General features: G+C 72.8%; 46 protein-coding genes and 1 pseudogene (2 of these 47 only partly in view). 29 read left to right on the top strand and 18 right to left on the bottom strand.

All coding sequences use genetic code 11. The features are described from left to right. Positions 1-106, bottom strand: the 5' portion of a protein-coding gene (locus tag ACFYNS_RS06380; RefSeq protein ID WP_388601157.1) for a hypothetical protein. 1415 nt of this gene lie to the left of the window's left edge; 106 of the gene's 1521 nt are visible here — the first part of the coding sequence; its start codon is at positions 104-106; its stop codon lies beyond the left edge, outside the window. 644 nt (positions 107-750) lie between these two features. Between ACFYNS_RS06380 and ACFYNS_RS06375 the strand changes: the two genes are divergently transcribed. Further along, the gene (locus tag ACFYNS_RS06375; protein WP_388601155.1) at positions 751-1962 is read left to right on the top strand and encodes an ROK family protein; all 1212 of its coding nucleotides are present in this window, start codon (positions 751-753) and stop codon (positions 1960-1962) included. Between the two features lie 9 nt (positions 1963-1971). Here the strand turns inward: ACFYNS_RS06375 and ACFYNS_RS06370 are convergent, their stop codons facing one another. Further along, positions 1972-3612: an ABC-F family ATP-binding cassette domain-containing protein gene (locus ACFYNS_RS06370; RefSeq protein WP_388601152.1), complete on the bottom strand. Its 1641-nt coding sequence runs from the start codon at positions 3610-3612 to the stop codon at positions 1972-1974. 280 nt (positions 3613-3892) lie between these two features. Between ACFYNS_RS06370 and ACFYNS_RS06365 the strand changes: the two genes are divergently transcribed. Both ACFYNS_RS06365 and ACFYNS_RS06360 read left to right on the top strand, forming a co-directional pair. Further along, on the top strand, positions 3893-4582 hold the full coding sequence (locus tag ACFYNS_RS06365; RefSeq protein ID WP_360302842.1) for a nitroreductase family protein: 690 nt from the start codon (positions 3893-3895) through the stop codon (positions 4580-4582). Between the two features lie 73 nt (positions 4583-4655). Further along, positions 4656-5717, top strand: coding sequence for a hypothetical protein (locus ACFYNS_RS06360; protein ID WP_388601150.1), 1062 nt, complete (start codon positions 4656-4658; stop codon positions 5715-5717). 88 nt (positions 5718-5805) lie between these two features. Here ACFYNS_RS06360 and ACFYNS_RS06355 read toward each other — a convergent pair whose 3' ends face one another. The 3 genes from ACFYNS_RS06355 to ACFYNS_RS06345 all read right to left on the bottom strand — a co-directional run bounded on the left by ACFYNS_RS06355 (position 5806) and on the right by ACFYNS_RS06345 (position 10235). Next, positions 5806-8193, bottom strand: a complete 2388-nt coding sequence (locus tag ACFYNS_RS06355; protein ID WP_388601147.1) for a Tex family protein — start codon at positions 8191-8193, stop codon at positions 5806-5808. A 139-nt stretch (positions 8194-8332) separates the two neighbouring features. Then, on the bottom strand, positions 8333-9205 hold the full coding sequence (locus ACFYNS_RS06350) for a hypothetical protein (protein ID WP_388601144.1): 873 nt from the start codon (positions 9203-9205) through the stop codon (positions 8333-8335). Between the two features lie 220 nt (positions 9206-9425). Then, positions 9426-10235, bottom strand: coding sequence for an enoyl-CoA hydratase/isomerase family protein (locus tag ACFYNS_RS06345; protein ID WP_360301175.1), 810 nt, complete (start codon positions 10233-10235; stop codon positions 9426-9428). A gap of 136 nt (positions 10236-10371) precedes the next feature. Here ACFYNS_RS06345 and ACFYNS_RS06340 point away from each other — a divergent pair, with 136 nt between their 5' ends. Further along, positions 10372-11112 (top strand): ATP-binding protein, encoded by a 741-nt coding sequence (locus tag ACFYNS_RS06340; RefSeq protein ID WP_388601143.1) that lies wholly within the window; start codon positions 10372-10374, stop codon positions 11110-11112. 142 nt (positions 11113-11254) lie between these two features. On the opposite strand, the gene idi is transcribed toward ACFYNS_RS06340, so the two are convergent. After that, entirely contained in the window at positions 11255-11815 is a 561-nt protein-coding gene (idi, locus tag ACFYNS_RS06335) for an isopentenyl-diphosphate Delta-isomerase (protein ID WP_360301177.1), read from the bottom strand. Positions 11816-11952: 137 nt separating this feature from the next. Continuing rightward, positions 11953-12957, bottom strand: a complete 1005-nt coding sequence (gene galE / locus ACFYNS_RS06330; protein WP_388601140.1) for a UDP-glucose 4-epimerase GalE — start codon at positions 12955-12957, stop codon at positions 11953-11955. Between the two features lie 237 nt (positions 12958-13194). Here galE and ACFYNS_RS06325 point away from each other — a divergent pair, with 237 nt between their 5' ends. From ACFYNS_RS06325 to ACFYNS_RS06295, 7 genes are all read left to right on the top strand, one after another. Then, positions 13195-14970, top strand: a complete 1776-nt coding sequence (locus tag ACFYNS_RS06325; protein WP_360301196.1) for a DUF5941 domain-containing protein — start codon at positions 13195-13197, stop codon at positions 14968-14970. Next, positions 14967-15704, top strand: coding sequence for a phosphocholine cytidylyltransferase family protein (locus ACFYNS_RS06320; RefSeq protein WP_360301183.1), 738 nt, complete (start codon positions 14967-14969; stop codon positions 15702-15704). The genes ACFYNS_RS06325 and ACFYNS_RS06320 overlap by 4 nt, the downstream gene beginning before the upstream one ends. Continuing rightward, complete coding sequence (locus tag ACFYNS_RS06315; RefSeq protein WP_019358592.1) at positions 15692-16756, top strand: iron-containing alcohol dehydrogenase family protein; 1065 nt, start codon at positions 15692-15694, stop codon at positions 16754-16756. Before ACFYNS_RS06320 ends, ACFYNS_RS06315 begins: the two co-directional genes overlap by 13 nt. Further along, on the top strand, positions 16734-17513 hold the full coding sequence (locus ACFYNS_RS06310; protein WP_360301186.1) for a CDP-alcohol phosphatidyltransferase family protein: 780 nt from the start codon (positions 16734-16736) through the stop codon (positions 17511-17513). The genes ACFYNS_RS06315 and ACFYNS_RS06310 overlap by 23 nt, the downstream gene beginning before the upstream one ends. Positions 17514-17530: 17 nt before the next feature. Further along, positions 17531-18403: a glycosyltransferase gene (locus tag ACFYNS_RS06305; RefSeq protein ID WP_360301189.1), complete on the top strand. Its 873-nt coding sequence runs from the start codon at positions 17531-17533 to the stop codon at positions 18401-18403. 66 nt (positions 18404-18469) lie between these two features. After that, entirely contained in the window at positions 18470-19423 is a 954-nt protein-coding gene (locus ACFYNS_RS06300) for an ABC transporter permease (protein ID WP_075000865.1), read from the top strand. Continuing rightward, positions 19410-20249, top strand: a complete 840-nt coding sequence (locus ACFYNS_RS06295) for an ABC transporter ATP-binding protein (protein ID WP_360301191.1) — start codon at positions 19410-19412, stop codon at positions 20247-20249. The genes ACFYNS_RS06300 and ACFYNS_RS06295 overlap by 14 nt, the downstream gene beginning before the upstream one ends. A 115-nt stretch (positions 20250-20364) precedes the next feature. Here ACFYNS_RS06295 and ACFYNS_RS06290 read toward each other — a convergent pair whose 3' ends face one another. Further along, complete coding sequence (locus ACFYNS_RS06290; RefSeq protein ID WP_388601434.1) at positions 20365-22599, bottom strand: MMPL family transporter; 2235 nt, start codon at positions 22597-22599, stop codon at positions 20365-20367. A gap of 114 nt (positions 22600-22713) precedes the next feature. On the opposite strand from ACFYNS_RS06290, the gene ACFYNS_RS06285 reads away from it, so the two are divergent. From ACFYNS_RS06285 to ACFYNS_RS06245, 9 genes are all read left to right on the top strand, one after another. Continuing rightward, entirely contained in the window at positions 22714-23433 is a 720-nt protein-coding gene (locus tag ACFYNS_RS06285; protein ID WP_360299222.1) for a TetR/AcrR family transcriptional regulator, read from the top strand. Between the two features lie 341 nt (positions 23434-23774). Next, positions 23775-24734, top strand: coding sequence for a squalene synthase HpnC (hpnC, locus tag ACFYNS_RS06280; RefSeq protein ID WP_360299225.1), 960 nt, complete (start codon positions 23775-23777; stop codon positions 24732-24734). A 59-nt stretch (positions 24735-24793) separates the two neighbouring features. Next, complete coding sequence (gene hpnD, locus ACFYNS_RS06275) at positions 24794-25723, top strand: presqualene diphosphate synthase HpnD (RefSeq protein WP_360299249.1); 930 nt, start codon at positions 24794-24796, stop codon at positions 25721-25723. A gap of 100 nt (positions 25724-25823) precedes the next feature. After that, complete coding sequence (gene hpnE, locus ACFYNS_RS06270; RefSeq protein ID WP_388601134.1) at positions 25824-27275, top strand: hydroxysqualene dehydroxylase HpnE; 1452 nt, start codon at positions 25824-25826, stop codon at positions 27273-27275. Beyond that, the gene (locus ACFYNS_RS06265; protein WP_388601132.1) at positions 27262-28443 is read left to right on the top strand and encodes a polyprenyl synthetase family protein; all 1182 of its coding nucleotides are present in this window, start codon (positions 27262-27264) and stop codon (positions 28441-28443) included. The genes hpnE and ACFYNS_RS06265 overlap by 14 nt, the downstream gene beginning before the upstream one ends. 51 nt (positions 28444-28494) lie before the next feature. Further along, positions 28495-30495, top strand: a complete 2001-nt coding sequence (gene shc / locus ACFYNS_RS06260; protein ID WP_388601129.1) for a squalene--hopene cyclase — start codon at positions 28495-28497, stop codon at positions 30493-30495. After that, positions 30495-31160, top strand: a complete 666-nt coding sequence (locus ACFYNS_RS06255) for a 1-hydroxy-2-methyl-2-butenyl 4-diphosphate reductase (protein ID WP_360299233.1) — start codon at positions 30495-30497, stop codon at positions 31158-31160. The genes shc and ACFYNS_RS06255 overlap by 1 nt, the downstream gene beginning before the upstream one ends. A 7-nt stretch (positions 31161-31167) precedes the next feature. Next, on the top strand, positions 31168-32190 hold the full coding sequence (gene hpnH, locus ACFYNS_RS06250) for an adenosyl-hopene transferase HpnH (RefSeq protein ID WP_360299236.1): 1023 nt from the start codon (positions 31168-31170) through the stop codon (positions 32188-32190). 281 nt (positions 32191-32471) lie between these two features. After that, positions 32472-33854, top strand: a complete 1383-nt coding sequence (locus tag ACFYNS_RS06245; protein ID WP_360299239.1) for an aspartate aminotransferase family protein — start codon at positions 32472-32474, stop codon at positions 33852-33854. Between the two features lie 62 nt (positions 33855-33916). On the opposite strand, the gene ACFYNS_RS06240 is transcribed toward ACFYNS_RS06245, so the two are convergent. Then, positions 33917-34750, bottom strand: a complete 834-nt coding sequence (locus tag ACFYNS_RS06240) for a tyrosine-protein phosphatase (RefSeq protein ID WP_388601126.1) — start codon at positions 34748-34750, stop codon at positions 33917-33919. A 127-nt stretch (positions 34751-34877) separates the two neighbouring features. Between ACFYNS_RS06240 and ACFYNS_RS06235 the strand changes: the two genes are divergently transcribed. From ACFYNS_RS06235 to ACFYNS_RS06215, 5 genes are all read left to right on the top strand, one after another. Further along, on the top strand, positions 34878-35543 hold the full coding sequence (locus ACFYNS_RS06235) for an alpha-ketoglutarate-dependent dioxygenase AlkB family protein (protein WP_388601123.1): 666 nt from the start codon (positions 34878-34880) through the stop codon (positions 35541-35543). Positions 35544-35743: 200 nt separating this feature from the next. After that, positions 35744-37798 (top strand): ATP-binding protein, encoded by a 2055-nt coding sequence (locus ACFYNS_RS06230; protein WP_388601121.1) that lies wholly within the window; start codon positions 35744-35746, stop codon positions 37796-37798. A 213-nt stretch (positions 37799-38011) separates the two neighbouring features. After that, a complete protein-coding gene (locus tag ACFYNS_RS06225) occupies positions 38012-41209 on the top strand; it encodes a glycoside hydrolase family 2 TIM barrel-domain containing protein (protein ID WP_388601118.1) in 3198 nt (1065 codons plus the stop codon). A 58-nt stretch (positions 41210-41267) separates the two neighbouring features. Further along, a complete protein-coding gene (locus ACFYNS_RS06220) occupies positions 41268-42209 on the top strand; it encodes an alpha/beta fold hydrolase (protein WP_388601115.1) in 942 nt (313 codons plus the stop codon). A 119-nt stretch (positions 42210-42328) separates the two neighbouring features. Further along, positions 42329-43279: a LysR family transcriptional regulator gene (locus ACFYNS_RS06215; RefSeq protein ID WP_360301369.1), complete on the top strand. Its 951-nt coding sequence runs from the start codon at positions 42329-42331 to the stop codon at positions 43277-43279. A gap of 7 nt (positions 43280-43286) precedes the next feature. On the opposite strand, the gene ACFYNS_RS06210 is transcribed toward ACFYNS_RS06215, so the two are convergent. Next, a complete protein-coding gene (locus ACFYNS_RS06210; RefSeq protein ID WP_360301373.1) occupies positions 43287-45449 on the bottom strand; it encodes an EAL domain-containing protein in 2163 nt (720 codons plus the stop codon). A 26-nt stretch (positions 45450-45475) separates the two neighbouring features. Continuing rightward, complete coding sequence (locus ACFYNS_RS06205; RefSeq protein WP_360301366.1) at positions 45476-46297, bottom strand: SAM-dependent methyltransferase; 822 nt, start codon at positions 46295-46297, stop codon at positions 45476-45478. A 237-nt stretch (positions 46298-46534) separates the two neighbouring features. Between ACFYNS_RS06205 and ACFYNS_RS06200 the strand changes: the two genes are divergently transcribed. Together ACFYNS_RS06200 and ACFYNS_RS06195 are read left to right on the top strand one after the other, a co-directional pair. After that, positions 46535-48130, top strand: a complete 1596-nt coding sequence (locus tag ACFYNS_RS06200; RefSeq protein ID WP_388601113.1) for an ABC transporter substrate-binding protein — start codon at positions 46535-46537, stop codon at positions 48128-48130. 117 nt (positions 48131-48247) lie between these two features. Continuing rightward, a pseudogene (locus ACFYNS_RS06195) lies at positions 48248-48466 on the top strand (ABC transporter ATP-binding protein); the annotation flags it as partial. Here the strand turns inward: ACFYNS_RS06195 and ACFYNS_RS06190 are convergent. Both ACFYNS_RS06190 and ACFYNS_RS06185 read right to left on the bottom strand, forming a co-directional pair. After that, on the bottom strand, positions 48423-49682 hold the full coding sequence (locus ACFYNS_RS06190; protein WP_388601112.1) for a transglycosylase family protein: 1260 nt from the start codon (positions 49680-49682) through the stop codon (positions 48423-48425). The pseudogene ACFYNS_RS06195 and the gene ACFYNS_RS06190 overlap by 44 nt on opposite strands. A 48-nt stretch (positions 49683-49730) precedes the next feature. After that, complete coding sequence (locus tag ACFYNS_RS06185; RefSeq protein WP_360299911.1) at positions 49731-50495, bottom strand: DUF6227 family protein; 765 nt, start codon at positions 50493-50495, stop codon at positions 49731-49733. Between the two features lie 232 nt (positions 50496-50727). Here ACFYNS_RS06185 and ACFYNS_RS06180 point away from each other — a divergent pair, with 232 nt between their 5' ends. Then, the gene (locus tag ACFYNS_RS06180) at positions 50728-52278 is read left to right on the top strand and encodes an FAD-dependent oxidoreductase (protein WP_360299908.1); all 1551 of its coding nucleotides are present in this window, start codon (positions 50728-50730) and stop codon (positions 52276-52278) included. A gap of 16 nt (positions 52279-52294) precedes the next feature. On the opposite strand, the gene ACFYNS_RS06175 is transcribed toward ACFYNS_RS06180, so the two are convergent. From ACFYNS_RS06175 to ACFYNS_RS06155, 5 genes are all read right to left on the bottom strand, one after another. After that, positions 52295-54124 (bottom strand): acyl-CoA dehydrogenase, encoded by a 1830-nt coding sequence (locus tag ACFYNS_RS06175; RefSeq protein WP_360299905.1) that lies wholly within the window; start codon positions 54122-54124, stop codon positions 52295-52297. A 127-nt stretch (positions 54125-54251) separates the two neighbouring features. Next, positions 54252-55076: an SAM-dependent methyltransferase gene (locus ACFYNS_RS06170; protein WP_360299902.1), complete on the bottom strand. Its 825-nt coding sequence runs from the start codon at positions 55074-55076 to the stop codon at positions 54252-54254. Between the two features lie 41 nt (positions 55077-55117). Then, positions 55118-55942 carry an SAM-dependent methyltransferase gene (locus ACFYNS_RS06165; protein WP_360299899.1) on the bottom strand — a complete coding sequence of 275 codons (825 nt, stop codon included), beginning with the start codon at positions 55940-55942 and terminating at the stop codon, positions 55118-55120. A gap of 44 nt (positions 55943-55986) precedes the next feature. Continuing rightward, on the bottom strand, positions 55987-56247 hold the full coding sequence (locus tag ACFYNS_RS06160; protein WP_360299896.1) for a DUF397 domain-containing protein: 261 nt from the start codon (positions 56245-56247) through the stop codon (positions 55987-55989). A 3-nt stretch (positions 56248-56250) separates the two neighbouring features. Further along, a complete protein-coding gene (locus ACFYNS_RS06155) occupies positions 56251-57108 on the bottom strand; it encodes a helix-turn-helix transcriptional regulator (RefSeq protein WP_360299893.1) in 858 nt (285 codons plus the stop codon). Positions 57109-57426: 318 nt separating this feature from the next. Between ACFYNS_RS06155 and ACFYNS_RS06150 the strand changes: the two genes are divergently transcribed. Next, positions 57427-57671 carry the 5' portion of an ATP-binding protein gene (locus ACFYNS_RS06150; protein WP_360299890.1) on the top strand. Its footprint extends 223 nt past the window's final position, so only the first 245 of its 468 coding nucleotides appear in the window; its start codon is at positions 57427-57429; the stop codon falls past the right edge of the window.

Below are 57671 nucleotides of genomic sequence, written 5' to 3'. Positions count from 1 at the left end.
AGGCGGAGCGGCGCAGTCCGCGGTGTTCCGTCTGCCGCGGCGGGGTGGTGGCGCGGGCGCGTGCGGCGGCGGGGCCGACACCGGTCGACGGCAGTGGAGGGGTCACCGCGCCACCCCGCCGGGACGGGCGGTACCGCCCGCCGGGGTGCGTCCGCCCGGCGTCCTCCGCCCGCCGGGAAGCGCCTCCCGCCCGCCGCCCGGAAGCGGTCGCTCCCGGCAGGCCGTCCTGACCATGCTCCGCCCTTCGCGCTCTCGCGGTGGCCGCCTACGCGGCATATGTCCGGCACTCGGGCCCCTGCGCGTGCTCTTCCGCTTCCGCCGCTGCCACGGCGCGAGCCGCCGGGACTCCGTGAGTTTCGTCGAAGATACCTGGTAGTTACGTCTTGTGAACAGACATAACTGACGATGAGATGTGTCACTCGCGGTCGAAACCAGGACCCGGACCAGGCTGCCGAACCCCGCGCGAGCTGTGCCGACGTCCGCGGGGGATGCGGGCGCCGGACCCTAGGCGCGACGCCGGACCCGAGGTACGACGCCGGACCCGAGGCGGCGGTCGGCACCGGATCCGGGACCCGGCGGGCCGGTGCCCACAGCCGGCGGGTGCCGACGGCGCCGGGGCCGCTGAGCGGCGCTGATGGCAGGATGCGGTGGTACCCCGACCGTCCCCGTCGTCCTGCCGTTCCCGCCGCCGGGCGCCGCTGACCGCGGACCGGCGACCGCGGACGAGAGCGGACGAGAGCTGAGGAGAGCATGACCGGCACCACCGGCAACCAGTCGAGCGCGGGCCACCTGCTGCGGCTCATCCGGGACGGCCGGGCCACCACCCGCGGCGCCCTCCAGCAGGTCACCGGGCTGTCCAGGTCCACCGTCGGCCACCGGCTCGACCAGCTCTTCGCCGCGGGCTGGCTGCGCGAGGGCGAGCCGGCGCCCGAGCCCGGCTCCACCGGCGGTCGGCCCTCGACGCGGCTGGAATTCGACGCCGGGCACGCCGTGGTCCTCGCAGCCGACCTCGGTACCCGGCACGCCACCGCGGGCCTGCTCGACCTCGCCGGGAACGTGCTGGCCCACACCTCCGGCCCGATGCTCGTCGGCGACGGACCCGAGACGGTGCTCGACCGGCTGGCGCGGTGGTTCGCCGCGCTGCTCGCCGAGCACGGCACGGACCCGGCCCGCGTCTGCGGCATCGGCCTGTCGGTACCCGGCCCGGTCGACGTCGACTCCGGAGTGGTCGTCCAGCCGCCGATCATGCCCGGCTGGGACGGCTGTCCGCTGCCCGACCGGATGCGGGCCGCCTACACGGCCCACGTGCGGTCCGCGGCGCCTCCGGCCGTCCTCGTCGACAACGACGCCAACCTCATGGCCTACGCCGAACAGCGCGCCGGCTACCCCGACTGCGCGGCGTTCCTGCTGGTCAAGGTCGCCACCGGGATCGGCGCCGGCGTCGTCGTCGACGGGCAGCCCTACCGGGGCACGGACGGCGGCGCGGGCGACATCGGGCACATCCGGCTGCACGACTTCCCCGACGCGCTGTGCATGTGCGGCAACCACGGCTGCCTCGCCGCCGTCGCCAGCGGCCGGGCGCTGGCCGAACAGCTCACCGCCGCCGGGGTGCCCACCACCTCCGGCTCCGGCGTCCGCGACCACCTCGCCGCCGGCCGCCCGGAGGCGGTGCGGCTGGCCCGGGACGCCGGACGGCTGGTGGGGGAGGTGCTGGTCACGGTGGTCACCCTGCTCAACCCCGGGGTGCTGATGATCGCCGGTGACCTGGCGGGCACCCCGTTCGTGACCGGCGTACGGGAACTGCTCTACCAGCGCGCCATGCCCCGTACGACCGCGCACCTGAACGTGGTCACCTCCCGGCTCGGCGAGCGCGCGGGCCTGACCGGTGCCGCGGCGCTGGTCGTCGAGGACCGCTACGCCCCCGCCCGGGCCGACGCCCGCCTGGCCGCCCTGGCCGGCTGAGCCCGCCGGTCAGTCGCCCTCCGCGGGAAGGAGGCCGAGTTCCTGCGGAGCGGCCTCCAGCAGCGTGCCGTCCCGCAGCCCCAGCCAGCGGGTGATGCCCAGTTCCTCCAGGAACGGGAGGTCGTGGCTGGCGATCAGCAGAGCACCCTCGTACGCCGTCAGCGCGTCCCGCAACTGCCGCACGCTGGACTCGTCCAGATTGTTGGTCGGCTCGTCCAGCATCAGCAACTGGGGCGCCGGATCCGCCAGCAGGACGGCGGCGAGCGCGGCCCGGAAGCGCTCGCCGCCCGAGAGCGTGCCCACCGCGCGGTCGGCCCGCTTGCCGCGCAGCAGGAACCGCGCGAGCCGGGCGCGGATCTGCTGGTTGGTGGCCTGCGGCGCCGAACGCGCGACGTTCTCCACGACGGACAGCCGGTCGTCGAGCACGGTCAGCCGCTGCGGCAGGTAGCGCAGCGGCACATGCGTGTGCACCTCGCCCGCGACGGGCGGGAGCTGCCCGGCCAGGGTCCGCAGCAGCGTCGTCTTGCCCGCACCGTTCGGCCCGACGAGCGCCATCCGGTCCGGCCCGTGCACGTCGAGGTCGACCCGGGGGCCGTGCCGCAGCTCCACCTCCCGCAGCTCGAGGACCCGCCGTCCGCGCGGCACCGCGGTCGAGGGCAGGTCGACGCGGATCGCCGAGTCGTCCCGAACCCGCTCGGACGCCTCCTCCAACTGCTGCCGCGCCTCGTCCAGCCGCTGCTCGTGCAGCAGGCGGTGCTTTCCCGCCGTCTCCTGCGCCTGCCGCTTGCGGGCGCCCAGCAGGATCTTCGGTTCGCTCCCGGCCGCGGCCTGCTTGCTGCCGTACTGCGCCCGCCGGGCCAGCTTCATCCGCGCCTCGGCCAGCTCCCGGCGCTGGCGCCGCACATCGGTCTCGGCTGCACGCACCATCCGCTCGGCCGCCTGCTGTTCGGCGGCGACAGCGGCCTCGTACGCCTCCAGATCGCCGCCGTACCAGGTCACCTCACCGCCGCGCAGGTCGGCGATCCGGTCGACCAGCGACAGCAGTTCGCGGTCGTGGCTGACCACGACGAGCACGCCCCGGAACGAGGAGACCGCCTCGTGCAGCCGGCGGCGGGCCGTCCGGTCGAGGTTGTTGGTCGGCTCGTCCAGCAGCAGGACGTCCGGCCCGGCCAGTAGCAGGGCGGCCAGCCGCAGCAGTACCGACTCGCCGCCGGACATCTCACCGATGGTGTGGTCGAGCCCGATGTGGCTCAGGCCGAGCTGGTCCAGCGTCGCCCGGGCACGCTCCTCGACGTCCCAGTCGTCGCCGACGGCGGCGAACTGCTCCTCGCCCACGTCTCCCGACTCGATGGCGTGCAGCGCGGCGCGGGCGCGGGCGACCCCCAGGGCCTCGTCCACCCGCAGGGAGGTGTCCAGGGTGAGGTTCTGCGGCAGGTAGCCCACCTCGCCCCGGACCGTGACGTTTCCCGCGTCCGGCCGCAGTTCACCCGCCAGCAGCCGCAGCAGGGTGGACTTCCCGGTGCCGTTGAGCCCGATCAGGCCGGTGCGCCCGGGGCCGACGGACAGGTCGAAATCGGTCAGCAGCGGAGTGCCGTCCGGCCAGGAGAAGGTCAGCCGGGAGCAGATGAGGGAAGGTGCGGAAGTGGTCACAGGGGCCTCCTGGTCGCATCACGGTGGGGATGAGCAACATGGAGACACCGGGCCCGGACGGATACACCGGGACGGGGATCAGAAGAGGAGAGGGGCAGCAGTCGGCCGACTCGCTTCCGAGGTCGCACTCGTGGCACACAGACAGGGCACACGGTGTCTCAGACCTCAGATACGCAACGGCCTCTCCTCACGGCGACAACAGAACCGCCCAAGACGCTACGTTCCCGCTTCCGGTGCCGCAAGCCTTTTTCCGCGCGCCACGATGTGCTGTGCTGCGGGCATGGTCCGTACCAGTGAGCCCAGTCCCGCTTCCGGTCCGAGCCGGCTCCCCACGGTTCCGCTCCGGCCGCTGGACGTCCCCGCCCCGCAGGCGCAGGAGCGTGCCAGGTCGTTCCACGAGATCATGGCGCGCCGCCGCACCGTCCGTGACTTCGACGACCGGCCGGTGCCCGACGGAGTCCTGGAGTGGGCGGTCCGCACCGCCGCGACCGCCCCCAGCGGGGCGCACGTCCAGCCCTGGCGGTTCGTCGTCCTCACCGACCCCGAGCGCAAGCGGCGGCTGCGCGCCGCCGCCGAGGAGGAGGAGCGCGCCTTCTACGGGCGCCGCGCCTCGGGCGAGTGGCTGGAGGCGCTCGCCCCGCTCGGCACCGACGAGCACAAGCCGTTCCTGGAGACCGCGCCCGCCGTCCTCGTCGTCTTCGAGGTGCACAAGGGACCGCACACCCCGCGCCCCTACTACACCAAGGAGTCCGTCGGCATCGCCGTCGGCTTCCTGCTCGCCTCACTCCACCAGGCGGGGCTGGCCACGCTCACCCACACACCCAGCCCGATGCGCTTCCTCAACGAGATCTGCGACCGCCCGGCCGAGGAGCGCGGCGCCTACGTCATCCCGGTCGGCTACCCGGCTCCCGGCGCCCGGGTACCCGACCTGGAGCGCAAGCAGTTGGACGAGGTGCTCGTGCGGTTGTGAGCACCCCGCCGCCCCCGCCGGGCGGTTGACCCGACATACTCCCAGCGCACAACAGTGACAACGGGAGCGTGCGATGAACAACGCGGTACGGGGGATCTCGGGCATGGCCTGCGCGAGCGGTCTGCTCCTCATGGTGGCGGGGTGCAGCGGCTCGGGGACGGGTGCGGCGGCATCCTCGGCCGGGCCGGCGGACAAGAAGGAGCACACGCCCGCGGCCGGCGTCGTCACCCGGGCACAGGCCGGGAAGCTCGTCGACCACTACGAGAAGGTGAACAACGAGGCCAACAAGAACTCCGATCCCCGGCTGCTCTCCACGGTGGAGGGCGGGGCGGTCTTCGAGCAGAGCAAGGCCACCTACAAGATGCAGAAGAACTGGACGGCAGCGGAGCGGGCCGACTACCGCAAGCCGTTCCACTACGTCGACCGGAAGTTCTACCTTCCTCGCAAGGGCACCGCCGACTGGTTCGCCATGGTGGCGTACTCCAAGAACACGGGCGAGAAGAAGAAGGGCAAGTACCCGGGTACCCTGATCATGGAGAAGCAGGGCGGCGACTGGAAGATGGTCGCCGGCAGCTACAGTCAGTCCACGTGGCTGCCGCGGCTCGCCGAGGACGAGAAGGGGTTCGCCGAGGCCGTCTCCGACACGTCCAAGAAGGCCGGGGCGCTTTCCCCCGACGCACTGTCCGGCAAACTGCTCGACCTCTACACCGAGCAGGGCTCCGCCCGGGGCGGATTCCGCACCTCGAAGACCACCGAGTCGCTCCGCAAGATTCCCGGCCGGCAGAACGAGTTGCTGAACCCGCACGGCGAGGCGGTGTTCAGCCGGGGCGAGCCGACACACGAGAAGATCCACGCGCTCCGCACCGAGGACGGCGGCGTGTTCGCCGTCTTCAGCACCGAGGTCCGCGAACACGACCGGGGCACACAGGTGACCGCCACCATCCACCCGTCCGACTCGATGAAGGTCTACGTGGGCGACACCTCGGCGCCCTCCTTCTTCGTGGACTGGCTGCACCTGTCGAGTGCCTACCTGCCACCCAAGGGCGATCCCAAGCTCCTCGGCACCGAATACGACATGACGGACGCCGCCGCGGGCTCCGGCCGGAACGGCCGCATGCCCGGCACCGGCAGCTGAGCCGCGCCCGCCGCCGTGGTGCGCCCGCCGTCCGCCGGAGCGCCCCGTACTCCCGCCGCATCTGCGGGAGCACGGGGCACCGGGTGGGTCAGGCCAGGCCCGCGCGGCGGAGCGCTTCGGCCATCTCGCTGTTGTTCGGCGCCGGCGCCGGCGCCGGGGCGCCCTGGCCCCGGCGCTTGCCGCCCGAGCCGCCCTTGGGCGAACCCTGCCGCTGCCGCGGGGCACCCGCGGGGGCCTTGCCGGAGCCGTCGCGGCGCCGGTCGCGGCCGCCGCGCCGCGCGCCTGCGCCCCCGCCCGTCCCGGGCTCGTCGTCCAGCCGCAGGGTGAGCGAGATCCGCTTCCGCGCCTCGTCGACCTCCAGCACCCGCACCCGGACGATGTCGCCGGGTTTGACCACGTCGCGCGGGTCCTTCACGAACGTCTTCGACATCGCCGAGACATGCACCAGGCCGTCCTGGTGCACCCCGACGTCCACGAAGGCGCCGAACGCCGCGACGTTGGTGACCACGCCCTCCAGCACCATGCCGGCGGAGAGGTCGCCGAGCTTCTCGACCCCCTCCTTGAAGCTCGCCGTGCGGAACGCGGGTCGCGGGTCGCGGCCCGGCTTCTCCAGCTCGCGCAGGATGTCGGTGACAGTGGGCAGTCCGAACGAGCCGTCCACGAACTCCTGCGGGTCGAGCGCCCGCAGCGCCTTCGCGTTGCCGATCAGCGACGGCACGTCGGTGCCCGCCCTGGCGACCATCCCGCGGACCACCGGATACGCCTCCGGGTGCACCGCTGAGGCGTCCAGCGGGTCGCCGCCGCGGATGCGCAGGAAGCCCGCGCACTGCTCGAACGCCTTGGGGCCGAGCCGGGAGACGTCCTTGAGCTCCTGGCGGCCCTTGAACGGGCCGTGCGAATCCCGGTGCGCCACGATGTTCTCGGCCAGCACCGAGCCGATCCCCGACACCCGGGAGAGCAGCGGAGCGGAAGCCGTGTTGACGTCCACCCCGACGCCGTTCACGCAGTCCTCCACCACGGCGTCCAGCGAGCGCGACAGCTTCATCTCGGACAGGTCGTGCTGGTACTGGCCCACGCCGATGGACTTCGGGTCGATCTTCACCAGCTCGGCCAGCGGATCCTGCAGCCGGCGGGCGATGGAGACCGCGCCGCGCAGCGACACGTCCAGCTCGGGCAGCTCCTGTGAGGCGTAGGCCGAGGCGGAGTAGACCGAGGCACCCGCCTCCGAGACCATCACCTTGGTCAGCTTCAGCTCCGGCTTGGCGGCGATCAGCTCACCGGCCAGCTTGTCCGTCTCGCGGGAGGCCGTGCCGTTCCCGATCGCGACCAGCTCCACCTGGTGCGCCTCGGCGAGGGCGGCCAGCTTCGCCAGCGCCTCGTCCCACTGCTTCTGCGGCGCGTGCGGATAGACCGTGTCCGTGGCGGCGACCTTGCCCGTCGCATCGATCACAGCCACCTTCACGCCCGTCCGCAGCCCCGGGTCCAGGCCGAGGGTGGCACGGGTCCCGGCGGGAGCGGCCAGCAGCAGATCGCGCAAGTTGGTCGCGAAGACCCGCACCGCCTCGTCCTCGGCCGCGGCGCGCAGCCGGGTGCGCAGGTCGATGCCCAGGTGCACCAGGATCCGGGTACGCCACGCCCAGCGCACCGTCTCCGCCAGCCACGGGTCCGCCGGACGGCCCTCGTCGCGCACCCCGAAGCGGTGTGCGACCGAACGCTCGTAGGAACTCGGGCCCTCCTGCTCCGCTCCGGCCGGCTCGGGCTCCATCGTGAGGTCGAGCACTTCCTCCTTCTCGGCCCGCAGCAGCGCCAGGACCCGGTGCGAGGGCAGTTCGGTGAAGCTCTCGGAGAAGTCGAAGTAGTCGGCGAACTTGGCGCCCTGCTCCTCCTTGCCCTCCCGCACCCGGGCGGCCAGCCGGCCCTGCCCCCACATGCGCTCGCGCAGCTCGCCGATCAGGTCGGCGTCCTCGCTGAAGCGCTCGGCGAGGATGGCGCGCGCGCCCTCCAGGGCCGCGGCGGCGTCCCCGACGCCCTTGTCGGCGTCGACGAAGGCGGCGGCAGCGGCCGGCGGCTCCACCGACGGGTCCGCGAGCAGCCCCTCGGCGAGCGGTTCGAGGCCCGCCTCGCGGGCGATCTGCGCCTTGGTGCGCCGCTTGGGCTTGTAGGGCAGATAGATGTCCTCCAGGCGCGCTTTGGAGTCGGCGGCCCGGATCTGCTCCGCGAGCTCGTCGGTGAGCTTCCCCTGGCCGCGCACGGACTCCAGGATCGACGCGCGTCGCTCCTCCAGCTCCCGCAGATAGCGCAGCCGCTCCTCCAGGGAGCGCAACTGCGCGTCGTCGAGCGTCTCGGTCGCTTCCTTGCGGTAGCGCGCGATGAACGGCACGGTCGACCCGCCGTCGAGCAGCTCGACTGCGGCGCGGACCTGCCGCTCGCGTACGCCGAGTTCCTCGGCGATCCTGCCTTCGATCGTCGTCGTCACGATGGTTCGTTCCGCCTTCTCGGTGCTGTTGTCCCCCGGTAGGCATGCATTGTGGCAGGCGTGTCCGACAGGCCCGTGCAGGCGGGCGTGACGGCGGGGCTCCGCGGGGCGGGCGCCGCCCGCGCCGCACCGCCGCGGCTCAGCCCTTGCCGAGCAGGTCGGCGGGGAACGCGCCCGCCCCGATCGCCGTGTGTGTGAACCCGCCCGCCAGCTCGGTCAGCCGGGCCACGCCCTCGGCGCCCAGCAGCTCGTAGGGGCGGCGGTCCAGCCGGTCGGTCTCCTCCTCGAGGTGCTTGCGCAGCTCGGCGCCCCGTTCGGTCAGTTCGCCCTCGTTGTCCAGCAGTCCGCGTCCGGTCAGCCGCTGCTGCGCGGTGGTCCAGTCCTGCTCGCTGTAGCCGCGGGTGCTCATCACCCACTTGGGGTTCATCCCGTGTCCGCTGGCGGTGTGGCTGACCAGTGCTTCCAGCGCGTCGAGTTCGGCGTTCTGCAGTGCGGCGATGTGGCCGTCCCCGCGGTGCTCGCGCAGCAGCGTCGCCGCGTGCCACAGCGCCAGGTGCGGCGAGTGGTCGAGCGGGGGGACCGGAAGGTCCGCGTTGGCGGCGTGCAGCGGCCGGCCGGAGCGGGTGCACCCCTCGGTGGCGCGCAGCGCCAGCCGGGCGGCCTCGGTCATCTCCGCCGAGCGGACGGCCTCCTCGCCCAGCAGCTGCCGCAGCATCGTGTCGGCCGCGCGCAGCCGCGCGGCCAGGACGGTCTCGGGCGAGGCGGCGTCCCACACGGCCGGCACGAACCGCGCGACCAGCGCGTGGCTGTAGTTGTAGAAGGTGGCCGTCACCGCGCCCGCGCCCACCGCGCCCAGCGGCGCCGACCGCGAGGACAGGTTGATCGCGCGCGGGTCGTCGATGCCGTAGGGCGAGAGCTCCTTCCCCAGCGCGGGTGAGAAGTAGAGCGCGGAGTGCAGGGCGTTCAGGGCGTTGTGGCAGCGCCGCCCGGCGCGTTCGGGAAGTGGCGTCATGCCCGTACGCTACCGGTCGGTACGGACGACTTGAAGAGTGGGGAACCGGCGGCTCCACCCCGCCGTGTACCCTGCGGACGCCGCCCCCGCCGGGCGGGCGCGGCGGGTGCCGGGCTGCGGCGCGCGGTGCCTCCGCGCGGTCCCGGGCGCCCGGACGCGGCGCTTCCGCCGCGCGGTGGTGCGGGTACGCGGCGGTCCGGGTTGCGGCAGTGGTCCCGCTTCAGTGCCGCCGGATGCCGAAGCGCGGAGCGCGCCGCTCCAGGAAGGCGGCCACGCCCTCGGCCGCGTCGCCGCTTCCCGCCGCCTCACGCTGCCAGTGTTCGACCCGGTCGGGGCCGGTGCGCCCGTCCGTGAAGTCCTTGGCGGCCGCCTGGGTCAGCGCTGAGCGTCCGGTGAGGGTCCGCGCGAACTCGGTGACTCTTCTGTCGAGTTCCTCCCCGTGGTGCACCTCGTCCACCAGGCCGGTGCGCAGCGCCCGCTCCGCGTCGATCAGCTCCCCCGAGTAGAGCAGGAACTTGGCGGTGGCCGGTCCCACCAGGCGCACCAGGCGCTCGGTCGAGGAGGCCGGATAGACGATCCCCAGTTTGGCCGGGGTGATCCCGAAGAGTGCGTCGTGCGCGGCGAACCGCAGGTCGCAGGCGGCGGCGAGCTGGCAGCCGCCGCCGACGCAGTGCCCGTGCACGGCCGCCAGTGTGGGCTTGGGGAAGGCGGCCAGCGCCTCCTCCGCGGCCACGGCGAGCGTCTGCTGCGCGCGGGCCGCGCCGCCGGGTCCCCCGCTCTCCGGCTGTCCCGCCCCGGGGTCCCCGGTCCGGGCCGCGTCCCGCAGGGTGCCGATGTCCGCTCCCGCGCAGAAGGTGCGCTGCGCCCCGGTCAGCACCAGGACCCGTACGTCCGGGTCGGCGGCGAGCTCCGCGAGCAGCCCGGCCAGCCCGCGCCACATGGCGGGGGTCATGGCGTTGCGCTTGGCCGGGCGGTCGATGGTGACGGTCGCGACGCCCTGGTCGCGGGCGGTGCGCAGGGTCGGCTCCATGAGCGTGATCGTATCCAGGAAGCATCAGGTTCTGTCACCGAGCTGCCAGCTGGCGTAAGTCTTCTGTCAAATGCCATCGATATGTGCCAAGTTACGGTCACCCGCTCTGGTCTGCACCGCGCGGTACCACCATGCAATGCAAGTACATCTGCAAGTACACCAGGTACCGAGCAGGAGAGTGGGTGCGGAGATGGAGAGCCGCGGCGGGCAGCTGTCCGGAGTTGTCGACGAGGCTCCACAGTCCGGGGAGGCGCTCGGCCCCCTGAGCGCGGCACGCGGTGCTGCGGCGGGGGCGGTACCCGCGGCTGCCGCCGTGCTGGCCGCTCGGCCGCGCCCGGAGCGGCAGTGCCGGGCCGAGCCCGGGACCCTCGGGTGCGTCCACGGGACCCCGTCGGTGTCCGGGCGCATCGGCGCCTTGGGGCCGTCGGGCGAGGGGAGCTGGCGGTTCACGGCGCCGACGGCCGCGCCCTCGGTGCCCGGGCTGCGGCATGCCGTGCGCGAGCTGCTGGAGCGCCGGCCGGCCCGGGTGCCGGAGGATGTGCTCCAGGGGGCGCTGCTGATCCTCTCGGAGCTGGTCACCAACGCCGTGCAGCACGCGGCGCTGCTCTCGCCCGACATCACCGTCGAGGTCGCACTGGGCGGCGGATGGCTCCGGGTGGCGGTGGAGGACGGCCATCCCTACCGGCCCAAGGCGCTGGAGGCCGAGCCCTTCCGGGAGCACACGGGCGGGCGCGGCCTGCTGCTGGTCAAGGCGCTCACCGCGGAGGCGGGCGGCCGCTGCGACGTGGAGCAGACGGACGCCGGCGGCAAGGTCGTCTGGGCCGCGCTGCCGCTGCACCCCGCGGCGGCGGATGCCGGGGAGCCCGGCTCCCGCTGAGGAGTCCGCCGTGCGGCGGCCGCGGGCCGGGTCTCCCGGCGGGGAGCCCGCCACGGCCGGACAGCCGGTCGGCGGGTCGCGGCTCCCGACGGTCCGGGTGCCGGCCCTCTCGTGGCCGTTCCGCCCGGCCCGGCCCGCTGGGTCACCAGCTCCCGGCGCCGCCCGTCACCGTGCGGATCGTCGGACGCGCCGCGTCCAGCACGGTCATGAACCAGGTGGAGAAGGTGTCGACGGCGTGTCGCTTCTCCAGTTCGTCCCACGTCACAAAGGCCGTTTCGGAGATCTCCGCCGGATCCGGCCGGGGCTCCTCCCGCAGCAGTCCGACGAACAGGTGGTTGAACTCCTGCTCCACCAGCCCCGACGCGGGGTCCGGGTGGTTGTAGCGGACGGTGCCCGCCTCCTGCAGCAGCGCGGGCGCCACCCCCAGCTCCTCGCCGACCCGCCGGGCCGCGGCGGCGAACGGCGGCTCGCCCGGATACGGGTGCCCGCAGCAGGTGTTGGACCACACGCCCGGGGAGTGGTACTTGCCCAGTGCCCGCCGCTGGAGCAGCAGCCGGCCCTCCTCGTCGAAGAGGAAGACGGAGAAGGCGCGGTGCAGCCGCCCGGGGGCCACATGGGCGGAGAGCTTCTCCGCGGTGCCGATCGTCGTCCCGTCCTCGTCTACCAGTTCGAGCATGATCGGGGCGGCTGAGCTGTTCGCCATGGTGATCCTTCGGGGGTGGGCCGGTGGGCAGCGGGTCCAGTGTGCCGCAGTCGACGCGGTAATTCCGCATTCTGCGGGACAGTGACTGCAACGTGCGCGTTTATGCCCATCAGTGCTGATCGGTGACGATCTGACTGTCAGGTCCTCGCCGGATGTGCCTCCGGGTGGCGCAGCAGCCAGCCCTCCCACGCCGAGGCGACCATCTCGCGCACCCCGTGGCGGGGCGCCCAGTCCAGCTCCTCGCGGATCCGCTCCGCCGAGGCCACCACCCGCGCCGGATCACCGGGGCGGCGTGGCACCACCCGGGGCGCCGGACCCCGCCCGCCGGTGACCTCGGCGACGAGATCGGCCATCTCCCGCACCGAGACCCCCGAGCCGGTGCCGACGTTCAGCGTCAGATCGCCGCCCCCGCCCGGCCGCGAGCCGTCGCCCGCCGCCGCACGGGCCGCCGCGACATGGGCCTCGGCCAGATCCTGCACATGGATGTAGTCCCGCACGCAGGTGCCGTCCGGGGTCGGATAGTCGTCGCCGAAGATCCGGGGCGGTTCCCCGCGGGTCAGCGCGTCGAAGAACATCGGGACGATGTTGAAGACACCGGTGTCGGAGAGTTCGGGCCGCGCGGCCCCGGCGACATTGAAGTAGCGCAGGCAGGCGGTGGACAGCCCGTGGGCCCGCCCCGTCGCCCGCACCAGCCACTCGCCGGCCAGTTTGGTCTCGCCGTAGGGGTTCATCGGCACCGTGGGGGTCTGCTCGGTGACCAGGTCCACGTCCGGCATCCCGTAGACGGCCGCGGAGGAGGAGAAGACGAAGCCGCGCACCCCCGCGTCGACCACGGCGCCCAGCAGTGTGACGAGGCCGCTCAGATTCTCCTCGTAGTAGGTGAGCGGCTGCTCGACCGACTCGCCCACCTGCTTCTTGGCCGCGAGATGGATCACACCGCGCACCCCGTGCTCGGCCAGGGCCCGGTCCAGCAGCCGACGGTCCAGTACCGAGCCGCGCACCAGCGGCACCTCGGCGGGCAGCCGTTCGGCCAGCCCGGTGGACAGGTCGTCCAGTGCCACGACTCGCTCACCGGCCGCCGTCAGGGCCCGTGCGACGTGCGCGCCGATGTAGCCCGCACCGCCTGTGATCAACCACGTCATGCCCGAACCCTATCGGCCCCGGTTGTGGCGGGAACCCATGATCCACCATGCTGGGGCGCGCGGGCGCCCGCCGGACAACACCGGGGCGATGAACGCTCGGTGAAGGCTCCCCCCGGCGATCCGATACTCTCTGCCGACGTGCCGCCGACCCCTTCCGGGTGACGGCGCACGCTGCCCGCTGCCCCGGTTGTCCCCTTTCCCGCGCGGGCCTGCCAGCTTCCAAGGAGTGAGTTCGTTCTGTCGACCGCCATCCTCACCGGTCCGCCGGTTGCCGGATCGTCGCTCGAGGCCGACTTGCGCTCGCTCGGCTTCGAGGTGCGCGCGGCCTCCGGCCCGACCGCAGTCGGCACGGAACTGGCCGCGACCGCCGCGGACGAGCGGGTCGCGCTGATCGACCCTCGCTTCGTCGGCCACACCCACGCGCTGCGGCTGGCCCTGCGGGACCCGCGCTTCGCGGCGGGGGCCCTGCCCGGAGTGCTCGCCGTGGGTCCCGAGGCCCGGCACGCGCTGCCCCGGGATCCGGGCGGCGGACCGCAGGCGGCGACCGAGGCGCTGGAGGCGGCCGGAGTCCAGGTGCACCGGCCCGAGCTGGGCACGCTCGTGGCCACCGTGCCCGCCGACGACGCGGCCCGCGCCGAGGCCGAACAGGCCGTCGCCGCGGTCGACGGCGAGGCGGTCCGGCTGCGTTCCGCGGTCAAGTCCCGCGACGGCTTCTTCACCACCTTCTGCATCAGCCCGTACTCGCGCTACCTGGCCCGCTGGTGCGCCCGCCGCGGACTGACCCCCAACCAGGTCACCACCGCCTCGCTGATCACCGCGCTGATCGCCGCCGGCTGCGCAGCCAGTGGGGAGCGCTGGGGCTTCGTGGCGGCCGGTGTGCTGCTGATCGCCTCGTTCGTCCTGGACGCGACGGACGGCCAGCTCGCCCGCTACGACCTGCAGTACTCCACGCTCGGCGCCTGGCTGGACGCCACCTTCGACCGGGCCAAGGAGTACTCCTACTACGCGGGCCTGGCCCTGGGCGCCGCGCGGGGCGGCGACGACGTGTGGGCCCTGGCACTCGGGGCCATGCTGCTGATGACCGCGCGGCACACGGTCGACTTCTCCTTCAACGAGGCCAGCCACGACGTCACCGGGAACACCAGCCGCACCGCGGCGCTCTCCAGCAAACTGGACAGCGCGGGCTGGACCGTGTGGGCCCGGCGGATGATCGTGCTGCCCATCGGGGAGCGCTGGGCCCTCATCGCCGTGCTGACCGCGGCCACCACGCCCCGCATCACCTTCGTCGTGCTGCTGGTCGCGGGCTCGCTCGCCGCCTGCTACACCACCGCGGGCCGGCTGCTGCGCTCCCTGCACCGCAGGGCCCGCACCGACCGCGCCGCCGAGGGGGTGCGCGCGCTCACCGACAGCGGCCCGCTCGCCGAGCTCTCCGGCCGGCTGCTGCGGCCGCTGCCGCTGCCCCGGCTCGGGGTGCCGGCCGTCGCCCTCCTGGGAGCCGCAGTGATCCTCGCCACCGCGTGGGCCGCGCCGCTCGGCAGCGCCTGGCCGGTGGCGGCCGCGGCCTGCTACGCCCTGTGCGCGGGGGTCGCCCTCGCCCGGCCGCTCAAGGGCCCGCTGGACTGGCTGCTCCCCCCCACTTTCCGTATCGCGGAATACGGCACGATTCTGGTGCTCGCCGCCCGCGCCGACACCGACGGCACGCTCCCCGCGGCGTTCGGGCTGGTGGCGGCTCTCGCCTACCATCACTACGACACGGTGTACCGCATCCGCGGTGGCACCGGAGCGCCTCCGCACTGGCTGGTGCGGGCGGTCGGGGGGCACGAAGGACGGACCCTGCTGGTCACCGTCGCCGCGGCCCTCCAGCTCGGCGACGGCGGTCGCACCCAAGGCTTCACCTTCGCGCTGACCACGCTCGCCGTGGTCATCGCGGCCGTGGTGCTCGTCGAGAGCATCCGATTCTGGGTGTCGTCGCAAGCACCCGCAGTACACGACGAAACAGGAGAACCCGCATGATCGGCCTCGTGCTGGCTGCCGGCGCCGGACGGCGTCTGCGCCCCTACACCGACACCCTGCCCAAGGCCCTGGTGCCCGTGGACGGCGACACCACCGTGCTCGACATCGCTTTGGCCAACTTCGCCCAGGTCGGTCTCACCGACGTCGCGGTCGTGGTGGGCTACCGCAAGGAGGCCGTCTACGAGCGGCAGGCCGAGCTGGAGGCCAAGCACGGCGTCACGCTCCGCCTGATCGACAACGACAAGGCCGAGGAGTGGAACAACGCCTACTCCCTCTACTGCGCCCGCGAGGTCTTCAAGGAGGGCGTGCTGCTCGCCAACGGCGACACCGTGCACCCCGTCTCCGTGGAGAAGACGCTGCTGGAGGCGCGCGGCGACGGCAAGAAGATCATCCTCGCCCTGGACACGGTCAAGGACCTCGCCGACGAGGAGATGAAGGTCGTCGTCGACCCGGCCAAGGGCGTCCAGCGCATCACCAAGCTGATGGACCCCGCCGAGGCCACCGGCGAGTACATCGGGCTCACCCTGATCGAGCCGGAGGCGGGCGCCGAGCTGGCCGACGCGCTGAAGGCCACCTTCGAGCGCGACCCGCAGCTCTACTACGAGGACGGCTACCAGGAGCTGGTCAACCGCGGCTTCAAGGTCGACATCGCCCCGATCGGCGACGTCAAGTGGGTCGAGATCGACAACCACGACGACCTCGCCAAGGGCCGGGAGATCGCATGCCAGTACTGACCCGCCTCATTCCGTCGCCGGTCGTCGTGGACATCAGCCGCGGCGCACTGGACGACCTGGCGGGCCTGTTGGCCGATCAGCGGATCTCCACCAACGGCAAGCTCGCCTTCGCCATCAGCGGCGGCTCCGGGGCCGCACTGCGCGAGAGGTTCGCCCCGCTGCTGCCCAACGCCTCCTGGTACGAGGTGGGCGGCGGCACCATCGACGACGCGGTCGAGCTGGCCGACGCCATGAAGTCCTCCGGCCGCTACGACGCGGTGGTCGGGCTCGGCGGCGGCAAGATCATCGACTGTGCGAAGTACGCGGCGGCCCGCATCGGGCTGCCGCTGGTGGCGGTCGCGACCAACCTGTCGCACGACGGTCTGTGCTCCCCGGTCGCCACCCTCGACAACGACGCGGGCCGCGGCTCCTACGGGGTGCCCAACCCGATCGCCGTCGTCATCGACCTCGACGTGATCCGCGAGGCACCCGAGCGTTACATCCGCTCCGGTATCGGCGACGTCATCTCCAACATCTCGGCCGTCAAGGACTGGGAGCTGGGGCACGAGGTCCGCGGCGAGGACATCGACGGACTGGCCGCGGCCATGGCCCGGCAGGCCGGCGAGGCGATCCTGCACCACCCGGGGGACGTCAGCGACGACGGCTTCCTCCAGGTGCTGGCCGAGGGGCTGGTGCTGACCGGCATCTCGATGTCGGTCGCCGGGGACAGCCGCCCCGCCTCCGGCGCCTGCCACGAGATCAACCACGCCTTCGACCTGCTGTACCCGCGGCGGGCAGCGCCGCACGGCGAGCAGTGCGGTCTGGGCGCGGCCTTCGCCACCTATCTGCGCGGGGACAAGGACACGGCCAAGCTGATGGTGGAGGTGCTGCGGCGGCACGAGCTGCCGGTGCTGCCCGCCGACATCGGCTTCGACCCCGACGAGTTCGTCGAGGCCGTCGCGTACGCGCCCCAGACCCGCCCCGGGCGGTACACGATCCTGGAACACCTCGACCTGTCCACCGACCAGATCAGGGACGCGTACGCGGACTATGCACAAACCATCGGTAGCTGAGCTCCGGCCGGTCGTCCACCCCGCCGGGGTGAAGGACCGGCGGAGCGGCGAGCACTGGGCCGGCCGGCTCTACATGCGCGAGCTCTCGCTGCGCATCGACCGGCACCTGGTGAACACCCGGGTCACCCCCAACCAGCTCACCTACGTGATGACCCTCGCCGGGGTGCTGGCGCTGCCCGCGCTGCTGCTCCCGGGGGTCGTCGGCGCGGTCCTGGGCGTGGTCATGGTCCAGCTCTATCTGCTGCTGGACTGCGTCGACGGTGAGGTGGCCCGCTGGAAGCAGCAGTTCTCGCTGGGCGGGGTGTACCTGGACCGGGTCGGCGCCTATCTGTGCGATGCCGCGGTGCTGGTCGGTTTCGGGCTGCGCGCCGCCGACCTGTGGGGCGGCGGCCGGATCGACTGGCTGTGGGCCTTCCTGGGCACGCTGGCCGCACTCGGCGCCATCCTGATCAAGGCGGAGTCCGACCTGGTCGGGGTCGCCCGGCACCAGGGCGGGCTGCCCCCGGTCCAGGAGTCGGCCGCCGAGCCGCGCTCCTCGGGGCTCGCGCTGGCGCGCCGGGCGGCGGCCGCGCTCAAGTTCCACCGGCTGGTGCTGGGGATCGAGGCCTCGCTGCTGATCCTGGTGGTCGCGATCGTGGACCAGATCCGCGGCGACCTGTTCTTCACCCGGCTCGGTGTCGCGGTCCTCGCCGGCATCGCGGTGCTCCAGACGCTGCTGCACCTGGTGTCCATCCTGGCCTCGAGCAGGCTGAAGTGACGGGAGGCGGGAAAGCGATGCGTCTGGGTGCCGTCGTGCTCACGATGGGCAACCGTCCCGAGGAGCTGCGCGCGCTGCTGCAGTCGGTCGCCGATCAGGAGGGCGAACCGATCGAGGTGGTCGTGGTGGGTAACGGCGCGCCGTTGCCCGCGCTGCCGGACGGTGTACGGAAGGTCGAGCTTCCGGAAAATCTCGGCATCCCCGGTGGGCGGAATGTCGGTATCGAGGCGTTCGGGCCGTCGGCTGGCGAGGTGGACGCGCTGCTCTTCCTGGACGACGACGGACTGCTGCCCTCGACCGACACGGCCGAACTGGTGCGCGAGGCGTTCGAGGCCGACCCGGGCCTGGGCATCGTCACCTTCCGCATCGCCGACCCGGACACCGGCGTCACCCAGCGCCGGCACGTGCCCCGGCTGCGCGCCTCCGACCCGCTGCGCTCCTCCAGGGTCACCACCTTCCTGGGCGGCGCCAACGCCGTGCGCACCCGGGTGCTGGCGGAAGTCGGCGGACTGCCGGACGAATTCTTCTACGCGCACGAGGAGACCGACCTGGCATGGCGCGCCCTGGACGCCGGCTGGGGCATCGAGTACCGCGCCGACATGGTGCTGCACCACCCGACCACGGCCCCCAGCAGGCACGCGGTCTACCACCGGATGGTGGCCCGCAACCGGGTCTGGCTCGCGCGCCGCAACCTGCCCGCGCCGCTGGTCCCCGTGTATCTGACCGTATGGCTGCTGCTGACGCTCGCCCGCCGCCCCTCCATGCCCGCGCTGCGCGCCTGGCTGGGCGGTTTCAAGGAGGGCTGGACCACACCCGCGGGCAGCCGCAGGCCGATGCGGTGGCGTACGGTATGGCGTCTGACGCGGCTGGGACGCCCGCCCGTGATCTGACAAGCTCGTCCCTGCGAGCATCAGCCCCGGATCCACTTGCGCAGTGTGAGGACGAAAGTTTCCAACGTGAGCGAGAAAACCCACGACAGTGCCGACAAGTCGGTCGGCGTACTGCCTCCGCCGTCACTGGACGACCGGCTGACTCCGGCCGAACTCGCGGCCAAGTACGGGCTGTCGGTCAGCGGGGCGCGCCCTTCGCTGCCCGACTACGTACGGCAGCTCTGGGCACGGCGGCACTTCATTCTCGCCTTCTCCCGGGCGAAGCTGACGGCACAGTACAGCCAAGCGAAGCTGGGCCAGTTGTGGCAGGTCGCCACGCCGCTGCTGAACGCGGCCGTCTACTACTTCATCTTCGGCCTGCTGCTGGGCGGCCGGAAGGGCACCCCGGGCGGTCAGGAGAACTACATCCCGTTCCTGATCACCGGGGTGTTCGTCTTCACCTTCACCCAGACCTCGGTGCTCACCGGCGTCCGGGCGATCTCCTCCAACCTCGGGCTGGTGCGTGCGCTGCACTTCCCGCGCGCCGCGCTGCCGATCTCGGTGGCGCTCCAGCAGCTCCAGCAGCTCCTCTACTCGATGATCGTGCTGGTCGTCATCCTGCTCGGGTTCGGCAAGCTGCCGCAGTTCTCCTGGCTGCTGGTGGTACCCGCGCTGGCCTTCCAGTTCGTCTTCAACACCGGACTCGCGCTGATCCTGGCGCGGCTCGGCAGCAGGACGCCGGACCTGGCGCAGCTCATGCCCTTCATCACCCGTACGTGGATGTACGGGTCGGGCGTGATGTTCCCCCTGAAGTACATGCTGGAGAACCGGGCGCACGCGCCGGGCTGGGTCAGCGATCTCCTGCAGGCCAACCCCGCCGCCGTCTACATGGACCTGATGCGGTTCTCGCTCATCGACGCCTACCCCAGCGACCAGCTCCCCCCGCACGTCTGGGCCCTCGCCCTCGGCTGGGCGGTGCTCGTCGGCGTCGGCGGATTTGTTTTCTTCTGGAAGGCGGAGGAGCGTTATGGCCGTGGCTGAGCAGACCGAGCAGAGCGGAGCACCCGCCGGCACCAAGACCGAGGCCGAGGCGGAGCAGACCCCAGGCCCCTGGGTGCCGACCGTCATCGCCGAGGACCTGCACATCGTCTACCGCGTCTACGGCGGCTCCAAGGGGAGGGGCAGCGCCACCGCGGCCCTCAACCGCATCGTGCGCCGCAAGCCGGGCGGCGGGATGCGCGAGGTGCACGCGGTGCGGGGCGTCAACTTCACCGCCTACCGGGGCCAGGCCATCGGCCTCATCGGCTCCAACGGCTCGGGCAAGTCCACGCTGCTCAAGGCCATCGCGGGGCTGCTGCCCGCGGAGAGCGGCAAGGTCTACACCGACGGCCAGCCCTCGCTGCTGGGGGTCAACGCGGCCATGATGAACGACCTGACCGGGGAGCGGAACGTCGTCCTCGGCGGCCTGGCGATGGGGATGTCGCGGGAGGAGATCCAGGGCCGCTACCAGGGCATCGTCGACTTCTCCGGCATCAACGAGAAGGGCGACTTCATCACCCTCCCGATGCGGACCTACTCCTCCGGCATGGCCGCGCGGCTGCGCTTCTCCATCGCGGCGGCCAAGAACCACGACGTCCTCATGATCGACGAGGCGCTGGCCACCGGCGACAAGAGGTTCCAGAAGCGCTCCGAGGCCCGCATCCGCGAGCTGCGCAAGGACGCCGGGACGGTCTTCCTCGTCAGCCACAACAACAAGTCCATCCGCGACACGTGCGAGCGGGTGCTGTGGTTGGAGAAGGGCGAGCTGCTGCTCGACGGACCCACCGAAGAGGTCCTCAAGGAGTACGAGAAGTTCACCAGCAAGTAGTCGGGGCCCCGGCCCGGCGGGGCTCCGGCCCCGCCGGCTCCGGCTCCCGCGGCGGCGGCCCCCGTACCCGGTAGGCACCGGGTACGGGGGCCGCCGCGCTGTGCTCAGCCGCGGGTCACACTCCGGTGCGGGTCGGCTCCGACTCCCGCTCGCCCGGCTCCTCGCGGTGCGGCCCGGCCGCTTCGGGCTCGTCCGGGGCCTCGCTCAGCCCCACCTTGGCGTGCAGCCGCCGCAGCGGGCCCGGCGCGTACCAGGCCGAGCGTCCCAGCAGCCGCATCGCGGCGGGCACCAGCACGCCGCGCACCGCGACCGCGTCGATCAGGATGGCCAGGCCGCTGCCGAGGCCGAACATCTGGATGAAGGAGACCTTGCTGGTGGCGAAGGCGAAGAAGCTGACGGCCAGCAGCCCCGCCGCCATGGTCACGATCCGTCCGGTGCGCGAGAGGCCGCCGGTCACCGCCTCGCGGTGGTCGGCCCCGGCGTCGTGCAGCTCCTTGATGCGGCTGGTGACGAAGACCTCGTAGTCCATGGAGAGGCCGAAGACGATGCAGAACATCAGCACCGTCATGGAGGTGTCCATCGGCATCGCGGTGAAGCCCAGCAGCGAGGAGAGGTGGCCGTCCTGGAAGATCCACACCATCGCGCCGATCGAGGCGGTCAGGCTGACCGCGTTGAGCAGCAGCGCGCGCAGGGGCTGCAGGACGCTGCCGGTGAACAGGAACAGCAGGACGAAGGTGGAGCCGATCACCCAGGCCACGGCGGCGGGCAGCTTGTCGGCGATGGCGGCCTTGGAGTCGATCAGCTGTGCGTCCTGGCCGCCCACCAGCGTCCCGGTGCCGCCCGGCCCGGCCGTTCCGCGGATCTCCCGCACCAGGTCCTGTGCCGGTCCGGAGGCCGGGGTCAGGCGCGAGGTGACGGACAGCCGGTGGATGCCGTCCTGCTCGAACGCGGGGCCCGCCTTCCCGGGGCCGCGCACGGCGCGGCCCTGCGCGTAGGTGCCCGTCGCCGCCTGGACGCGGGTGACGCCCTCCAGCCGGGAGAGGCGTGCGGCGTACGCGTCCACGGCCTGCGCGTCGGCGCCGCCCCGGGTGACCACCGAGATGCCCGCCGCGTCGTTGCCCGCGAAGTCCTGCTGCAGCGCTGCGGAGACCTGGCGGCTCTCGGCGCTCTCGGGCAGCACCCGGGCGTCCGGCGTACCGAAGGTGGCGCCCAGCAGCGGGCTCGCGACCAGCAGCAGCACGGCCAGCACCGGCAGTGCGGTCAGCGCCGGCCGCCGCATCACGGTGCGGGCCATCCGGCCCCACAGCGGGGCCTCCGGCTTGCGTACCGCGTCCGCCCACGGCAGCCGGCCGTTGTTCACGCGGTGCCCGAGCACCGCCAGCAGCGCGGGGACCAGGAACAGCGCGGCGAGCGCGGCGATGGCCACCACTCCGATGCCCGCGTAGGCGAAGGAGCGCAGGAAGAACGGTGGGAAGAGCAGCAGGGCGGCGAGGGCCGCCACGACGGTCGAGGCGGAGAAGAGCACGGTACGACCCGCGGTGCGGACGGTGGTGCGGAGTGCCTGCGCCGTGTCGTCGCCGGCGCCGAGCCGCTCGCGGAAGCGGCTGACGAGCAGCAGCCCGTAGTCGATGCCCAGGCCGAGCCCCAGCGCGGTGGTGAGGTTGACCGCGAAGACCGAGACGTCCGTGACGCTGCCGAGGACGTACAGCTCCGCGAAGGTGCCCAGGATCGCCACCAGTCCGATGGCCAGCGGCAGCAGCGCGGCGACGACGCTGCCGAAGGCGAGGATGAGCAGGATCAGGGTCACGGGTACGGCGATCCCCTCGGCCACCGCGAGGTCCTCGGAGACCTGCGCGTTGACCTGCTCGTTCAGGGCGGCCCCGCCGCCCGCGCGGACCGTGACCGCGCCGCGGTCGCCGCTCCACGCTTCGGTCACCTCGGTGACCCGCTCGGTGTCGTTCTCGTCCATGTGCGCGAGGACCAGGGCCTGGGCGCCGTCGCGGGAGGTGAGCGCCGCCCCGCCGGGTGCCCAGTAGGAGGTGACCTGCGAGACGCCGGGCTCGTCGCGCAGTCCGCGGGTCAGCTTCCGCCCGGCCTGCTCGGCGGCGGGCGCGTCGAGGTCGCCGCCCTTGGCGCGGACGAGGAGGACCAGGTTGTCCTCGCCGTGGAACTTCTCGTCGATCAGCGCGGCGGCGCGCGAGGAGGGCGAGTCGGGGTCGTCGAACCCGCCGCCCTGGAGTTTGCCGAAGGCTCCGAAGCCGACGGCGGCCAGGGCCACGACGGCCAGCAGGGAGAGCAGGAGCACGGTTCGTGCTCTGCGGTAGGTCAGGTCGGCTATGCGGTCGAGCACGTCGTCCCCCGGGGAGCGCAGTGGAATGGAAGTCGGCGCCGCACCGATGTTCACGGCGTCAACATAGAGGATGCCAGGAATGTTATTCCTGTCAACATCGGGCAGGATGGAAGTATGCGAGCGAACACCGAAGCGACGGGCGGAGGAGCGGGGGGCGTCCCCGCGGCGTCCGGCAGGGCGGCGGGCGGCCGCGACAAGGGCCGGTACCACCACGGAGACCTGCGCAACGCGCTGATCCAGGCCGCCATCGAACTGGCGGCCGAGGGCGGTCCGGACGCCGTGGTGCTGCGCGCGGCCGCCCGCAAGGTCGGCGTCTCGGCCACCGCCGCCTACCGGCACTTCGACAGTCACGGGGACCTGCTGGGCGCGGTCAAGGACTACGGCCAGCAGCGCCTGGTCGCCTGCATGGAGGCGGGCGGACGCGAGGTGCACGGCGAGGGGCCGGAGGGCGCCAGGCAGCGGATGATGGCGCTGGGCCGCGGCTACATCCGCTTCGCCCGGCAGGAGCCCGGCCTCTTCCGCACGGCCTTCTGCCGCAAGGTGCTGGGCGGTGTCGGCATCACCGAGGACGGCTCCGTCATCGAGACCGACGGTGCGTCGGGGTGGGACACCCGCTCGTTCGACATGCTCACCGAGACCCTGGACGAGGCGGTCGCGGTCGGCCTGATCGCCCCCGACCGCCGGCCCGGTGCCGAACTGAGCGCCTGGGCCATGGTCCACGGCACGGCCATGCTCTTCCTCGACGGCCCCCTGGACGCACTCACCGAGGAGGAGTCCGGCTACGTCGTCGAGCGGGTGCTGCACGACGTCCTCGCCGGACTGGCCGCCTCCTGACGGGTGGCCGTGCCGCAGCCGCACGTCGGGCGGCGCGGTACCGGATCCGGGCCGGCGCCGCAGCCACTCGCGCCCGCCGCCCCACCCCCGCCGCCCCGGCCGGGTGCGTTCCCGCGGCCGTCCCGAGTCCCGTCCGCACGCCGTCACCCCTCGCACGCACGGTCGATGTACGGCGTAAGCTGTTTCGGTGCTGATGCGCGGTAAGTCCGGCGAACGGAGCATCGGCCCACCTGTACCGACGGCCGCTTCCGCAGGCCAGCGCGTGCGGCGTGTCCGAAATAGGATCTTCTGGTGCAGCGGTGTAGAAACGGAGATGTGACGGCAATGGCCATGGGCAGCACGTGGTGACCCCGGAGGAGGACGCGCACGCGAGCGCGGTGCTCTCCAAGGCCGAAGCGGAGAACTTTCCGGTGGCGCCCCGCTTCCTGCCCCGCGCCTGGCGGAACGACCTGATGGCCGTCTACGGGTACGCGCGCCTCGTCGACGACATCGGCGACGGCGACCTGGGCGCCGCCGCGCCCGCACACGCCTCCTCGCTCGGCCTGGCACCCGAAAGGGCCGACGACGCGCTCGCCATGCTCGACGCGTTCGAGACCGACGTGCACCGGGTGTTCGACGGCATGCCCTGGGGCGGTGGGACGGCACACGCGCAGCCCGCGGACCGCATCCGCTCCGCTGCACCGGGACCGGGCCACCCGCTGCTGCGCGCCCTGGTGCCCACCGTCCGGCGCCACGGCCTGACCCCCGAGCCGTTCCTCGCCCTCATCGAGGCCAACAGGCAGGACCAGAAGGTCCGCCGCTACAGCACCTACGGCGAGCTGCTCGGCTACTGCGAGTTGTCCGCCAACCCGGTGGGCCGCCTCGTCCTCGCCCTCACCGGCACCACGACACCCGAACGGGTGCGCCACTCGGACGCCGTCTGCACCGGGCTCCAGCTCATCGAGCACCTCCAGGACGTCGCCGAGGACCTGGCCCGCGACCGCATCTACCTCCCGGCCGAGGACATGGCCCGCTTCCGGGTCACCGAGGCCGACCTCGCGGCCCCGAGCGCGAACGCCTCCGTGCGTGCCCTGATCGCTTACGAGACCGAGCGGGCCCTGAACCTGCTGGACGAGGGCCCGCCGCTGGTGCGCAGCGTGCGCGGCAGGCTCCGGCTGCTGCTCGCGGGCTTCACCGGCGGCGGGCGGGCGGCCGCTGCCGCGCTGCGCTCCGCGCGCTACGACGTACTGGCAGGGGCTCCCCGGGCCGGCACCGCCGGCGTCCTGCGCGAGTCCTGGGCGAGCCTGCGAGGAGAGGGGTGACCGGAACGGTGGGAACGAACGCGAGGACCACCGGAGCGGACCCGGCAGCGGCCGGCCCGGTGCAGCACCTCCACCCGCAGGTGATCGCCGCCTACCGCTACTGCGAGGCCGTCACCGGGCAGCAGGCCCGCAACTTCGCCTACGGCATCCGGCTGCTGCCGGCGGCCAAACGGCACGCCATGTCCGCGCTGTACGCCTTCTCCCGGCGGGTGGACGACATCGGTGACGGCGACCTCTCCCCGGAGGCCAAACGGCAGCGCCTGGAGGAGACCCGGGAGGTGCTCGCGCGGATCAGGGACCGCGGGATCGCCCGGGACGACACCGACCCGGTCGCGGTCGCGCTCAGCCATGCCGCCGGGCGGTTCCCCATCCCCCTCGACGCGCTCGACGAGCTGATCGACGGCGTCCTCATGGACGTCCGCGGCGCCTCCTACGAGACGTGGGACGACCTGAAGACGTACTGCCGCTGTGTGGCGGGTGCCATCGGGCGGCTCTCGCTCGGCGTCTTCGGAACCGTCCCCGGCGCACACGAATCCGCCCGCGCCTCCGAGTACGCCGACACCCTGGGGCTCGCCCTCCAACTGACCAATATTCTCCGCGACGTACGGGAAGACGCCGAGGGCGGACGTACGTACCTGCCGGCGGAGGATCTCGAGAAATTTGGCTGTACCACGGGATTTACCACCGACACGGTGCCGCCCGGTGCCGACTTCACCGGGCTGGTCCACTTCGAGGTACGGCGCGCACGTGCGCTGTTCGCCGAGGGGTACCGGCTGCTGCCGATGCTCGACCGGCGCTCGGGCGCCTGCGTCGCGGCCATGGCCGGCATCTACCACCGCCTGCTGGACCGCATCGCGGCGGACCCCGCCGCCGTGCTGCGCGGGCGCGTCTCGCTGCCGGGGCACGAGAAGGCGTACGTGGCGGTCCGCGGCCTGTCCGGCTTCGACGCCCGGCTGGTCTCCCGCCGCACGTCCCGGTGGACCGCCTGATGCCGCTGGGCGCGGGGCTCCGGACAACCCCCGGCCCCGGTGCGGCGTCCCAGCGGATGCGGGCCGTGCCCAGTGCGCCGCGCCCGGGGGAGGAGCGTCCATGACCGCGGACGAGGTGCGGTCCGGCGCCGCGCGGCGCGCGGTGGTCCTCGGCGGCGGCCTCGCCGGGACGACGGCCGCGCTGCGGCTCGCCGAGGCCGGTGTGGAGACCACCCTGGTGGAGACCCGGCCCCGGCTGGGCGGACTCGCCTTCTCCTTCCGGCGGGACTCCGCCGCCGGGCCGCTGACGGTCGACAACGGCCAGCACGTCTACCTGCGCTGCTGCACCGCCTACCGCTGGTTCCTGGACCGGGTCGGTGCCAGCGGGCTGGCCCCGCTGCAGGAGCGGCTGGACGTGCCGGTCCTCGACATCGGCGGAACCCGGCCGCGGCTCGCACGGCTGCGCCGCGCCGCGCTGCCCGTACCGCTGCACCTGGCCGCGAGCCTGGCCGGGTACCGGCACCTCTCGGCCGCCGAACGCGGCGCGGTCGCCCGTGCGGCGCTCGCACTCAAGGGACTCGACCCGGACGACCCCGCCCTGGACGCCGTCGACTTCGGCACCTGGCTGCACCGGCACGGCCAGTCCGCGCGTGCCGTCGAAGCGCTCTGGGACCTGGTGGGGACCGCCACCCTCAACGCCCGCGCGCTGCAGGCGTCGCTGGGGCTCGCGGCGAAGGTGTTCCGGACCGGCCTGCTCTCCGAACCCGGCGCCGCGGACATCGGCTGGGCGCACGTACCGCTCGGCGACATCCACGACGACCTGGCCCGCGCGGCCCTGGACGCGGCAGGCGTGCGCACCCTGCTGCGCACCCGGGCGCGGGCCGTCGACCCCGCCCCCAGCGAGGACGGCGGCTGGCGGGTCACCGTCGAGCGGGGCGGCAGCGGAGCCGCGGAGCTGACCGCGGGCACGGTGGTCTTCGCCGTGCCCCAGCGCGAGGCATACCGGCTGCTGCCCGCCGGTGCGCTCGCCGACCCCGGGCGGCTGCTGGACATCGGGACCGCGCCCATTCTCAACGTCCACGTGGTCTACGACCGCACGGTGCTGCGCAGGCCGTTCTTCGCCGCGCTCGGCACCCCGGTCCAGTGGGTCTTCGACCGTACCGCCGCCTCCGGGCTCACCGGCGGCGGCCAGTACCTCGCGCTCTCCCAGTCGGTCGCGCACCAGGAGATCGACCTGCCGGTCGCCGCGCTCCGCGAGCGGTACCTCCCCGAACTGGAGCGGCTGCTGCCCGCGGCGGCGGGAGCCGGAGTGCGGGACTTCTTCGTCACCCGGGAGCGCACCGCCACCTTCGACCCCGCGCCCGGGGTGGGGCGGCTGCGCCCGCCGGCGCGCACCCTGGCGCCGGGCATCCAGCTCGCCGGCGCGTGGACCGCCACGGGCTGGCCCGCGACCATGGAGAGCGCGGTACGCAGTGGAGCGAACGCCGCGCGCGAGGCCCTCGCCTCACTGGGCCGTCCGCACAGCGCGCAGCCGGTCCCCGGCACCGAAGGAAGAGCCCATGAGCACCACTGACGCAGCAGATCCGGCCGGCCCGGCCGCCCGGATCCGTACAGCCGGCACGACAGCACCGCACAGAGGAGACCCTGTGACCCCGCCGAACCGACAACTCGTGAACGAGCGCGCGCAGGGAGAAGAGGCCGGGCCCGGGGACGTGAGCGCGATGCTGGAGCGGGGGCGGACACTCGCCACCCCCGAGCTGCGCGCGGCAGTCGAGCGGCTCGCCCCGCCGATGGACACCGTCGCCGCCTACCACTTCGGCTGGATCGACGCCGAGGGCCGCCCCTCCGACTCCGGGGGAGGCAAGGCGGTACGCCCGGCCCTGGCCCTGCTGTCCGCCGAGGTCACCGGAGGCGCACCGGAGACCGGCCTGCCCGGCGCGGTCGCCGTCGAACTGGTGCACAACTTCTCCCTGCTGCACGACGACCTGATGGACGGCGACGAACAGCGCCGCCACCGCGACACGGTCTGGAAGGTGCACGGCCCCGCGCAGGCCATCCTGGTCGGCGACGCGCTGTTCGCGCTGGCCGGGGAGATACTGCTGGAGCTGGGCACCCCGGAGGCCGGGCGCGCCACGCGGCGGCTGACGATGGCGACCCGGAAGCTCATCGACGGGCAGGCACAGGACATCTCCTACGAGCACCGGGACCGGGTCACGGTGGAGGAGTGCCTGGAGATGGAGGGCAACAAGACGGGAGCGCTGCTGGCGTGCGCCGCCTCCATCGGCGCGGTCCTCGGCGGCGCCGACGACCGAACGGCGGACGCGATGGAGGCCTACGGCCACCACCTCGGCCTCGCCTTCCAGGCCGTCGACGACCTGCTCGGCATCTGGGGCGATCCGCAGGCCACCGGCAAGCAGACCTGGAGCGACCTGCGGCAGCGCAAGAAGTCGCTGCCGGTGGCCGCCGCGCTCGGCTCCGAGGGGCCCGCCGCGGCGCGGCTCGCGAAACTGATGGCCGAGGACGCGAAGAAGAGCCAGGCGGAGTTCGAGGACTTCCACGAGGCCGAGTTCGCCGAGCGCGCCGCGCTGATCGAGGAGGCCGGCGGGCGCGAGTGGACCGCCCAGGAGGCCCAGCGCCAGCACGCCACGGCACTGGCGGCGCTGGACTCGGTGGAGATGCCCGGCAGGGTGCGCGACCAGTTCGCCGCACTCGCCGACTTCGTCGTCGTACGGCGGGGGTGAGCCGCCCGCCCCCGCAGCTCCGCGCACTCGGACACGTCGGAAGGAGAAGGGATGACAGCCACGACGGACGGACCCGCTGGACCCGGCGTCTCCGGAACGAAGCAGCACGAGCGCGACTCCGCCCTCCTGGACCCCGCCCGGAGCGGCGGTGCCGCCGCGGCGGCCGAGCGCGCCGCGGCCCGCGCCATGGACCATCTGCTCGCCCGCCAGGACGAGGCCGGATGGTGGAAGGGGGACCTGGAGACCAACGTCACCATGGATGCCGAGGACCTGCTGCTGCGCGAGTTCCTCGGCATCGGTGACGAGAAGACCTACACGGCCGCGGCCCGGTTCATCCGCTCCCGGCAGCACCCGGACGGGGCCTGGTCCACCTTCCACGGCGGGCCGGGCGACCTGTCCACCACCGTCGAGGGGTACGTCGCGCTCAAGCTGGCCGGTGACCACCCCGAGGCCCCCCACATGGTCCGCGCGGCGGAGTGGGTGCGCGCACGCGGCGGGGTGGCCAAGGCCAGGGTCTTCACCCGGATCTGGCTGGCGCTGTTCGGCTGGTGGCGCTGGGAGGACCTGCCGGAGCTGCCACCGGAGATCATCTACCTCCCCAAGTGGGTCCCGCTCAACATCTACGACTTCGGCTGCTGGGCCCGGCAGACCATCGTGCCCCTCACCGTCGTCTCCGCCTTCCGCCCCGTCCACCCCGCCCCCTTCGACCTGGACGAGCTGCACCGGGACCCGGCCCGCCCGCTGCCGCCCACCCCGATGGCGCCGCCGAACAGCTGGGACGGCGCCTTCCAGCGCATCGACCGGGCTCTGCACGCCTACCGCAGGGTGGCGCCCCGCCGACTGCGCCGGGCGGCGCTCAAGGACGCCTCGCGCTGGATCATCGAGCGCCAGGAGAACGACGGCTGCTGGGGCGGTATCCAGCCGCCTGCCGTCTACTCGCTGATCGCGCTGCGGCTGCTCGGCTACGACCTCGACCACCCCGTGATGCGGGCCGGACTGGAGTCGCTGGACCGCTTCGCCGTCTGGCCCGACGAGCGGACCCGGATGGTCGAGGCCTGCCAGTCCCCGGTCTGGGACACCTGTCTGGCCGCCGTCGCGCTGGCCGACGCCGGGCTGCCCCGCGACCATCCGGCGCTGGTCAAGGCCGCCGACTGGATGCTGGGCGAGCAGGTCGTCCGCCCCGGCGACTGGTCGGTGCGCCGCCCCCGGCTGACACCCGGCGGCTGGGCCTTCGAGTTCCACAACGACAACTACCCCGACACCGACGACACCGCCGAGGTCGCGCTCGCGCTGCGCCGCATCCGGCACCCCGACCCCGAGCGGGTCGAACGCGCCATCGGGCGCGCCGTGCACTGGACCCTGGGCATGCAGTCCGGCGACGGCGCCTGGGGCGCCTTCGACGTCGACAACACCAGCAGGTTTCCCAACCGGCTGCCGTTCTGCGACTTCGGCGAGGTCATCGACCCGCCGTCGGCTGATGTGACCGCGCACGTGGTGGAGATGCTGGCCGCCGAGGGCAGACAGGACGACCCGCGCACCCGCAGGGCCGTCTCCTGGCTGCTGGCGGAGCAGGAGGCCGACGGCTCCTGGTTCGGCCGCTGGGGCGTCAACTACCTCTACGGCACCGGCTCCGTCGTCCCGGCCCTGGTCGCCGCCGGGCTCCCCGCCGCACACCCCGCCGTGCGGCACGCCGTCGACTGGCTGGAGCGCGTGCAGAATCCCGACGGGGGCTGGGGCGAGGATCTGCGCTCCTACATCGACCCGGGGTGGAGCGGCACCGGCACCTCCACGGCCTCGCAGACCGGATGGGCGCTGATGTCGCTGCTGGCCGCGGGGGAGCGGGAGAGCGAGGCCGTCGAACGCGGCATCGCCTGGCTGGCCAGCACCCAGCGCGAGGACGGCTACTGGGACGAGCCGTACTTCACCGGAACCGGATTCCCCTGGGACTTCTCGATCAACTACCACCTCTACCGGATGGTCTTTCCGCTCACGGCGCTGGGCCGCTATCTGCACGGTGACGGCCTGGAGCGGGCCGTGCGGCGGGGAGCCTGATGGAGAGCCCGGCGGCCCCGGGCCCGCTGCTGCTGACGTGTGCGCTCGGCATCGAGCACCTCGCGCTGCGCCGGGGCCTGGAGCATCCGGGCGACCAGGACCCGGACGGGGGAGCCGGCGCCGAGGACGTACGGCTCGTGCGCAGCGGCATGGGGGCGCAGGCCGCACGGCGCGCCCTGGCCGGGGCGCTCGCCCGGGAGACCGTGCCCGGCGCCACCGCGGTGCTGGCCACCGGTTTCTGCGCCGGGCTGGCGCCCGGGATGCGGCCGGGCGACCTGGTGGTGGCGGCGCAGACCCGCGACACCCGGGGCCACACGCCGTGCACCGGGACCGAACTGCTGGCCGCGGCCGCGGCCCGGTACGGCACCGTCCACGTCGGCCCGCTGGTGGGCACCGACCATGTGGTGCGGGGCCGGGCCAGGGCCGTCCTGCACGAGACCGGAGCGATCGCCGCGGACATGGAGTCCGCCGCCGCCCTGGACACCGCTGCGGCGGGCATGGCCCGGCGCCCGGTTGCCGCCGTACGGGTGGTGGTGGACGCTCCCGGCCATGAACTGATCCGCATCGGGACACTGCGGGGTGGAATATCGGCATTCCGCGTGCTTCGCGGAGTCCTGCCCGCCTTTCTCGAATGGCACCGATCCCTGCTGCTCCCCTGGAGGTGAGCCAGAAATGGCCATGCCGCTCCGCCAGACGCTCCGAATCGGGACGTACCTCTTCCAGCAGAAGCTCCGCAGGCGGGAGAGATTCCCGCTCATCGTGGAGCTGGAACCGCTCTTCGCGTGCAACCTCAAGTGCGAGGGGTGTGGGAAGATCCAGCACCCCGCCGGAGTGCTCAAGCAGCGAATGCCGGTGGCCCAGGCGGTGGGGGCGGTGCTGGAGTCCGGGGCGCCGATGGTCTCCATCGCGGGCGGCGAGCCGCTGATGCACCCGCAGATCGGGGAGATCGTGCGGCAGCTGGTGGCCCGGCGCAAGTATGTCTTCCTCTGCACCAACGCCATGCTGCTGCGCAAGAAGATGGACGAGTTCACGCCCTCGCCCTATTTCGCGTTCGCCGTGCACATCGACGGGCTGCGCGAGCGGCACGACGAATCCGTCGCCAAGGAGGGCGTGTTCGACGAGGCGGTGGCCGCGATGAAGGAGGCCAAGAGCCGGGGATTCCGGGTCACCACCAACTCCACGTTCTTCAACACCGACACTCCGCAGACCGTCGTCGAGGTGCTGAACTACCTCAACGACGAGCTGCAGGTGGACGAGATGATGGTCTCGCCCGCCTACGCCTATGAGAAGGCGCCCGACCAGGAGCACTTCCTGGGTGTCGAGCAGACCAGGGAGCTGTTCAAGAAGGCGTTCGCGCAGGGCAACAGGGACCGGTGGCGGCTCAACCACAGCCCGCTCTTCCTCGATTTCCTGGAGGGCAAGGCCGACTTCGACTGCACGGCCTGGGCCATCCCCAACTACTCCCTCTTCGGCTGGCAGCGGCCCTGCTACCTGATGAGCGACGGCTATGTGCCCACCTACCGGGAGCTGGTCGAGGAGACCGACTGGGACAAGTACGGGCGCGGCAAGGACCCCCGGTGTGCGAACTGCATGGCGCACTGCGGATACGAGCCGACCGCCGTGCTGGCCACCATGGGCTCCCTCAAGGAGTCGCTGCGTGCCGCCCGCGAGGCGGCGGGCAGCAAGGCGGGGTAGGTCGGGTCTGCGCAGTCCCGTCCGCCGGGACGACGGACAGACGGGACTGCGCAGACCCGACCCGGCACCGCCGGGCGCCGCCCTCGCCCGGACCACCGGGCCGAGGGGCCGGCCAGGGGACCGATACGCCACAGCAGGGGGCCGACCATGTCGTTGCCGGAGACCGCCGGCGTGCCGCACGGGGAGCAGACCCGGCGCGGGGGCGCGGCGCGGGGACGGGAGAGCCACCGGCGGGGCGCCGCGCACGCGGGTGCGGCCCGCACGGGTGAGGGGAGTACGGCGTGACCGGCTTCGACCTGACGAAGCTGCTGGCCGAACGGAGCGGTGAGCGCTACGAACTGCACATGCGCCACCTCAACCACCAGCTTCCGCGCATGCTGCACACCCTCGGCTTCGACAAGGTCTACGACCGGGCCGAGGGCGCCTACTTCTACGACGCCGAGGACAACGCGTACCTCGACATGCTGGCCGGCTTCGGCGTCATGGGCGTGGGCCGGCACCATCCGGTCGTACGGCGGGCGCTGCACGACGTACTGGACGCACAGCTCCCCGACCTCACCCGTTTCGACTGCCAGCCGCTGCCGGGGCTGCTGGCCGAGCAGCTCCTGGCTCGCGCTCCCGGACTCGACCGGGTCTTCTTCGGCAACAGCGGTACCGAGGCGGTGGAGACGGCGCTCAAGTTCGCCCGGTACGCCACCGGCAAACCCAGGGTGCTGTACTGCGACCACGCCTTCCACGGCCTGACCACCGGCTCGCTGTCCGTCAACGGTGAGGACGGCTTCCGCGACGGATTCGCACCGCTGCTGCCCGACACCCCCGTCCCGCTGGGCGACACGGCGGCGCTGGAGCGCGAGCTGCGGAGGAAGGACGTGGCGGCGCTGGTCGTCGAGCCCATCCAGGGCAAAGGCGTGCACGCGGCGCCGCCGGGCTATCTGCGTGCCGCGCAGGAGCTGCTGCACCGCCACGGGGCGCTGCTCATCGCGGACGAGGTGCAGACCGGGCTGGGCCGCACCGGCGACTTCTTCGCCTACCAGCACGAGCCGGACGTCGACCCCGACCTGGTGTGCGTGGCCAAGTCGCTCTCGGGCGGCTACGTCCCGGTCGGCGCGACCCTCGGCAAGGAGTGGATCTTCAAGAAGGTCTACTCGTCCATGGACCGGGTGCTGGTGCACTCCGCCAGCTTCGGCTCCAACGCCCAGGCCATGGCGGCCGGGCTGGCCACCCTCGCCGTCATGGACGACGAGCGCCTCACCGAGAACGCCCGCCGCACCGGGGATCTTCTCCGCGCCCGGCTCGCGGCGCTGGTGGACAGGTACGAGCTGCTGCACGAGGTGCGCGGCCGGGGGCTGATGATCGGCATCGAGTTCGGCAGGCCCAGGTCGCTGAAGTTGCGGAGCCGCTGGACGATGCTCCAGGCGGCGCGCAAGGGGCTGTTCGCCCAGATGGTCGTCGTTCCGCTGCTGCAGAAGCACCGGATCCTCACCCAGGTCTCCGGGGACCACCTGGAAGTCATCAAACTGATCCCGCCGCTGGTGGTCGGGGAGGCCGAGGTGGACCGGTTCGTGGCCGCCTTCACCCAGGTCATGGACGACGCGCACAGCGGCGCCGGGCTCATGTGGGACTTCGGGCGCACCCTGGTCAGGCAGGCGGTGGCCAACCGCTGACGGGTGCCCGGCCGCACCCGCTCAGCGGTGCGGCGGCCGTTCCGCGGGGTGCGGCCCGGTTCTCAGGGCTCCAGCAGCCGGGACCCGAGCCGGGTGCGGGTCGCCTCGGAGAGCTGCAGCCCCTCGGTCAGGTAGGCGTCCACGCCGCCCCAGGTCTCGTCGATGGCGGCGAACGCCGCGTGGAGGTAGCCGGCCCGGGCCTCGAAGAGCGGCGCGAGCAGTTCCATGACCTCCGGCGACATTCCCGCCCGGGATTTGCCGCTGCGGTGGATCCGGTAGCGCCGGTGCGGGTGGTTGGACTGGAGGTAGTCCTCCTCCACGGCGTCCCGCTCGACGCCGAGCGCCAGCAGGGTGATGGCGATCGAGAGGCCCGCCCGGTCCTTGCCCGCCGCGCAGTGCAGCAGTGCGGGCAGGCTGTCCTCGGCGAGCGCGTGCAGGATCCGGCTGTGCTCGGCCGTCCGCTCGCGGATCATGGTGCGGTAGGAGTCGGTCATCCGCCGGGCGGCGAGGCCGTCGCCGAGGATCGCCTGGAGCTGGTCGAGTTCGCCGTCCCGCACCAGCCGCCAGAACTCTGCTCCGTCGGCCGGGTCGGAGAGCGGGAGGTTGACGTTGCGCACGCCCGGCAACTCGATGTCGGGGCCGTCGAGTGCCCGGTCGGCGGAGTTGCGGAAGTCGAAGACGGTGTGCAGCGCGAGTGCGCCCAGCGCGGTGGCGTCCTCGGGCGTCGCGTGCGCCAGGTGCCCGCTGCGGAAGAGCACGCCGGAGCGCACCCGGCGCCCGTCCGCCGTCGGCAGGCCGCCGACGTCCCGGAAGTTCCGCACCCCGGTCAGCACCGTCCCGGTGGAATCCACACTCACGCGCGCGCTCCTCGCCTCCGAGTCCTGTCGTCCGACCATACGGCATGGATGCCTGAGGCGATCAGTCCCTGCGCAGTGATCCGTGCGACGGCTGCCGCCCGCCCGCGCCCACCCCGCTCGCACCGCCGCGAGGGAGACCGTCGGGCTGCGCCGTAGGGTGGTCCGGGTGAGTGCGGAGCTGTTTCCCCGGCCCGCGGAGGAGGTCGCCGCGGGCGCCGTCCTGCTGCCCGGGCGGCTGGCGGAGAGTGCCCAGCGGGAGCTGCTGGCCGCGTGCCGGAGCTGGGCGCTGCCGCCCGCGGGGCTGCGGACGGTGCGGATGCCCGGCGGCGCCGAGATGTCGGTGCGCCAGCTGAGCCTGGGGCGGCACTGGTACCCGTACGGGTACGCGCCGACGGTGGTGGACGGGGGCGGGGAGCCCGTCAAGCCGTTCCCCGGCTGGCTGGGGGAGTGGGCCAGGGCCGCGGTGGACGCGGCTGCCGAGGCGGCCGGGGAACCGCGGTACGGCCCGGGGCCGTGCACTGTCCGGTACGACGTGGCGCTGGTGAACTTCTACGGCGCCGGTGCGCGGATGGGCATGCACCGGGACAGTGACGAGCCCTCCGACGCGCCCGTCGTCTCCTTCAGTCTGGGGGACTCCTGCGTCTTCCGCTTCGGGAACACCGAGGGACGCGGGCGGCCCTGGCGGGACGTGCCGCTCCGCAGCGGGGACGCGTTCGTCTTCGGCGGCCCGGTGCGCCGCGCGTACCACGGGGTTCCCCGCACCGAGGCCGGGTCCGCGCCGCCCGGGCTGGGCCTGCGGGGGCGGGTGAACGTCACCGTCAGGGCGTACTGACCGGCTGACGTGGACGCCCTGTCAAGCGAAAGCCAGGTGGGTTCACTCGTTGGGAGCTGGCGAACCCTGGCGAATCTCTTGTACGGGTCAGGGGGAGCCGATCCCCGGGGCTAGCGTGACCACGGCGCCGACACCTTTCTCCCGACTGTCCCGCGCTGTCTGTTCGACTTCTCACCTGCCTCAACTCTGCCGAGGAACCCATGGCCGAATCCCTGAGCCACGCGACCCTGAATGGAAGGGGAGTATCCGCTTCCGCTTCGCCCGCGGTACCCCCGGCCGCGCCGCGCGGCAAAAACGTCCCCGCACGGCGGCGGCACGGCAGGCCGCGGGCGCAGACCCGGGCCCGGGAGAACGTGGGGGACGCCGCCGTACGGCGCCGCCTGGTGCGGCTCGCGTTGCTGCCCTCGGGGGCGGTCGCGGCCACCGGAACCCTCGTCGTCGGCTGTGTGCTGGGAGCCCGCGAGGGAGCCGAACCGATCGGCGCCGGGATGTGGACCCTGCTGGTGCTCGGTGCGCTGCTCGTCGCCGCCGCCCTCGGCGGGGCCTGGCTGCTGGCCGAGGCCGAGGCGCGCGGCAGCGCCGCACGCTGCGCGGCGCTGCGACGGAACCTGGTGCGGGGGCAGGCCGAACTCCGGTCGATGCTCTGGGCGCTGCGGCACGGCGAGCGCCCCGTCACCCGCACCCGGGCCCCGGAGGCGGAACCCGTCGGCGACGCGCTGGACCTGCTCGAACACCAGGCAGCACTCGCCCAGTGCGCCGCGGAGTCCGCCCTCGTCGAGGCGGTCGTGCTGACTGCGGAGGCACGTGACGGCGGCGAGGAACGGACCGAGGTCTTCGTCGGCCTCGCCCGTCGGCTCCAGTCCCTGGTGCACCGGGAGATCGAGCTCATCGACCGGCTGGAGAACGAGATCGAGGACCCCGACCTGCTCAAGGGCGTCTTCCGGGTCGACCACGTCGCCACCCGCACCCGGCGGCACGCGGAGAACCTGGCGGTCCTCGGCGGCGCGACGGCGCACCGCCGGTGGACCCGCCCCGTCTCCCTCTCCGAGGCGCTCCGCTCCGCCGTCGCCGAGGTCGAGCACTACACGCGGGTGCAGTTGGTGCCCCCGATCGAGGGCACGGTGCACGGGCAGGCCGTCGCGGACGTCGTCCACCTGCTGGCCGAACTCATCGAGAACGCCACGGTCTTCTCCCCGCCACAGGCCCAGGTGCTGGTGCGCACCCAGCGCGTCGCCGCCGGCCTCGCGGTCGAGGTCGAGGATCGGGGGCCGGGCATGGACCCCGCCGCACAGCAGCGCCTCAACACGGTGCTCGCCGAACCCGGCCGGGCCGACGCCACCGAACTGGTGCGGGACGGCCGCATCGGCCTCTACGTCGTCGCCGCCCTCGCCCGGCGGCACGGCATCGTCGTCCAACTGCAGAACAACATCTACGGCGGCGTGCAGGCCGTCGCCGTCCTGCCGCAGCGTCTGCTGGGCCGCACCGGCGAACCCGCCCCCGACGTCCGACCGGAGAGCGCATCCGGCCGGGCCGCCGCGCCCGCAGCGCACGGTCGGCGACGCGGGCCGGTCGCGGCTGCCGCTCCGGGTACCGCAGCCGGGCCGGGAGCGGGCACGCGGCGGTCGGCCCCCGGGCCGGTGGGCGGCTCGGGCGGTGGGAACCGAACCAGGCAGGCCCCCGCCGCCGGGCCCGGGGCCCCGCCCCAGGGAGCGCGCCCGGGCGCGGACACCCGCCGCCCGCGGCCCGCCCCGGACCCGGCTCCCACGGCCGTCCCGGTCCCGGCCGGCGCCGCCGCGCGTGCGCCGGGGGCGGGCACCGCGGCGCCGGAGGGGGCCGGGGCCGCCGCGCCGACCGGCGGCCGCGACACCGCGGATCCGCGGCCGCGGGCCCGGGTGCGCGGCAAGGAGCGCGGGCCCGCCACGCCGCTGCCCTTCGCCCCGTCCGCACCGACCGAGGACCCCGCGGCCGCCCAGGGCGCGCCGGGGCTTCCTCCGTTGCCCCGGCGCGACGGTCAGGAGCGCACCGCCGCCGAGCACGATCCCGCGGTCGGGCCCCGGGACGAGGCCGGTCCCGCCGACCGGGAGAGCGAACCGGGAGGACCGGGAGGAGCGGCCGCCCCCCGGCAGGACGACCCGGCCGGCCCCGGCCGACTGCCGGACCCGGGCAGGGGAGCTGCGGAGCGGGCCGGTGGGTCGCGAAGTCCCGCCACCCGGCAAGGGCGCCACCGGGGAGCCGGGCACGGCCAGGACACGTGAGGCTCCGGCACGACGCACGACGCACGCACGAAGCCCTCCGCCTGCCGCCCCGAGGCGATGCCGCGGCACGCGGCACGGCACGACGCGCAGTGCCCGGACGATGCCGCGGCACGGCGGCTGCGCGTCGGCCCGCGCGCGGGTCCGGCACTCCGCATGAAAGAAGTTGTGCGAAAGCGTTGATAGTGATGTGACTCTGTGGTGTCTTGTGGAGTCATGAATCCGAAGCCATGGGCACGACGGAGTTTTCTGGCAACGACCGGTGGCACTCTGGCGGGCTGGGCCGCCTTCCGCGAACAGAAGGCGGCCTTCGCCGCCGCGCGGCGGAGCCCGGCCGTACGGAACGGACGGGAAGGCGGACGGGAGTGGGACGCCGATCCCACCGTCTTCCAGGTCAACCGCGAACCGGCGCGCGCGGCCCTCATCCCCTACCGCGACCGCACATCCGCCCTCAGGGGCAGGCCCGGGGACTCCCCGTACCACCGCTCGCTGAACGGCGACTGGCGCTTCCACTGGTGCGAGAACCCGCAGCAGCGCCCGGAGGGGTTCCACCGCACCGACTTCGACGACGGGGACTGGGACCAGCTGCCCGTCCCGTCCAACTGGGAGATGCACGGCTACCGGGAGCCCGTCTACCTCAACATCAAGTATCCCTGGACGGGCTACGAGCAGCCGGAGCCCCCTGACGTCCCCGCGAAGTTCAACCCGGTCGGCTCCTACCGGCGGACCTTCCGCGTGCCCCGCGGCTGGCGCGGCAGGCGCACGCTGCTCTCCTTCCAGGGGGTGAAGTCGGCCTTCTTCGTCTGGGTGAACGGCGAGCGGGTCGGCTACAGCGAGGACAGCTACACTCCGGCCGAGTTCGACATCGGCGAGCAGCTCCAGGACGGCGAGAACACCCTGGCCGTGCAGGTGTACCGCTGGTCCGACGGCAGTTGGCTGGAGGACCAGGACATGATCGACCTGTCCGGGATCTTCCGCGACGTGTACCTGTACTCGGTGCCCCGCGTCCACCTCCACGACGCCGAGGTCCGCACCGCGCTCGACGACGCGCTCACCAGCGCCGAGCTCACCGTCCGCGCCCGGATACGCGACACCACCGGCGGCACCGTCGGAAAGTACACCGTCTCCGGCGCCCTCTACGACGCGGACGGGCACCGGGTGCGGACCGGCCCCCTCACCGGCAGCGCACAGCCCCCGGCGGGCGGCATCGCCGATCTGGAGCTGACCGGCACGGTGCGCGCGCCCCGGCTGTGGTCGGCGGAGAGCCCCAGTCTCTACACGCTGGTACTGACCGTGCGGGATCCGGGCGGCGACCGCAGCGAGGTCCAACGGGTGCGCTTCGGGTTCCGCGAGGTGACGTTCGGCCCCGGCAGACTGCACCTCAACGGCCGCCCGCTGCTCTTCGCCGGCACCAACCGGCACGAGACCGATCCCGTGCACGGCCAGGCCGTGCCGGAGACGACCATGCTGCGCGACATCGAACTGATGAAGCAGCACAACATCAACGCCGTCCGCACCTCGCACTACCCCGACTCGCCCCGCTGGCTGGAGCTGTGCGACGAGTACGGCCTGTATGTCATCGGCGAGACGAACCTGGAGACCCACGGGGTCCGCGACACCGTCCCCGGCTCCCTTCCGGAGTGGACCGAGGCGTGCCTGGACCGGGCCCGCAGCATGGTCGAACGGGACAAGAACCACCCGTGCGTGGTGCTGTGGTCGCTCGGCAACGAGGCGGGCAGCGGCGAGAACTTCCGCACCATGGCCGACTGGTTCCACCGGCGCGACGCGACCCGGCCCGTGCACTACGAGGGCATGAGTTCCGTCGCCGACGTGGAGAGCCGGATGTACGCCAAACCCGACGAGGTCGAGAAATACGGCAGTTCGGGTAACACGAAGCCGTTCATGCTGTGCGAGTACGCGCACTCCATGGGCAACAGTACGGGCAACCTCCAGGAGTACTGGGACCTCTTCGAGAAGTACTCCAACCTGCACGGCGGCTTCATCTGGGACTGGGTGGACCAGACCATCCGGAAGCCGGTACCCGGCGATCCCTCCCGCACCTACCAGTCCTACGGCGGCGACTGGGTCCCCGGCTATCCGAGCGACGGCAACTTCTGCTGCAACGGCGTCGTCCGCTCCGACCGCCGGGCCAACCCCGCCATGGCCGAGGTCAAAAGGGTCTACCAGCGGGTCGCCTTCTCCGGCGGGAAGGCCGCGCGGGGCGAGGTCGGGATCGCCAACAAGTACGCGTTCACCGGCCTGGACGGCTACGAGCTGCGCTGGGAGGTCACCCGCGACGGCCAGCGCACCGGGCACGGCACCGTGCGGCCGCCCCGTACCGAACCCGGTGGGACCAGCACCCTGCGGCTGCCCCTCGAACGCCCCTCCCACCCGGTACCGGGCGCCGAGTACTGGCTGAACCTCTCGCTGGTGCTGCGGCGGCGCAGTTCCTGGGCCGAGGCCGGGCACGAGGTCGCGGGCGCGCAGTTCCCCCTCACGGAGTGGCAGGCGGCCGCCGAGGAGCCGCAGGAGACCGGACTCCCGCCCGTCGAGTACGAGGAGACGGGCGAACAGGTCACCGTCACCGGCCGGGACTTCTCCCTCACCCTCGACAAGGACCGCGGCACTCTGACCGGCTTCCGGCACCGGGGCGTGGTGCTGCTCACGGAAGGCCCGGTGCCCAACTTCTGGCGCGCGCCCACCGACAACGACCGCGGCCGCGGATTCCAGAACACCGCCGGGACGTGGAAGGAGGCGGGCGCCCACCGCACCACCGACAGCGTGCAGGTCACCCGTCAGAGCCGTGCGCAGATCGCAGTCGAGGTCCGCAGCACTCTGCCCACCTCGCCCGCGAGCAGCGCCTACACCACCGTCCTCACGGTGCGCGGCGACGGGGAGGTGCGGGTGGAGCACACTCTGGAGCCCGGCTCCGGACTGCCCGATCTGCCAATGGTCGGTGCGCTGTTCACCCTCCCCGGGGAACTCTCCTCGTTCGCCTGGTACGGCCGCGGACCGCACGAGAACTACCGGGACCGCGCGAGAGGCGCCCACGTGGGCCGCTACCGCTCCGATGTGGCGGACCGGTTCACGCCGTACGTACGCCCGCAGGAGTGCGGCAACGTCACCGGCGTGCGCTGGGGCGAGCTGACCGGAAGGCACGGCGTGGGGCTGCGGGTCACCACCGAGGACGGCGACCATCTGGAACTCAACGCCCTCCGGTACACCCCGGCCGACCTGGACGGTCCCGGCCACCCCTACGAACTCGGCCCCGGGAAGGGGACCGTGCTGGGCGTGAACCACCGCCAGATGGGAGTCGGCGGCAACGACTCCTGGGGAGCCCCGCCGCTGGAGAAGTACCTTCTTCACGCGGATCGCACCTACCGCTACGGTTACCGCCTGCGCGCGGTGCGGTGAGCCGCGCGCCGGTGCGCGTCGAGGGCCCGGCGGGCGGCCGGGTGGAAAGGGGGCGAGCGTGGCGGAACGGCGGGACGAGGTCACGGCCGCGGCGGACGGGACGCCGGTGGCGAGCTACACCTGGTGGCCGGCGGGCGAGGTGCGCGCGCTGGTCCAGATCGCGCACGGCGCCGCCGAACACGCGCTGCGCTACGAACGGTTCGCGCGCCGGCTGACCGCGAGCGGCTACGCGGTGGTCGCCTCGGACCACCGGGGTCACGGCCGCACGGCCGCCGCCACCGGCGGCTACGGAGCGGCGGGCGCCGAGGGCTGGCGGGCCACGGTCGCCGATCTCAAGGAGGTCGGCGACCGGGCCCGGTCCCGGCTGCCCTCCGGTACCCCGCTGTTCCTGCTGGGCCACAGCATGGGTTCGCAGCTCGCCCGCGACTACGCCCAGGAGTACGGCGGCGGCCTCTTTGGGCTGGTGCTGTCCGGCACGTTCCGCTCGCTGCCCGGCTGCGAGCCAGAGGCCGCCGTGCAGCGGCTGGAGCGGCAGGTCACCGAGGAGGGCAGGGACGCGCCGTCGGACTTCACCACGCTGCTCTTCGGCTCCTTCAACGACCCCTTCACGCACCGTACGGGCTTCGAGTGGCTCTCCCGCGACCCGGCCGAGGTCGAGGTCTACGTCGAGGACGAACGCTGCGGCTTCCCGTTCGGCGCGGGGCTGTCCCTGGACTGGGTGCGCGGCTCCCGCAAGATCAACGATCCGGAGCAGTTCGCCCGGATCCCGCGCGAGCTGCCGGTCCACATAGCCGTCGGCGACCACGATCCCTGCCATCAGGGGCTGACGCTGGTCCACGAGCTGCTGGAGGACTTCCGCTACCGGGGCACCCGGGATCTGAGCTGGCGCGCCTACCCGGGCGCCCGGCACGAGATCCTCAACGAGACCAACCGGGACGAGGTCGAGGCCGATCTGGTGGAGTGGTTCGACCGCCACCTGGACGCGGCCCCCGGAGCCTAGCCCCATCCTCGCGCGCCGACCTGGCGGCAACCCGGCGGGTCGGACATCGGCGCCGCACGGGGGCACAACCGCTCCGCGGCGCGCCACAGCGGACGGTTGTGTGCCTCTAGGGTGCAGCGGTGGACACCGAGGCATTGCGATCATTCGTCCGGGCGGCCGAGCTCGGACAGTTCCAGCACACGGCGGACGAGCTGGGCGTCACCCAGCAGGCGGTCTCCAAACGGATCGCAGCGCTGGAGCGCGAGCTGGGAGTACGGCTGTTCTCGCGTACTCCCCGTGGAGTCGAGCTCTCGCTCGACGGGCAGGCGCTCCTCCCGCACGCGCGGGTCGTCGTCGCGGGGGCCGAGCGGGCCGTCAGCGCGGTCAGGCCGGGCTCCCGCGCCCTGCGGATCGACGTGCTCGGTCTGCGCAGCGCGCAGGCCGTCGTGCTGCACGACTACTGGCGCGCGCACCCCGGGGCCGAACTCGACGTGGTGACGCTCAGGGCCGCCGATCCCCGCGCGGCGGTCGCCGCCGTCGCCGCCGGGGAGATCGACGCCTCGTTCCGCACCGTCACCGATCCGGCCGCGCTGCCGCCCGAGGTGCGGATGATCCCCGCGTTCCACTCCCCGCTGGAACTCCTGGTCGGCCCGGCGCACCCGCTCGCCTCCGCGCGGCGGCTGTCGCCGCAGCAGTTGCGCGGGCACCGGATATGGGTGCCCGGCATCGCACCCCGCAGCGAGTGGGGGGAGTTCTACGATCAGCTCGCGGCCGAATTCGAGCTGCGCATCGACGCGGCGGGTCCGCACTTCGGGGACGAGGTGCTCCTGGACGTCCTCGCGGACTCAGCGGAGGTGGCCACGCTCGTCGGGGCACGCGACCGGTACCTGTGGCCCGCGGGCCACGACCTGCGCCGCATCCCCGTGACGGATCCGACCCTCGCCTACCCGATCTCGCTTCTGCTGCCCGCGGCGGCCCCGCACCCGGGCCTGCGCGGCATCCGCACCCACCTGGAGAGCCTCCCTGGGCTCTCCGAGGCGGTCTGGCTCCCCTCGTGGGCGGCGCGGCAGCCGCCGCCGTCCGGGACCTGACGGAGCCTCATTCGGCCGGCACCCAGTCCTTGGCGAAGTCGCCCGGTGAGGACGGACGCGCGTAGTACCAGCCCTGTGCCGTGTCGCAGCCCAGGTCGCGCAGTTGGTCGGCCTGGCTCTCGGTCTCCACCCCCTCGACGGTCACGGCCAGTCCGAGTGCGTGCGCCAGCGAGACGATGCCCTCCACGAAGGTGAGGTCCACCGGGTCGGCCGGGTGCCGCTGGAGGCCCTGGGTGAAGGAACGGTCCAGCTTGAGGGTGGTGGCCGGGAGCCTGCGCAGGTTGGCGAGGTTGGAGTAGCCGGTGCCGAAGTCGTCCAGCGCGATGTCGACGCCCAGCTCGGCGAGCTGCCACAGTGGTTTGAGCTCGTCCTCGTCCGCACTGATCAGGGCGCTCTCGGTGACCTCCAGACACAGCGAGGAGGGCGACACACCCGCGGACTCCAGCACCGCGACGGTGTCCGGCACCAGGTCCGGGTGGTGGAGCTGGCGCGGGGAGAGGTTGACGTTGACCCGCAGCGGCTGCCCGCCCGCCCAGGCGCAGCTCTGTGCGACGGCCTGCTCCAGCACCCAGCGGCCCAACGGCACGATCAGCCCCGTGTGTTCGGCCAGCGGGATGAACCGGTCCGGACCGAGCCTCCCGTGCACCGGGTGCTTCCAGCGCACCAGCGCCTCGGCGCCGTCCACCCGGCCGTCGCTCATCCGGATCAGCGGCTGGTACTCCAGGAAGAACTCGTCCCGCTCCAGCGCCGCCGGCAGCCGGTTGGTGAGGCTGTGCCGGTCTATCGCCCGCGCCTCGGAGTCCGGGTCGGCCAGCTCGTAGCGGTTGCCACCGGCGTCCTTGGCCCGGTACATGGTGATGTCGGCGCTGCGCAGCACCTCGGCGGGTTCGAGCTGCCCGGCGGCACCCTCGACGATGCCGATGCTCGCCCGGACCGACAGCTCCCGCCCGTCCAGCGAGACGGGGGTGGCCAGCGCGGCGAGCAGGGCCCGCGCCATGCCGGTGATCTCCTCCGCGCCCTGCGGGTCGGACATCAGCACGGCGAACTCGTCGCCCCCGATCCGGGCCACGAGGTGCGCGGGAGCGGTCGTGCAGGACTGGAGGCGCTCCCCGACCGCGACGAGGAGCTGGTCGCCCACAGCGTGCCCCAGGCTGTCGTTGACCGTCTTGAAGCCGTCGATGTCCAGATAGCACAGCCCGAACCGGGCCACCCCGTTGCCGGGCGTCAGGATGCGGTCCAGCCGTTCGGCGAACAGGGTGCGGTTCGGCAGTCCGGTCAGCTCGTCGTGGGTCGCCTCGTAGCGGAGCCGCAGGTGGAGCAGCCGGCGCTCGGTGATGTCCTCCATGAGGGCGAGTTGGTAGCGCGGTTCGCCGTCGGCGTCCCGCAGCAGGGAGACCGTCAGATTGGTCCACAGCACGGTGCCGTCGGGGCGCTGGTAGGGCTTCTCCACCCGGAAGTGGTCGCGCCGCCCGGCGGCCAGTTCGCGGTGCAGCCGCCACACGTCGGGGGCGTCGTCGGGGTGCACCCAGTCGTTGATGTTGCGGCGCCGCATCTCCTCCTCGGAGTGCCCGAACATCCGGGCCAGGGCGCCGTTGGCGTCGCGCAGCCGGCCGTTCATGTCGGCGATCCCGATGCCGAGGGTGGCGTCCTTGAAGACGGCCCGGAACCGGGTCTCGGAAGCGTGCAGGGCCTCCTCGACCGCGGTCTGCGCGGCCAGCGCGGCGCGGGAGAGCGCCTCCTGCTCGGCCAGGGTCCGCTCGCGCACGGCGAGCGTGAATCCGGCCGCGAGGGCGTGCTGGAGCCGGGCGCAGCGCGATCGCGCCTCGTCCACGCCCAGGCCGCGCGGGGTGCCCGCGTACAGGACGAGGTAGGACTCGATCACCCCGAGGATGTGCGGCAGTGCGTCGGGGCTGGTGCAGTGCGCCTGGTTCACCAGCACTTCGCCGACCTCCCGGCCGGGCGCGGGGCTGAACGGGTAGGTGTGCAGCGCCTCGCCCAGCCGGACGGCCAACGGGTGGAGGAAGTCCTCCAGTTCGGCCCGGGTGAGGGAGGTCTGGGTGGCCGGGTAGACCGTCCGGCTCCAGATCCGTGCGAAGCGGCGCAGCCCGTCCTCGCCTCCCTGGCCGGTGCCGTCCTCCGCCGGGCCGGGCGCCGGGCGGGTGTGCCTCAGGTGTTTTTCGGGCCCGTCCTGAGCAGTCACTCGGCGAGTCCCGCCTTGCGGCCCACCCCGGCGAACCCGCCCATGACGACCGGGTCCTCCAGCTCCTGCGGGCTGTCGGGGCGCCAGTGCGGCAGCGCGACCAGGCCCGGCTCCACGAGTTCGAACTCCTCGAAGAACTGCGCGATCTCGTCCCTGGACCGGGTGACCAGCGGGGCGCTCGCGGTGCTGTACACCTCACGGAGGGCGGCGCCGCCGTCCCGCACGGGGCCGCCCTCACCCGACCCGTGGGAGATCACCAGCAGACTGCCGGGCGCCAGACGGCGGGCCAGTTCCGCCACGCACTTGCGCGGCTCGTCGCGGTCCTCGACGAAGTGCAGCAGTGCGACGAGCATCACCACCACCGGCTGGTCCAGCTCCAGCAGCTCTTCCACCTCGGGGCTCTCGATGATGTCCTGGGGCGAGCGGAAGTCGGCCGAGACGATGCCTACTCTGCTGTCGTCCCCCAGCACCGCGCGGCTGTGCGCGACGGCGACCGGGTCGTTGTCGACGTAGACGGTGCGCGCGCCGCGGTCCAGCGCGTGGGCCACTTCGTGGACGTTGCCGAAGGTCGGGATGCCCGACCCGATGTCGAGGAACTGGGTGATCCCCTCCCGGACGGCGAAGCGGATCGCGCGGCGCATGAAGGCCCGGTTCGCCTGCATGATCTTGGGCAGTCCCGGCCATGCCTTGATCGCCTGACGCGCCGTCTCCCGGTCGACCTCGAAGTTGTGCGAACCGCCCAGGTAGTAGTCGTACATCCGCGACACGCTCGGCACGGTGAGATCGATGCCCTGCGGGGCCCAGGCGGGACGTTCCATCGAAGGGTCTCCAGCTCGCTTTGTTCACCGGGGAGTTCCGGTCGGGCCCACGAGGCTACTGACCGAGGAGCGGCGCGTGGAAGGAAACAGCGTTACTGGGGCTGGATCTTGCCCGGGCATCGACGGCGCCGTCGGGAGATATCAGGGCATAGCGCATCGAGCCGCCCGTGATTTAATCGCAGCCAATTGCGAAAGGTTTGCAAAAACCGCGGACGTCGAACAAGGAGTGTGCCACGGATGACTGCCCGGACGGTACGGACAGCCACCGCTGCGGCGACCGCCGCTGCGGTCCTCGCGGGGGCCGCGGCCTGCTCCGCACCCGGCGGCGGTGACGGTTCGGGCGGCGGCACGGACGCGGTCACGATCGGCGTCGCCCAGGAGCCGGTAACCCTCAGCCCCTTGCTCGGCTACGGCAGGGAGGGCAACTCGAAGATATTCGACGGACTGCTGACCCACGACGCCAAGATGAACCTGCGGCCCGCTCTCGCCACCCGGCTGCCGCAGGTGAGCAAGGACGGCCGCACCTACACCTACGACCTGCGCAAGGGCGTCACCTTCAGCGACGGCAAGCCCTTCACCGCCGACGACGTCGTCTACACCTACGAGACGATCCTCGACGAGAAGACCAACAACCCCTCCAAGAGCGAACTGGACGCGGTCAAGAGCGTCACCGCCCAGGGGAAGCACCGGGTCGTCTTCCGGCTGTCCTACCCGTACGCGGCGTTCGCCGAGCGCACCGTGCTGCCCATCGCCTCCCGGGCCGTGGCGTCGCGCACCGATGTCAACACCGGGTCCTACAACACCGAGCCGGTGGGCACCGGCCCGTACCTGCTCACCCGCTGGCGCAAGGGGGAGAAGCTCAGCTTCAAGGCGAACCCGCACTACTGGGGCGGCAAGCCGAAGGTCGAGCGGTTCACCGTGGCCGTCATCGAGGACGACGACGTCCGGGCCACCCGGCTGCGCTCCGGCCACCTGGACGGCGCCATCCTCCCGCCCAACCTTGCCCAGACCTTCGAGAAGGACGAGGACAAGCGCATCTTCAGCGCCAAGACCGCCGACTACCGCGCCGTCACCCTCCCCAGCGGCAACCCCGTCACCGAGGACAGAGCCGTCCGCCGCGCCCTCGACCTCGCCGTCGACCGCAAGGCCATGGTCGACTCCGTCCTCGACGGCGCGGGCAAGCCCGCCTACGGTCCGCTGCCCACCGACAGTCCCTGGTTCGCCGAGGGGACCCGGCGCGCGCGAGACCTGCCCCGGGCCCGGAAACTGCTGGACGACGCGGGCTGGAAACCGGGCAAGGACGGCATCCGCACGAAGCACGGCAGGCGCGCCGCCTTCACTCTCTGGTACTTCTCCGGGGACAAGCTGCGCCAGGACCACGCCCTCGCCTACGCCGCCGACGCGAAGAAGGCCGGCATCGACGTCACCGTCCGGGCCGGCAGCCGCGAGGCCGTCCGCCCCCGGCTCGACCGCGACGCCATGCTGATGGGCAACGGCTTCCCCGCGGATCCCGACTTCGACCTCTACCCCGCACTGCACTCCTCGCAGATCGGCGAGGGCTGGAACAACCTCGCCCACTACCACGACAAGACCGTCGACGAGCAACTCGACACCGCCCGCCGCAGCCGCGACCCCGAGGTGCGCAAGACCGCCTACGACGAGGTCCAGCGCGCGTTGGAGAAGAACCCCGGCTACACCTTCCTCACCCACATCGACCACGTCTACGTCATCGACGACAAGTGGCGCGGGCTGACCACCCAGGTCGAGCCGCACGACCACGGCATCGGCGCCGGACCCTGGTGGGACCTGCAGGACTGGCAGCCGGAGGAGTGAGCGGCGCAGTCATGTCCGCGGCCGCGCGCCCGGTGGTACGGCGACTGCCGGCCGCCGCACCGGTGCTGGCGGCGGCGACGTTCGGGGCCTTCGCGCCGGCCGCCGCCTCCCTGTTCGACCCTGATGCTGGACGCCTCCACCACGGCGGCGCCGGCCGCCGTGGTGGAGGACTACCGGCGCCGCACCGGTGCGGCGCTGCCGGCCGTCGGCCACGACCGTCCGCTGCTGGAGCGCTGGTGCGACCGCGCCGTCGAGCCGGCCGCAGCCTCCGGCGGCCGGGAGGGTGCGGAGGTCAGATCCGCACCCCGCGCCCCCGCAGATACGCCAGCGGATTGATGTCGCTGCCGTAGCCGGGCCCGGTGCGGATCTCGAAGTGCAGGTGCGGACCGGTCGCGTTGCCCGTCGCACCGGAGCGGCCGAGCCGCTGCCCGGTGCGCACCGCCTGCCCGGAGCGCACCGAGATGGCGGAGAGATGGCCGTACTGGCTGTACTTGCCGCCCCGGTGCCGGAGCACCACCTGGTATCCGTAGGCGCCGCCCCAGCCCGCCGAGACGACCGTGCCGCTGGTGACCGCCTCGACGCTGGTGCCGGTGCCGACGGGGAAGTCGACCCCCGTGTGGTGCCCCGAGGACCAACTGCCGCCCGCCGCACGGTAGGCGGTGCTGGGCGCCACGCCGGAGACGGGCGCGGTGGCCGAGGGGGAGTCCCGGTGTGCGGGAGCCTGCTTGGCCGCCTGCTCCCGGGTGTCCTTGCGCGGCTGCTGTTTCGGGGACGGCTGCTGCTTCTTCTCCGGAGCGGGCTGTTTCTCGGCGCGCTGCCGCGGTGCCTGCGGCGCGGCAGCGTCCTCGGAGCCGCGGGCCCGGGACGGCGGGCGCTCGGTGCGCCGCGGGCTGCCGGTCAGACTCAGCCGCTGGCCGGGCAGGATCAGGTCCGGGTCGTCGCCGATGGTGGAGCGGTTGCTCTCGTACAGGGTGTGCCACCCACCCGCCACCTCGTTCTCCCGGGCGATCCCGGAGAGCGTGTCGCCACCGACCACCTGGTAGGTCGTCAGCTTCTTGCCGCGCTCGGCTCTGGCCCGGTCCGCCTTGGTCTGCGCGGCCGGCTCGGCGGGCGCCGCGCCGGCCGGGTCCGTCTGCTGTCCGGAGCCGTTCCGTGCGGCGGCCGGAGCCGCGTCGCCGCGTGCGAGGCCCGCGCGCGGCCCGCAGGTGGGCCAGGCGCCGGGGCCCTGGCCTTCCAGCACCTTCTCGGCGACGGCGATCTGCTGGTCCTTGGTGGCCTGGTCGGCCCGGGCGGCGTAGGCGGTACCGCCGTACGCCTCCCAGGTGCTGCTGGAGAACTGGAGGCCCCCGTAATAGCCGTTGCCGGTGGCGGTGTTCCAGTTGCCGCTGCTCTCGCATGCGGCCACCTTCTCCCACACGTCCCCGGCCGCGGCGTCCGCGGCCTGCGCCCCGACCAGGGGCAGTGCGATCCCCGCCCCGCCGGCCGTCACCCGTAACGAGACGCGGGAGACGGCGCGTGGCTGAGGGCGGCGGTGGCGTCCGTGAGCGGACATGGCCGTTCCTCCGATGCTCGGCGGTCCACGGGCGACCGTGGCCGGGATCTACAGGTCCAAGCCCCGCTCCCGGGCGAGGCGGTGTGCTGCCTGACCGGCCACGGACTCGTCCGGGTACACCTCGCACGCCAGCCGGCCGCTGCCCGTCATGTTGTGCTCCAGCTCGTAGAGGCTGATTTCGCTCCCGTCGGCGAGCAGGAAGGCGTGTTCGTAGACCGAGCACCACACCTGGCAGTCCCCGGCCCGCACGCGGGGCCCGGGGACGTGCAGGATGTGGTGGCCCAGCGCGGAGGAGAGCAGCCGCAGCGTCTCCTCGCCCGGCCGGTCCTGGTTCTCGGCCCGGCGCAGCAGCCTGCGGGCATGGTCGGCCGAGTCGCCCTCGGAGTACTCGCGCCGCGGGCAGGCGGTGCCGGAGGGCCCGGTCAGGAAGTCGAGAACCGCGGCCGTGCGGCCCGGGCGGTCGGGTTCGCCCTTCTCGCCCATCCGGCGGTGCGCCCGGCGTTCGGCGCGGCGCAGGGCCTCCGTGTCGTCGTAGACCTCGTGCAGTTCGCCCGCACCGTCCGGGCTGTCGTAGCGCAGTTCCCACAGCAGCACGCTGCTGCCGTCGGCGAGCAGGAAGACATGGCGGAAACTGCTGCACCGCAGGGCGGGTGCCGGGACGTTGCGGTGCCGCCAGCCGTACAGCTCCACCTGGCACATCACAGCGCTGCGTAGTCGGTCCAGGACCGTGTCGCGGACATCGAACGGGTTCTGGGCGCGGGCCAGCAGCTCTTCGAGGTGGTGAGCAGGCGTCAGGTGCCCTCTGTCGCTCATCGCGGAACCCTCCCGGCGTGCAGCAAACAACCGACCGTCCCCGCGCGCACACACCGTAGCGCTCCCACCGCACCGTGCGGGAGGAGTTGGGGGAATTCCGCTGTGGGAAACCCTGCGGAGAAGCGTTTTTTCGGCCGAATCCCGGTGATATGCCGGTGGCCGGTGGGGGGTGAGCGCCGTACCAGCGGGAACCACAGGGAGGACGACCCCGGGGGGCCGAAGGGAGGCGGCGGTGACCACACTGCCCGTCGGATACGAGTCCTACTGGATGCTCTCGGCGGCGGGGGAAGTCTGCCCCCAACTGCCGCCCGACAGCCGGATCGAGGTGGACGCGGCCGTGGTGGGCAGCGGCATCGCGGGCCTCTCCGCGGCCTGGGAACTGGCCCGCGCGGGCCGCAGCGTCGCCGTGCTGGAATCCGACCGGCTGGCGGCCGGGGTCACCGGGCACACCACGGCCAAGCTCTCCGCGCTGCACGGGCTGACCTACAGCCGGCTCCGCGCCGAGCGCGGCGCCGAGGACGCGCGGCACTACGCGCTCTCGCAGCAGGGCGCCGTCGACCGGCTGGCCGCCGTCGCCGCGCGATTGGGCGTCGACTGCGAGCTGGAGCGCGTCCCGGCACACCTGTACGTGGAGTCGGCCGAGCATGTGGACGAGGTGCGCGCCGAGGCGGAGGCGGCCACCGAGGCCGGACTGGCCGCCTCGTTCGTCACCGACACCGGACTGCCCTTCCGGGTGCGTGCCGCCGTCCGGGTGGAGAACCAGGCGCAGTTCCACCCGCGCAAGTACCTGCTGGCGCTGGCCGACGACATCCGCCGGCACGGCGGCCTGCTGTTCGAGCGCACCCGCGTCGTGGCGCTCGACGAGGGGGAGCCCTGCCTGCTCCGTGCCGAGAACGGGGGAGAGGTGCGTGCGCGGGACGTGGTGGTGGCCACCCACTACCCGGTCTTCGACCGGGCGCTGATGTTCTCCCGGCTGCAACCGCGCCGGGAACTGGTCATCTCCGCGCTGCTCCCCGAGGAGGAGGACCCCGGCGGAACCTATGTCTCACCGGAACGGGGCAGCCGTTCGGTGCGCACCGCGCCCTATCCGTTCGGCGACGGACGGCGGCTGCTGATCGTCACGGGGGAGACGTTCACCCCCGGAACACCCGGCACCGGCTCCGTCGGCGCCCGCTACGAACGGCTGGCCGCCTGGACCTACGAGCGCTTCCCCAGCGCCCGGCTCGCCCACCGCTGGGCCACGCAGGACAACGAGACCACCGACCGGGTGCCCTACATCGGGCGCTTCCACGCCGGGACCCGGCACACCTACGTCGCCGCGGGCTTCGGCGGCTGGGGGATGAGTTCGGGGGTGCTGGCCGGGCAGCTGCTCGCCGCCCATCTCACCGGCGAGCCGCTGCCGCCGTGGGCGCAGCTCTACGACCCGGTGCGGCTGCGGGCCGGCGAGGCGCCCGCGCTGCTGCGCCTGCAGTCGGCGGTCGCCAGGCGGTTCGTCGCCGACCGGCTGCGCCCCAGCCATGTGGACTCATTGGACGAGATCCTGCCGGGCGACGGCGCCATCGTGCGGGTGCGGGGGCGGCGCTGCGCGGTGCACCGGACGACCGAGGGCGAACTGCGTGCCGTCTCGCCGCGCTGCCCGCACCTGGGCTGCCTGGTCCGGTTCAACGACGCGGAGACCGCCTGGGAATGTCCCTGCCACGGTTCGCGGTTCGCCACGGACGGCTCCGTGCTCCAGGGCCCGGCCACCCGGCCCCTGGACCGGCGCGACCTGGGCGAGGACTGAACCGCGCCGGCCGGGCTCAGAGCCAGTCGGGATCGGTCTCGGCCGCGACCGTGTCCAGCGCGGCCAGCAGATCGAACTGCGGGCCGGTGCGGGGCAGTTCGACGCGGAAGAAATACCGGGCCGCCTGCTGCTTGCCGCGCAGGAACGCCTCGGCTCCCGCGTCCGCGCGGTCGGCGGACAGCGTGGCCAGGAACTGGCCCAGCCAGATCCACGCCACCACCACGTGCCCGACCGCCTCCAGATAGACCGAGGAGTTCGCCAGTGCCGTCTCCGGGTCCCCGCTCTCCCACAGCCGGGCCGTCACGGCGGTGGCCCGCTCCCAGTAGCCGCCCAGCATCGCCGCCAGCGCGGCGGCCTCGCCGCCGGCCGCCTCGGCGCGCCGCAGCGTCTCCCGCACCGCGCCGTCCAGCGCGTGCAGTCCGGCGCCGCCGTGCTGCACCACCTTGCGGCCCAGCAGGTCGAGCCCCTGGATGCCGTGCGTGCCCTCGTGGATGGGGTTGAGGCGGTTGTCGCGGTAGTGCTGCTCGACGTCGTACTCGCGGGTGTAGCCGTAGCCGCCGTGCACCTGGATGGCCAGGCTGTTGGCCTCCAGGCACCACTGCGAGGGCCAGCTCTTGGCGATCGGCGTCAGCACGTCCAGCAGCAGTTCGGCGCGGGCCCGGTCCTCCTCGGCCGCGGCCGAGCGCTGCTCGTCCACCAGCATGGAGCAGTACAGCAGCAGCCCCAGCGCGCCCTCCACATAGGACTTCTGCGCCAGCAGCATCCGCCGCACGTCCGGGTGCTGCACGATCGGCACCTGCGGAGCCGTCGCGTCCTTGCCGCCCGCCGCGAGTGTGCGCCCCTGCGGCCGCTCGCGCGCGTAGGCGAGGGACTTGAGGTAGCCGGTGTATCCCAGCGCCATCGCGCCCGCGCCGACGCCGATGCGGGCGCCGTTCATCATGTGGAACATGTACGCCAGCCCGCGGTGCTCCTCGCCCACCAGGTGCCCGACGGCTCCCGGCGCTCCGCCGGGCCGGTGGCGTGCGCCCTCGCCGAAGTTGAGCAGCGTGTTGGTGGTGCCCCGGTAGCCCATCTTGTGGTTGAGCCCGGCCGGGACCACGTCGTTGCGCTCTCCCGGGCTGCCGTCCGGCCCGACCAGGTACTTGGGGACGACGAACAGGGACAGCCCCTTGACGCCCGCCGGTCCGCCGGGCACTCGGGCGAGCACCAGGTGGACGATGTTCTCGGACAGTTCGTGGTCGCCGCCGGAGATCCACATCTTGGTGCCGAAGAGCCGGTAGGTGCCGTCCGGCTGCGGCTCGGCGCGGGTGGTGACGTCCGCGAGGGACGATCCGGCCTGCGGTTCGGACAGGCACATGGTGCCGAAGAAGCGCCCTTCGAGCATCGGCCGCACATAGGTGTCGATCTGTTCGCGGCTGCCGTGGGCGCACAGCAGGCGCGCGTTGCCCAGGGTGAGGAACGGGTAGGCGGACGTGCCGACGTTGGCCGCCTGGAAGTAGGAGAAGCAGGCGGTGGCGACCGTGTGCGGCATGCCCATGCCGCCGAACTCCTCGTCCATGGCCGCTGCCAGCAGCCCGGACCCGGCGAACACCCCGAGCGCCTCGGAGACCTCCTTGACGGTGTGCACCTGCTCGCCGTCGAACCAGGGCTCCTCCTGGTCGTTCTTCTTGTTGTGCGGGGCGAAGTGCCGGGTGGCGATCCGCTCGCTCAGGTCCAGGGCGTCGTCGAAGGTCTCCCGGGAGTGCTCCGCGTAGCGGGCGCGCCGGGTCAACGCCTCGACGTCCAGCCAGTCGTGGAGCTGGAAGTCCAGGTCGCGGCGGGAGAGCAGCAGCGAGGGTGAGGGCATGAGGGCGGTCCGATCCCGGAGGCGGCGAGCAGGCGGCAGCGATGTGCGGCGCTCGGTTTCTAAGCGCTTGCTTATGGTCACGCCGAAGGTCGGCCCTGTCAACGCCTCCGGTTCACGGCCCGCGCGGTCACCGCTTGCGGCCCACCCCCGCGTACATGGTCAGGGTGCCCTTGGGCAGTCCGCCGTCGGGGCCGTTGTCGGGGCGCCACAGATGCGTCATGGTCAGCCCCGGGTCCAGCAGCTCCCACCCGTCGAAGAACCGGGCGACCTGATCCCGGCTCCGGGGTACGAGTACCGTGCCGCTGCGCCGGTAGATGTCGACCACGTGGTCGATCCGCTCGGAGCCCTCCCGGTCGGGCACATCGGCGATCCCGTGGCTCAGGGACAGGAAGCTGCCCGGAGCGAGCCGGTCGAGCAGCGTGCGCAGGATCCCCTCCGGCGCCCGTTCGTCCGGGATGAAGTGGACGAGCGCGTTCACCGAGACGGCCACCGGGCGGTCCAGATCGAGGGTCCTGCCCAGCTCCGGCGAGTCCAGCACGGTCTCGGGCCGGGTCGCGTCGGCGTGCAGGTAGGTGGTGCGGCCCTCGGGTGTGCTGTGCAGCAGCGCCTGCGCGTACTGCAGCACGATGGGGTCGTTGTCGGTGTAGACGACCCGTGCGTCGGGGGCGACCGACTGGGCCACCTGGTGGAGGTTGGGTTCGGTGGGGATGCCGCTGCCGATGTCCAGGAACTGCCGCACGCCGTACTCCGCCGCCAGGGCGCGGGTGACGCGGATCATGAAGTCCCGGTTGGTGCGCGCCGCCGTGACGATCTCCGGCAGCTTGGCGACCACCGCCTCGGCCGCCCGCACATCCGCCTCGTAGTGGGTCTTCCCCCCGAGGTAGTAGTCGTACATCCGCGCGGAGTGCGGAATGGCCGTGTCGACCGGAGGTGGTCCGTCCTGCTCGGACATGCGGTCTCCCCCTCAGTAGTGCCTGTAGTGATCCCTGTGGTTCAGGGTTTGCGGGCCAGGCCCGCGAGCATGCTGGGCTGCCCCTCTTCGAGCTCGCCGGCCTGACCCGGATCCGGGCGCCAGTCGTGGGCCATCACGATGCCCGGCTCGACCAGTTCGAGCCCCTCGAAGAACCTGCCGACCTCGCTGCGGTCCCGCAGCCGGAGCGCGGTGCCGCCCTTGGCGTAGATCTCCTCGACCTCGCGTCCCAGTGCGGCCAGGGCCGGGTCGTCGATGTCCGCGGTGGCGTGCGAGAGGCACAGATAGCTGCCGGAGGGCAGCCGGTCCAGCAGTCCGGTGAGGATCTCGTAGGGCCCCCACTCGTCGGGGACGAAGTGGAAGAGCGCGTTGACCGAGAGGGCCACCGGGCGGCTCAGGTCGAGCGTGGCGTGCAGCTCGTCGGAGTCGGCGATGGACTCCGGCCTGGCGGCGTCGGCCTGCAGATAGGTGGTGCGGCCCTCGGGCGTGCTGTGCAACAGCGCCTGCGCGTACTGCAGCACGATGGGATCGCTGTCGGTGTAGACGACCCGTGCGTCGGGGGCGACCGACTGGGCCACCTGGTGGAGGTTGGGTTCGGTGGGGATGCCGCTGCCGATGTCCAGGAACTGCCGCACCCCCGCCTCGGAGGCCAGCCAGCGGGTCGCACGAATCATGAAGTCGCGGTTGGCGCGGGCCATCGCACCGGCGAACGGAACGGTCGCGATGACCGCCTCGGCCGCCTGGACGTCCACCTCGTAGTGGGTCTTGCCGCCGAGGTAGTAGTCGTACATCCGGGCCGAGTGGGGCTTGGTGGTGTCTATGCCGGGAGGGTTGCCCTCTGCGGTCATGCGGCCTCTCCGTTCTCCGGGTTCCGGGGGTGGTGGCGGTGCGGTCAGTCGGAGGCCAGCAGGAAGTCGGCCACGCCCTGCTTGGCGCCCCTGAGGAAGGTCTCGAACTCGTGGGTGGTGTAGATCAGCGCCGGACCTTCCGGGTCGGTCGACTGCCGCAGAGCCACCCGGCCGTCGCCGAGCTTCATCGCCTCGACGCAGCTGCCGCCGTTGGTGCCGCTCCACGGCTTCTGCCAGCCCTCGGAACCGAGGTGTTTCGCGGGCATGCCGTTGTATATGTGTGGGGGGTGGCCGGAATGACCCATGGTTCAGAACTCCTTGCGGATCTCACCGAGTACAGCCTCGGTGTGTGGTACTGGCGCGGCCTGCGCGCCCATGCGGTCCAGCACCTCCAGGTAGGCGGCGGTGTCCGGACGCTCGTCCAGGTACGTGGCGCCCGTCAGGCTCTCGGTGTAGACGATGTCCGGGAGCTCCGGAATCTCGAACCGGAAGAGCTGGAAGGGCCCGAACATGCCGGGGTGGGCACCCGCGGTGAACGGAATGATCTGCAGCGTGATGTTCTGCTGCCGGGACAGCTCGATCAGCCGGTCGATCTGGCCGCGCATCACGGAGGGTGAGCCCACGTGGCGGCGCAGCACCTGCTCGTCCAGCACGGCCCACAGCACCGGCGCCTCGGGGTCCTGGAGGAGCCGCTGGCGCCCCATCCGCAACTGCACCCGGCGGTCCAGTTCCTCCTCCTCGGCGGAGGGAAAACCGGTGCGCAGCAGGGCTCGCGCGTACTCCTCGGTCTGGAGCAGTCCCGGTACGCAATGCGGCTCGTACGCCCTGATGAGGCTGGCCTCGCCCTCCAGGCTCACGTAGAGGCTGAACCAGGGCGGCAGCACGTCGCGGAAGCTGTGCCACCAGCCGGGCCGGTTCGCCTCGTCCACCAGGCCCAGGAACGAGGCCGTCTCCTCGTCGGAGAGGCCGTACATCCGCAGCAGCTTCTCCACGTAGGGCGGTTTGAGGCCCACCTCGGCCTTCTCCATGCGACGCACCGTCGTGGTGTTGACACTGAGCGCGTACGCGGCGTCGGTGAAGGAGTGTCCGGCACGCTCGCGGAGATCGCGAAGGCGTAGGCCGAGCACTATCTGCCCCACAGTCGGCGCGGAACGAGCCTCGGCCACTACTGCCTCCCTGACTGCCTCCCCTGGCGGACCCTGGCGTCAAGCAGTGTGCCATGGCTGGTGTGCAGCAGCCATACTGCCCATGCGATTCTGCGAATTGCAGAACTCCTCTTGCCATCTGTGAAAGAAGCTGGGCATAGTGAAGAGCGTGACCCAGCTCATGAGACTGCGGCACCGGAGCCGCACTGCATCGCCGCCGCCGGAAGGGCCCGCAGGAGCCCGGTCGGCCGGTTCCTGCGCGGGACCGCCCGCGCCCGGTGCGGACTGCTCCCCGGTAGCCGTCCCCTCCCCTCACAGGTAGACGGAAGGCGTTCCCCCGTGGCCTCCTCGTATCCCCTCACGCAGCTCTCCCTGCCCGCACCGTCGGCCGCGCCGGCCGAGGAAGCGCGTCAGGAGGGATTCGAGCTCCCCGCTCACACCTCGTCGGTCGCCCGCGCCCGCGCCCGGCTCCGCGGGAAGCTGCAGCACTGGGGCTTTCCCGAGGAGCTCGCCCACACGGCGCAACTGGTGATCTCCGAGTTCGTCACCAACGCCGTCCTGCACACGGACACCGTCCGGATAGC

It is taken from the genome of Streptomyces sp. NPDC006925 (genome assembly GCF_042869575.1).
In the GTDB taxonomy this organism is placed as follows: Bacteria; Actinomycetota; Actinomycetes; order Streptomycetales; family Streptomycetaceae; genus Streptomyces.
The sequence above is the reverse complement of the archived record's forward strand: the minus strand, read 5'-3'. Positions and strand labels throughout refer to the sequence as shown.

Coding starts and splice junctions, on each gene's coding strand:
- ACFYNS_RS06375 (WP_388601155.1), top strand. CDS start 751: ATGACCGGCACCACCGGCAACCAGTCGAGCGCGGGCCACCTGCTGCGG.
- ACFYNS_RS06365 (WP_360302842.1), top strand. CDS start 3,893: ATGGTCCGTACCAGTGAGCCCAGTCCCGCTTCCGGTCCGAGCCGGCTC.
- ACFYNS_RS06360 (WP_388601150.1), top strand. CDS start 4,656: ATGAACAACGCGGTACGGGGGATCTCGGGCATGGCCTGCGCGAGCGGT.
- ACFYNS_RS06350 (WP_388601144.1), bottom strand. CDS start 9,205: ATGACGCCACTTCCCGAACGCGCCGGGCGGCGCTGCCACAACGCCCTG.
- ACFYNS_RS06345 (WP_360301175.1), bottom strand. CDS start 10,235: ATGGAGCCGACCCTGCGCACCGCCCGCGACCAGGGCGTCGCGACCGTC.
- ACFYNS_RS06340 (WP_388601143.1), top strand. CDS start 10,372: ATGCAAGTACATCTGCAAGTACACCAGGTACCGAGCAGGAGAGTGGGT.
- idi (WP_360301177.1), bottom strand. CDS start 11,815: ATGGCGAACAGCTCAGCCGCCCCGATCATGCTCGAACTGGTAGACGAG.
- galE (WP_388601140.1), bottom strand. CDS start 12,957: ATGACGTGGTTGATCACAGGCGGTGCGGGCTACATCGGCGCGCACGTC.
- ACFYNS_RS06320 (WP_360301183.1), top strand. CDS start 14,967: ATGATCGGCCTCGTGCTGGCTGCCGGCGCCGGACGGCGTCTGCGCCCC.
- ACFYNS_RS06315 (WP_019358592.1), top strand. CDS start 15,692: ATGCCAGTACTGACCCGCCTCATTCCGTCGCCGGTCGTCGTGGACATC.
- ACFYNS_RS06310 (WP_360301186.1), top strand. CDS start 16,734: ATGCACAAACCATCGGTAGCTGAGCTCCGGCCGGTCGTCCACCCCGCC.
- ACFYNS_RS06305 (WP_360301189.1), top strand. CDS start 17,531: ATGCGTCTGGGTGCCGTCGTGCTCACGATGGGCAACCGTCCCGAGGAG.
- ACFYNS_RS06295 (WP_360301191.1), top strand. CDS start 19,410: ATGGCCGTGGCTGAGCAGACCGAGCAGAGCGGAGCACCCGCCGGCACC.
- ACFYNS_RS06285 (WP_360299222.1), top strand. CDS start 22,714: ATGCGAGCGAACACCGAAGCGACGGGCGGAGGAGCGGGGGGCGTCCCC.
- hpnE (WP_388601134.1), top strand. CDS start 25,824: ATGACCGCGGACGAGGTGCGGTCCGGCGCCGCGCGGCGCGCGGTGGTC.
- ACFYNS_RS06265 (WP_388601132.1), top strand. CDS start 27,262: ATGAGCACCACTGACGCAGCAGATCCGGCCGGCCCGGCCGCCCGGATC.
- shc (WP_388601129.1), top strand. CDS start 28,495: ATGACAGCCACGACGGACGGACCCGCTGGACCCGGCGTCTCCGGAACG.
- ACFYNS_RS06255 (WP_360299233.1), top strand. CDS start 30,495: ATGGAGAGCCCGGCGGCCCCGGGCCCGCTGCTGCTGACGTGTGCGCTC.
- hpnH (WP_360299236.1), top strand. CDS start 31,168: ATGGCCATGCCGCTCCGCCAGACGCTCCGAATCGGGACGTACCTCTTC.
- ACFYNS_RS06240 (WP_388601126.1), bottom strand. CDS start 34,750: ATGGTCGGACGACAGGACTCGGAGGCGAGGAGCGCGCGCGTGAGTGTG.
- ACFYNS_RS06230 (WP_388601121.1), top strand. CDS start 35,744: ATGGCCGAATCCCTGAGCCACGCGACCCTGAATGGAAGGGGAGTATCC.
- ACFYNS_RS06225 (WP_388601118.1), top strand. CDS start 38,012: ATGAATCCGAAGCCATGGGCACGACGGAGTTTTCTGGCAACGACCGGT.
- ACFYNS_RS06205 (WP_360301366.1), bottom strand. CDS start 46,297: ATGGAACGTCCCGCCTGGGCCCCGCAGGGCATCGATCTCACCGTGCCG.
- ACFYNS_RS06200 (WP_388601113.1), top strand. CDS start 46,535: ATGACTGCCCGGACGGTACGGACAGCCACCGCTGCGGCGACCGCCGCT.
- ACFYNS_RS06190 (WP_388601112.1), bottom strand. CDS start 49,682: ATGTCCGCTCACGGACGCCACCGCCGCCCTCAGCCACGCGCCGTCTCC.
- ACFYNS_RS06185 (WP_360299911.1), bottom strand. CDS start 50,495: ATGAGCGACAGAGGGCACCTGACGCCTGCTCACCACCTCGAAGAGCTG.
- ACFYNS_RS06175 (WP_360299905.1), bottom strand. CDS start 54,124: ATGCCCTCACCCTCGCTGCTGCTCTCCCGCCGCGACCTGGACTTCCAG.
- ACFYNS_RS06170 (WP_360299902.1), bottom strand. CDS start 55,076: ATGTCCGAGCAGGACGGACCACCTCCGGTCGACACGGCCATTCCGCAC.
- ACFYNS_RS06165 (WP_360299899.1), bottom strand. CDS start 55,942: ATGACCGCAGAGGGCAACCCTCCCGGCATAGACACCACCAAGCCCCAC.
- ACFYNS_RS06160 (WP_360299896.1), bottom strand. CDS start 56,247: ATGGGTCATTCCGGCCACCCCCCACACATATACAACGGCATGCCCGCG.